45 protein-coding genes (1 of these 45 running past the window's edge) are annotated in these 57,671 nt (G+C 49.8%); 35 read left to right on the top strand and 10 right to left on the bottom strand.

The window, feature by feature from the left end; all coding sequences use genetic code 11:
- A protein-coding gene (locus AB1757_17640) for a methyltransferase domain-containing protein (protein MEW6128865.1) crosses the window boundary here: on the bottom strand, positions 1 to 695 show its 5' portion. Its footprint begins 61 nt before the window's first position; 695 of the gene's 756 nt are visible here — the first part of the coding sequence; its start codon is at positions 693 to 695; the stop codon falls past the left edge of the window.
- Between the two features lie 374 nt (positions 696 to 1,069).
- Between AB1757_17640 and AB1757_17635 the strand changes: the two genes are divergently transcribed.
- The 4 genes from AB1757_17635 (at position 1,070) to vsr (ending at position 6,941) form a co-directional block, all read left to right on the top strand.
- Entirely contained in the window at positions 1,070 to 3,139 is a 2,070-nt protein-coding gene (locus AB1757_17635) for a thiamine pyrophosphate-dependent enzyme (protein MEW6128864.1), read from the top strand.
- Between the two features lie 342 nt (positions 3,140 to 3,481).
- Positions 3,482 to 4,720 (top strand): D-alanyl-D-alanine carboxypeptidase, encoded by a 1,239-nt coding sequence (locus tag AB1757_17630; protein ID MEW6128863.1) that lies wholly within the window; start codon positions 3,482 to 3,484, stop codon positions 4,718 to 4,720.
- A 734-nt stretch (positions 4,721 to 5,454) separates the two neighbouring features.
- Positions 5,455 to 6,495 carry a DNA cytosine methyltransferase gene (locus AB1757_17625; GenBank protein MEW6128862.1) on the top strand — a complete coding sequence of 347 codons (1,041 nt, stop codon included), beginning with the start codon at positions 5,455 to 5,457 and terminating at the stop codon, positions 6,493 to 6,495.
- A 32-nt stretch (positions 6,496 to 6,527) separates the two neighbouring features.
- Positions 6,528 to 6,941, top strand: a complete 414-nt coding sequence (vsr, locus tag AB1757_17620; protein ID MEW6128861.1) for a DNA mismatch endonuclease Vsr — start codon at positions 6,528 to 6,530, stop codon at positions 6,939 to 6,941.
- Between the two features lie 19 nt (positions 6,942 to 6,960).
- Here the strand turns inward: vsr and AB1757_17615 are convergent, their stop codons facing one another.
- From AB1757_17615 to AB1757_17605, 3 genes are read right to left on the bottom strand one after another with little or no spacing between them, the layout of a single operon-like run.
- Positions 6,961 to 7,767, bottom strand: coding sequence for a hypothetical protein (locus tag AB1757_17615; GenBank protein MEW6128860.1), 807 nt, complete (start codon positions 7,765 to 7,767; stop codon positions 6,961 to 6,963).
- A gap of 47 nt (positions 7,768 to 7,814) precedes the next feature.
- A complete protein-coding gene (locus AB1757_17610; GenBank protein ID MEW6128859.1) occupies positions 7,815 to 9,065 on the bottom strand; it encodes a hypothetical protein in 1,251 nt (416 codons plus the stop codon).
- Positions 9,062 to 11,377: an ATP-binding protein gene (locus AB1757_17605; GenBank protein ID MEW6128858.1), complete on the bottom strand. Its 2,316-nt coding sequence runs from the start codon at positions 11,375 to 11,377 to the stop codon at positions 9,062 to 9,064. The genes AB1757_17610 and AB1757_17605 overlap by 4 nt, the downstream gene beginning before the upstream one ends.
- 760 nt (positions 11,378 to 12,137) lie before the next feature.
- Here AB1757_17605 and AB1757_17600 point away from each other — a divergent pair.
- From AB1757_17600 to AB1757_17585, 4 genes are all read left to right on the top strand, one after another.
- Complete coding sequence (locus tag AB1757_17600) at positions 12,138 to 12,608, top strand: DoxX family protein (GenBank protein MEW6128857.1); 471 nt, start codon at positions 12,138 to 12,140, stop codon at positions 12,606 to 12,608.
- A gap of 924 nt (positions 12,609 to 13,532) precedes the next feature.
- Positions 13,533 to 14,111 (top strand): Hsp20/alpha crystallin family protein, encoded by a 579-nt coding sequence (locus tag AB1757_17595; GenBank protein MEW6128856.1) that lies wholly within the window; start codon positions 13,533 to 13,535, stop codon positions 14,109 to 14,111.
- A gap of 302 nt (positions 14,112 to 14,413) precedes the next feature.
- A complete protein-coding gene (locus tag AB1757_17590; GenBank protein ID MEW6128855.1) occupies positions 14,414 to 14,563 on the top strand; it encodes a hypothetical protein in 150 nt (49 codons plus the stop codon).
- A gap of 118 nt (positions 14,564 to 14,681) precedes the next feature.
- Positions 14,682 to 15,329: a hypothetical protein gene (locus AB1757_17585; GenBank protein ID MEW6128854.1), complete on the top strand. Its 648-nt coding sequence runs from the start codon at positions 14,682 to 14,684 to the stop codon at positions 15,327 to 15,329.
- A 304-nt stretch (positions 15,330 to 15,633) separates the two neighbouring features.
- Here the strand turns inward: AB1757_17585 and AB1757_17580 are convergent, their stop codons facing one another.
- On the bottom strand, positions 15,634 to 16,608 hold the full coding sequence (locus AB1757_17580) for a radical SAM protein (GenBank protein MEW6128853.1): 975 nt from the start codon (positions 16,606 to 16,608) through the stop codon (positions 15,634 to 15,636).
- A 509-nt stretch (positions 16,609 to 17,117) separates the two neighbouring features.
- On the opposite strand from AB1757_17580, the gene AB1757_17575 reads away from it, so the two are divergent.
- The 7 genes from AB1757_17575 to AB1757_17545 all read left to right on the top strand — a co-directional run bounded on the left by AB1757_17575 (position 17,118) and on the right by AB1757_17545 (position 25,368).
- Positions 17,118 to 17,564, top strand: a complete 447-nt coding sequence (locus AB1757_17575) for a BlaI/MecI/CopY family transcriptional regulator (protein MEW6128852.1) — start codon at positions 17,118 to 17,120, stop codon at positions 17,562 to 17,564.
- A gap of 14 nt (positions 17,565 to 17,578) precedes the next feature.
- Complete coding sequence (locus AB1757_17570; protein ID MEW6128851.1) at positions 17,579 to 18,649, top strand: M56 family metallopeptidase; 1,071 nt, start codon at positions 17,579 to 17,581, stop codon at positions 18,647 to 18,649.
- Between the two features lie 83 nt (positions 18,650 to 18,732).
- On the top strand, positions 18,733 to 19,131 hold the full coding sequence (locus tag AB1757_17565) for a FixH family protein (GenBank protein ID MEW6128850.1): 399 nt from the start codon (positions 18,733 to 18,735) through the stop codon (positions 19,129 to 19,131).
- A 3-nt stretch (positions 19,132 to 19,134) separates the two neighbouring features.
- Positions 19,135 to 20,412 carry a TolC family protein gene (locus AB1757_17560; protein ID MEW6128849.1) on the top strand — a complete coding sequence of 426 codons (1,278 nt, stop codon included), beginning with the start codon at positions 19,135 to 19,137 and terminating at the stop codon, positions 20,410 to 20,412.
- The gene (locus AB1757_17555; protein MEW6128848.1) at positions 20,409 to 21,779 is read left to right on the top strand and encodes an efflux RND transporter periplasmic adaptor subunit; all 1,371 of its coding nucleotides are present in this window, start codon (positions 20,409 to 20,411) and stop codon (positions 21,777 to 21,779) included. The genes AB1757_17560 and AB1757_17555 overlap by 4 nt, the downstream gene beginning before the upstream one ends.
- A gap of 12 nt (positions 21,780 to 21,791) precedes the next feature.
- A complete protein-coding gene (locus AB1757_17550) occupies positions 21,792 to 22,226 on the top strand; it encodes an EamA family transporter (protein ID MEW6128847.1) in 435 nt (144 codons plus the stop codon).
- Between the two features lie 16 nt (positions 22,227 to 22,242).
- A complete protein-coding gene (locus AB1757_17545; protein MEW6128846.1) occupies positions 22,243 to 25,368 on the top strand; it encodes an efflux RND transporter permease subunit in 3,126 nt (1,041 codons plus the stop codon).
- 242 nt (positions 25,369 to 25,610) lie between these two features.
- Here AB1757_17545 and AB1757_17540 read toward each other — a convergent pair whose 3' ends face one another.
- Complete coding sequence (locus tag AB1757_17540; protein MEW6128845.1) at positions 25,611 to 29,078, bottom strand: protein kinase; 3,468 nt, start codon at positions 29,076 to 29,078, stop codon at positions 25,611 to 25,613.
- Between the two features lie 270 nt (positions 29,079 to 29,348).
- Between AB1757_17540 and AB1757_17535 the strand changes: the two genes are divergently transcribed.
- A complete protein-coding gene (locus tag AB1757_17535) occupies positions 29,349 to 29,993 on the top strand; it encodes a hypothetical protein (protein MEW6128844.1) in 645 nt (214 codons plus the stop codon).
- A 304-nt stretch (positions 29,994 to 30,297) separates the two neighbouring features.
- A complete protein-coding gene (locus tag AB1757_17530; GenBank protein ID MEW6128843.1) occupies positions 30,298 to 31,470 on the top strand; it encodes an aminotransferase class V-fold PLP-dependent enzyme in 1,173 nt (390 codons plus the stop codon).
- Here the strand turns inward: AB1757_17530 and AB1757_17525 are convergent.
- On the bottom strand, positions 31,460 to 31,861 hold the full coding sequence (locus AB1757_17525; protein ID MEW6128842.1) for a hypothetical protein: 402 nt from the start codon (positions 31,859 to 31,861) through the stop codon (positions 31,460 to 31,462). The two genes, AB1757_17530 and AB1757_17525, sit on opposite strands and share 11 nt — an antisense overlap.
- 246 nt (positions 31,862 to 32,107) lie before the next feature.
- Here AB1757_17525 and AB1757_17520 point away from each other — a divergent pair, with 246 nt between their 5' ends.
- The 9 genes from AB1757_17520 (at position 32,108) to AB1757_17480 (ending at position 39,724) form a co-directional block, all read left to right on the top strand.
- The gene (locus tag AB1757_17520) at positions 32,108 to 33,061 is read left to right on the top strand and encodes a phosphoesterase (GenBank protein MEW6128841.1); all 954 of its coding nucleotides are present in this window, start codon (positions 32,108 to 32,110) and stop codon (positions 33,059 to 33,061) included.
- A gap of 117 nt (positions 33,062 to 33,178) precedes the next feature.
- Positions 33,179 to 33,598 carry a VOC family protein gene (locus AB1757_17515; GenBank protein MEW6128840.1) on the top strand — a complete coding sequence of 140 codons (420 nt, stop codon included), beginning with the start codon at positions 33,179 to 33,181 and terminating at the stop codon, positions 33,596 to 33,598.
- 21 nt (positions 33,599 to 33,619) lie between these two features.
- Positions 33,620 to 35,014: a 3-isopropylmalate dehydratase large subunit gene (gene leuC / locus AB1757_17510; protein ID MEW6128839.1), complete on the top strand. Its 1,395-nt coding sequence runs from the start codon at positions 33,620 to 33,622 to the stop codon at positions 35,012 to 35,014.
- Positions 35,015 to 35,045: 31 nt separating this feature from the next.
- A complete protein-coding gene (locus tag AB1757_17505) occupies positions 35,046 to 36,173 on the top strand; it encodes a DNA adenine methylase (GenBank protein MEW6128838.1) in 1,128 nt (375 codons plus the stop codon).
- A 1-nt stretch (position 36,174) separates the two neighbouring features.
- Positions 36,175 to 36,768 (top strand): 3-isopropylmalate dehydratase small subunit, encoded by a 594-nt coding sequence (leuD, locus tag AB1757_17500; protein MEW6128837.1) that lies wholly within the window; start codon positions 36,175 to 36,177, stop codon positions 36,766 to 36,768.
- A gap of 114 nt (positions 36,769 to 36,882) precedes the next feature.
- Entirely contained in the window at positions 36,883 to 37,083 is a 201-nt protein-coding gene (locus AB1757_17495; GenBank protein ID MEW6128836.1) for a hypothetical protein, read from the top strand.
- Positions 37,084 to 37,104: 21 nt separating this feature from the next.
- Positions 37,105 to 37,683: a sulfotransferase domain-containing protein gene (locus AB1757_17490; GenBank protein ID MEW6128835.1), complete on the top strand. Its 579-nt coding sequence runs from the start codon at positions 37,105 to 37,107 to the stop codon at positions 37,681 to 37,683.
- A gap of 263 nt (positions 37,684 to 37,946) precedes the next feature.
- Positions 37,947 to 38,564: a DUF47 family protein gene (locus tag AB1757_17485; GenBank protein MEW6128834.1), complete on the top strand. Its 618-nt coding sequence runs from the start codon at positions 37,947 to 37,949 to the stop codon at positions 38,562 to 38,564.
- A gap of 128 nt (positions 38,565 to 38,692) precedes the next feature.
- The gene (locus AB1757_17480) at positions 38,693 to 39,724 is read left to right on the top strand and encodes an inorganic phosphate transporter (GenBank protein MEW6128833.1); all 1,032 of its coding nucleotides are present in this window, start codon (positions 38,693 to 38,695) and stop codon (positions 39,722 to 39,724) included.
- Between the two features lie 225 nt (positions 39,725 to 39,949).
- Here AB1757_17480 and AB1757_17475 read toward each other — a convergent pair whose 3' ends face one another.
- Positions 39,950 to 42,796 (bottom strand): M48 family metalloprotease, encoded by a 2,847-nt coding sequence (locus AB1757_17475; GenBank protein MEW6128832.1) that lies wholly within the window; start codon positions 42,794 to 42,796, stop codon positions 39,950 to 39,952.
- Between the two features lie 234 nt (positions 42,797 to 43,030).
- Entirely contained in the window at positions 43,031 to 44,806 is a 1,776-nt protein-coding gene (locus tag AB1757_17470) for a glycoside hydrolase family 3 N-terminal domain-containing protein (protein ID MEW6128831.1), read from the bottom strand.
- 230 nt (positions 44,807 to 45,036) lie between these two features.
- Between AB1757_17470 and AB1757_17465 the strand changes: the two genes are divergently transcribed.
- From AB1757_17465 to AB1757_17430, 8 genes are all read left to right on the top strand, one after another.
- Positions 45,037 to 45,678, top strand: a complete 642-nt coding sequence (locus AB1757_17465; protein ID MEW6128830.1) for a DUF5666 domain-containing protein — start codon at positions 45,037 to 45,039, stop codon at positions 45,676 to 45,678.
- 237 nt (positions 45,679 to 45,915) lie between these two features.
- Positions 45,916 to 46,692 (top strand): RNA polymerase sigma factor, encoded by a 777-nt coding sequence (locus AB1757_17460; protein ID MEW6128829.1) that lies wholly within the window; start codon positions 45,916 to 45,918, stop codon positions 46,690 to 46,692.
- A gap of 10 nt (positions 46,693 to 46,702) precedes the next feature.
- Positions 46,703 to 47,347 (top strand): sigma-70 family RNA polymerase sigma factor, encoded by a 645-nt coding sequence (locus AB1757_17455; GenBank protein MEW6128828.1) that lies wholly within the window; start codon positions 46,703 to 46,705, stop codon positions 47,345 to 47,347.
- A complete protein-coding gene (locus AB1757_17450) occupies positions 47,344 to 48,252 on the top strand; it encodes a hypothetical protein (GenBank protein MEW6128827.1) in 909 nt (302 codons plus the stop codon). The genes AB1757_17455 and AB1757_17450 overlap by 4 nt, the downstream gene beginning before the upstream one ends.
- A gap of 39 nt (positions 48,253 to 48,291) precedes the next feature.
- The gene (locus AB1757_17445; protein MEW6128826.1) at positions 48,292 to 49,170 is read left to right on the top strand and encodes a hypothetical protein; all 879 of its coding nucleotides are present in this window, start codon (positions 48,292 to 48,294) and stop codon (positions 49,168 to 49,170) included.
- Positions 49,171 to 49,349: 179 nt separating this feature from the next.
- A complete protein-coding gene (ndk, locus tag AB1757_17440) occupies positions 49,350 to 49,814 on the top strand; it encodes a nucleoside-diphosphate kinase (GenBank protein ID MEW6128825.1) in 465 nt (154 codons plus the stop codon).
- A 100-nt stretch (positions 49,815 to 49,914) separates the two neighbouring features.
- Positions 49,915 to 50,916, top strand: a complete 1,002-nt coding sequence (locus tag AB1757_17435) for a cyanophycinase (GenBank protein ID MEW6128824.1) — start codon at positions 49,915 to 49,917, stop codon at positions 50,914 to 50,916.
- A 331-nt stretch (positions 50,917 to 51,247) separates the two neighbouring features.
- Entirely contained in the window at positions 51,248 to 54,961 is a 3,714-nt protein-coding gene (locus tag AB1757_17430; protein ID MEW6128823.1) for a TonB-dependent receptor, read from the top strand.
- A 365-nt stretch (positions 54,962 to 55,326) separates the two neighbouring features.
- On the opposite strand, the gene AB1757_17425 is transcribed toward AB1757_17430, so the two are convergent.
- A complete protein-coding gene (locus AB1757_17425) occupies positions 55,327 to 56,097 on the bottom strand; it encodes a DUF4440 domain-containing protein (GenBank protein ID MEW6128822.1) in 771 nt (256 codons plus the stop codon).
- Positions 56,098 to 56,385: 288 nt separating this feature from the next.
- Between AB1757_17425 and AB1757_17420 the strand changes: the two genes are divergently transcribed.
- The gene (locus tag AB1757_17420; GenBank protein MEW6128821.1) at positions 56,386 to 57,372 is read left to right on the top strand and encodes a hypothetical protein; all 987 of its coding nucleotides are present in this window, start codon (positions 56,386 to 56,388) and stop codon (positions 57,370 to 57,372) included.
- Positions 57,373 to 57,671 lie beyond the last annotated feature (299 nt).

Raw genomic sequence — 57,671 nt, 5'->3', positions numbered from 1 at the left:
AAGTTCTTCGGTTTCACACGCGCTTCGATTTTGGCTAAGGCATCATCAAGGAGATTTTCCGGCAAGGCATCGAGCATCTTGCCGCAAAACATGTTAATCCAATTGCGCAAACCGTCTTCGCCTTCGAGCGGCGTTTGGCGTTCAAACCACAAAGCGTAGGTGACATTGAAATCATGATTTTCGAGAAGCATTGCGTATTCGCCAATCGAAGGAAAATACCAGTCGTGATTGACTTCGACGTTCACCATTTCTTTAACCGTGTCGCGAATCGCCTCCGCGACATTTGCGGCATTGCCGCGCCCGCCGAATTCCGCGACCAGTCTGCCTTTCGGTTTCAGTGCCCTGGCAATGCAGGTGACGGCGTCTTCGGCGCGCTTCACCCAGTGCAAAGCGGCGTTGGAAAAGATGGCATCGAAAGGTTCATTGAAACTAAAATCGGTAGCATCGGCGACCAGAAATTCGATTTCGGGATAATTGTTTTTCGCAGTGACAATCATCTCTGCGGATTTATCAATGCCAATCACCGTCGCGCCCGTTTCGGCAATCGCTTTGGTCAATTGTCCTGTGCCGCAACCGACATCGAGTATGCGTTCATTCGCTTGGGCATCCAATAAATTCAACACCTCGCGCCCGAATTCATAAACGAAGGCATGTTTTTGTTGATAGAGTGCAGGGTTCCAATCGTTTTCAGCCATAATCATGCTCTCTTTAAATTGTCTTTAAAATAACGTCTTTTTCCCCTCTTGATTTTCGCTTGATTAACAGTATAAATGCCTCGCGCCTTACAAGAAAATAAGGTCGGCTAATGAGTTCATCAAGTTCGCTAATCGCGTTTGTTGAAATCAACTTTTTCTGCTATCTTCTCCCTTTGTACGGGAAGGAAACAAAGAAAAACGTCACTTCTTGCAAAAACCAAACAACGCAAACTTATGCATTGCCCCTGCCTCGATACGCACAAACCCTTTTCGTGTTTCAGACTGAGTCTGTAAGCGTTGGCTTTGTTCGTATACGAGCGTTATGATTTTGGTTTGGCATAAGCCCAGGAATCGAACAAAGGAGAGTAGTCATAATGACAGCAAATGTAATGGCGCAAATACCCTATAAACCCCTCGCTGACACGCCCGGTCTCGTCGATATCGAAGAACAATTGGAATGGTTTCGCCTCATCTCACTTGGCAGAATGTTGGATGAAAAAGCCCGCATCTATCTCAGACAGGCAAAGGGCTGGTCATATCACGCTTCACACGCCGGACACGATGGCATTCAGTTGGCGCTCGGTTTAGCTTTTCGCCCCAATAAAGATTTTCTATTTCCCTATTACAGAGATATGTTGACCTGCCTTGCCGCAGGCATCACCCCTTATGAAATTATTTTAAACGGACTCATGAAAGCCGGTGATGTCGCTTCGGGCGGGCGGCATATGAGCAATCACTTTGCAAAAATTTCCATTGGCATCTGGAACGTTTCATCGGCTACCGGCAATCACGCACAACACGCCGCAGGGCTTGGTCGCGCCGTGAAATATTACGACGCCGACGCCATCGTCTACAGCAGTCAGGGCGAATCCTCAACCTCAGAGGGTTATGTCTTTGAAGCTCTCAACGGCGCATCGCGTGAAAATCTGCCGGTCATCTTTGTGGTGCAAAATAACGGTTACGGCATCTCGGTTCCGGTGAGCGAACAATCCGCCAATCATACAGTGTCGGAAAATTATCGTGGCATTAAAGGACTGACGATTATCAATTGCGATGGCACCAATCCGTTTGATTCAACCAAAGCCATGCGCCGCGCCACCGACCTGATTCACGCAGGCAATGGGCCGGTTTTGTTGCATGCTTACTGCGAACGTTTGCACGCTCATTCCAATTCAGACCGCCACGAACTCTACCGCAGCGAAGCCGAACTGACCGAGTGTCGCACCTACGACCCTTATGAGAGATTGCGTTTGCATTTGCTCAATCTTGAAGGCGCATCGCTTGATAAACTCAACGCCATCGAAGATGAAAATCGCCGCATTGTGCAGGACGCTTCGGAACGCGGAGAAGCCGCGCCCGACCCCGACCCGAAAACGGCGACGCTTTATGTCTTCCCTGAAGAAGCGAAAGTCACGCCGGCGGCGACGGTTCCACACGAAGGCGGCGCGATGATTACCTTGCGCGAAGCCATCAATGAAACTCTGAAAGCAGAATTTCGCCGCAACCCCAACACTTTTTTGTGGGGACAGGATGTTGCCTCGAAAGATAAAGGCGGGGTGTTCAACGTCACCAAAGGGATGCAACAGGAATTCGGACCTTCGCGAGTTTTCAATGCGCCGATTGCCGAAAATTATATCGTCGGCACAGCTAATGGTTTTTCACGTTACCGCGAAGACATTTGGGTAGTCATCGAAGCCGCGCAATTCGCCGATTATTTGTGGCCCGCAATGGAACAGGTGGTTGACACATCGCACGATTACTATCGCTCGAATGGACAATGGACGCCGAACATTGTGGCGCGACTTTCATCAGGCGGTTACATTCACGGCGGGCTTTATCATTCGCAGAATCTCGAACCGTTTTTCGCGGCGCTTCCGGGCATTCGCGTGGTCACGCCATCGTTTGCAGATGATGCGGTGGGACTCCTGCGCCACTGTATGCGCAGTCGTGGATTTACGTTTTTCCTCGAACCGAAATATTTGTACAACCAGATGTTCGCCAAAGCGCCGCATCCGGGCGATGAATACGAAATCCCGTTTGGCAAAGCGCGCCTTCATCGCGAGGGCACAGACCTGTCGATTATCGCTTACGGAACCCCTGTGCATTGGAGCATTCGCGCTGCCGATCAATTGAAAGAGAAAGAAGGTCTGAGCGTCGAAGTCATAGACATCCGCACCGTTGTGCCGCTCGATACCGAAACCATTTTCAAATCGGTGCGCAAGACCTCAAGAGCTTTGGTGGTTCACGAAGCGCAACTGTTTGCCGGGTTCGGCGGTGAGATTGCCGCAAAAATCGCTGAAGCGTGTTTCGATAGTCTCGATGCGCCGGTGATGCGCGTAGCCGGAAAGGATTGTCCGGTTCCCTTTTCACCGATTCTCGAACGCGCAGTATTGCCGGAAGTCGAAGACATTTATAAAAAAGCTTTGGAATTGGCTAGATATTAGCAGCCGCATATTCAATATTTCGCTGGCGTTGAGAGCGGGTCACAGGCTGCCATTTTGCGAGCTTCGCAATTAAAGCCCGCTCTTCAACTGCGGTTTGAATATTGATGATCAACCGGTTTTGCCCGATTCAGATAAAAGGCAATAGTCCGAAATTTGAGATAAAATTGATTCGCGCTACTGCCTTTTATTTTAATAAAATTAAGTCAGGCTCCTCACGCATCCCAACAAAGCAGCAGAAAGTCCATGAAGTTTTCTGGTTATCTCCCAAAATTTTTTCTCCACACCTTTCAAACAAATTCGACCTTCAACGGTTTGGCGTTGATTCTTATTGCAAGTCTGCTGATGATTTCCTGCACCGCGCGCTCACAGGGAGTTTCAACCGAACCGCCGCCCACGCCTGAAAAGGCAACTTTGCTTTCGGCAACCCCTGCGCCTGAATCGGTAAAAAATGAAATGCCGCCGTTGCTGGCGCTTGATAATTATAAAAAGACGATTCTGTCGCGCTGGCAGAGACTCGAAGACCAGGGCGTACTGATTGAAACCCTTGATGGTAAACACACGCTCGCCGAACTGAATGCTGACAATGCGTTTAACCCGGCATCGGTGATGAAGCTTGCCACGTCGCTTGTCGCCCTTGAAAAATTATCGCCGTCCTATCGCTTTCGCACCAATTTTTATGCCGACGGCAACATCGATAAAACGGCGCATAAACTCTCAGGCGATTTGGTTGTCGAAGGCAATTTAGACCCCATGTTTTCGCATTTTGATGCCGAGCAGGTCGCCGCCGAACTCTTCAAACTCGGCATCTCACAGGTCACTGGAAAGCTGAGAATCGCCGGAACTTTTTACTTTTTTGCACGCGGTTATAAATCCAACCTCTCACGCGAAACCTCAAAAATAAAGTTGTATGAAGCTTTTCGGCGCGCTGGACTCAAAATCGACGGCGGTACAAGTTTCGGAGAAAAATCCGGCGCGCCGTTGCTGGCGCATTATTCCGACATTTTGACCAACCTCCTGCTTTATCAAAATGCCCACAGCAGCAATGCGATTGCTGAAGTCATCGGTGAACAGTTAGGCGGCGCGGAAGCGATACAGAAATATTTAATTGAGAATTTGCAATTGCAGGAGGCGGAAGTTTATGTCGGGCGACCTTCAGGGTTGGAATTCAATCGCCTGACGCCGCGGGCGTCGTTGAAAATCTTACGGGCTTTAGTCGAGTTGTTAAATCATCATTCCTTAAAACCTGAACAGCTTTTGCCGGTCGCCGGCGTTGATCAGGGAACCCTTGGCGGGCGGTTTGCAGATGATGATTGGCGCGGCGCAATCCTCGCCAAAACCGGAACCCTGTTTACTTACGATAGAGGGGTGAGCACGCTTGTCGGCATCGCCTATACGAAAGCGCGCGGCGCATTGCTGTTTGCAATTTTCAATTCCGACGGGCGCATCCATGCCTATCGCCATTTGCAGGATAATTTTCTCGAACAAACTATTGAAGAACTCGGCGGCGCAAATGCGCTTGCCCGAAAAGCGGCGGCGCTTGAAGATAATAAAATGGCATCAATTGTTCAACGGCTTTATTAAACAGGATTCAATAGGTCAACGCCACTGCCCGCTCATATAAGCGGCACAAAACGGATCAGACCGATACTTAGAGTTCTACAATCATCAGCGACTACATCAGGTATTGAACTATCCCCGGCTGAAGTTCACTTCGACTACTAAGGATAGCGAAACGAAAAGACCCCACTGAGCACGCCCCCATTTTTCTGTATTGAAAATTGGTTCTACTATAAAACAACGTGAATCAATGGCGGAAAAACGCAATCACGAGTTTTTAAAATGTCTTTTCGTGCAAGCAATTTTAGCCACTTCCGTTATGTACTGAACCGCTGATTAAATTTATTTCATGATGTAAAGTAAAACCATGACTCAAAAATCTTCCGACTGACCAGCGATAGGATTGTCATGATCTGACGTATTGAAGTAGCGGTTGACGACCGCAGTGTTGATGGAGATTGATGAAGACTGGCAAAACACACCATACTATCTGCCAAAAACCTGAGGCTGTTCTTTGTGAGGAGCAAATTTACAGAAAGAAGGTTGCGTTATCACAACAACTTATGACGACCATAATTGAATGGATGATAGAGATCAAAACTCGAATTATCAGGCGACGCAACCACGACCGCCTACCAAACAAGATGGATAATACTGTGTGTGGCGGCGTAAATTGAGTCGTGACGAAACACCTTTTTTCCATTAAGCTTAACTAGCCTCAGAAGTTCAATTCAAGAGGAATATTCTATGGTAAATCTATGAGCAGACCTGTATCAGCAGTTGATCTATTTTGTGGCGTAGGAGGCTTGACACATGGGTTCACCCTAGAAGGGATCAAAGTTCGTGCTGGTATAGATATTGATCCAGCTTGCAAATATCCCTTCGAGCATAATAACGACAGCACTTTTTTATCAGAAGATATCAGTAATGTTACTGCTGAACATCTCAGATCGTATTTTTTAGACGGGGAGGTGAAACTGCTTGCTGGATGTGCACCCTGTCAGCCGTTCTCGACTTACTCGCAAGGTCATAGAGATGAAGAAGATCGAAGATGGATGCTACTTTACCAGTTCGCTCGATTGGCGGAGGAATTGCACCCTGAGATGATCACGATGGAAAACGTCCCTAAACTAGAGAATCACGAGGTTTTTATTGACTTTATAAATGCACTGAGAAAGCTTGATTATCACGTTACGTATTCTATCGTTGACTGTCGCTATTATGGTATTCCGCAAAACAGAAAACGACTTGTGATGTTTGCTTCGCAATATGGCGAGATAAAGCTTCAATGCCCAACGCATAGCGAAGAAAATTTCATGACAGTCAGACAGGCTATCGAAAATCTCGAAAGAATAGCTGCTGGAGAAGCGTCAAAAACCGATCTGCTTCATCGCGCCAGCCTGTTAACTGAGAAAAACCTCCAACGAATTAAAGCTTCTAAACCTGGAGGGACATGGAGAGATTGGGATGAAGAGCTTCGGACAAAATGTCACATCAAAAAGAGCGGCAAAACTTATCCGAGCGTTTATGGCAGAATGTCTTGGGATGAGCCTGCACCAACAATCACGACTCAGTGCTACGGGTTCGGTAATGGGCGGTTTGGTCATCCTGAACAAGATCGCGCCATTTCGCTGCGAGAAGCCGCTCTCCTGCAAACTTTCCCAGAAGGTTACGCATTCGTTCCGCCTAATAAGACAGTTCATATGAAAACTGTAGGCAAATTGATCGGCAATGCTGTACCAGTGATGCTTGGGCGTGTAGTCGCTCGTAGTATCCTGCAACATATAGCAAAACTTTGATTTGCTCCGTAACTGACCCGCTGGTTATTCCTATGACTGATACTGTCAGTTCAAGTGTACGTAGCCGCATTATGGCTTCGGTCAAGCAACGGCACACAAAGCCAGAATTACTCGTCCGCAGTCGTTTACATCAACTCGGCTATCGGTTTCGCGTTCAGCGTCGTGATCTGCCGGGCAGTCCTGACATCGTATTGCCGAAATACCGCACTGCCATCTTCGTGCATGGCTGCTTTTGGCATCAGCACAAAGGCTGTTCCAAGTCGCGCAAGCCGACGAGCAATAATGATTATTGGGATCAAAAATTGCTGGAAAACGTAAGACGGGACCGCCGCAAGGTTGCTGCACTAAAAAAGCTCGACTGGCGAGTAATTTTAGTTTGGGAATGCGAAACGAAAGATACTGAAAAGCTTAAAAAGAAGCTCGAAAAAATCGCTCACCTCTATTGAAAATGTATTTATATCATAGTCATAGCTTCAGCTTCTTCGCTCTCGTTAATCTAGAGTATTCGGAGTGCGTGATCTCGGTCAGGTCATGGTTCTGATGTAAATGTCTGAGTTTCGGTTCAGCAATATCTGGATCAGCAACCTCATAATGGTGTTTCTGTCCATCTCTTCTTGAAGTCATTAAGCGATACCAAGATAAAGCATCAAACGGGCGAAAAGGGTGGGCTTCAAAATAATCCTTCACTCCTTCTACTTGACGAAATAAGCTCTGTACTTCCGCAATACCGTATAAACTGGCAATGAAACAAAGCAATAGTGAGACTGAGTCGGTTGCAGGTAAAGGTAATGCAGGATCTGTAAGAGGCAACCATTTTGGACATTTATAGACGAAATCGCTGTCTCTCTTGAATCCTCGAATCAGTTGCACATGGTAGTAATGATGAGTTCCACTTCCTTGACTATTAGACCCTTCAGGAGATTCGTATCGAAAGCCAAAAGCCTTTCCTTTCTTATCTCCTTGTTTTTTGAATAACCCCAATCTAATTTTAACGTCTGGCAAATTACGACTAAAATCGAATTTCAGATGTACCACGGGCTGCGCCCCGGAATCGCTTCGCAACCAAAGATGCTTAGCACCAAACTCACCTGTGATTCTCGGTCTATTCGCGCTCGGTAGCAAAGTGACCATCTCTGCCAAATCACTAAAAGGCGTATAAGCCGCAATCAACTGCCCATCAACCTTCGCGGATTGCCAGTCAATCGCCTTATGCTCCCACAATGTCTTGAATATTTCCGTGAAGAGTCGGATTTGATTATCTACATCTGCCATCTTACTAACCTCTGGTCCAGCACTCTCTTGGTCGAATAAGAGTTACTTCAAACCGAGAACCGTAGGGCAGGATCATACTCTACAGCTTCCAGTGTACCAGCGTATTTTCGTCCGTCTTTCGTGTTCGGGTCGACGACGAAACGGCGGACGAACGGACCAGGAAGGTCGGCTATGAACTCGCGCGTAGCAGATCGAGGTAGAAACCGTGAGACATCTTCACAAAAGACGACGGGTGTCGGCTCCGCTTCCCACGGACGCCCAACTTCAAGAATGGTTTCATTGCCTACGAGCGATTCCCAAAACCAAGCCGAGCGTGACAGCCAATGTTTTACCTGCCAGCGTGCTTCTTTTGTAGATGTCGAGATCACTCCTGCGTCGGCATCACCGCCGAAAACGACTGTCTTGTCAAACGAAGGGGGTTCGCCTTTTGTGCGTTTCAGCAGGCTCGGAAATCGAGACACCAAATGCGGCGCATCTACCAATATGTGTTGAGAAGGGAGAACGATCTCTTCTAACCATTTCGCTACACGCGCCGCAGCGATTCGTGCGACTTGTGCATCGTCGTTCGCACGGTCTTTGCCACGTAGCCCATTGCCGCTTTTCTCAACGAATTCTCGAAAAGTCACTGCACGCACGTCTTCTTGTTTACCTAGGAAAGCCTTGAAAACGCGCGGCAACCCTTCAGCAATTGTTTCAGGAAATCCAAGAGTATCTGTGATGGATTTGTCCAATGCGCCATTTTCCTTGAGCGTAGTCAAACGCTTTTCGAAGTCTACCAACGCACGCGGAATCAAAGGCCAATACCATGGTCGAAAGATTGGTTTCGCCCATTGTTCCTGCCACAACCCGGGGTTCTTCAGTTGCTCAGATGTGAGGTTCAAATCAGCGAAGGATTGTGGCGCACCTTTCAGTGTCAGATCAAAATGATTCGCGCCACGCGCTACGAACTGGTTGACGCCGATAATTAATCTGCACGATGAGTAACAGCGAGCGAGATATGCGACCTCTTCTCCTGTAACAAAAGCATTAGAGAAAGCGGCTAGATCATAATCAACGACAAAAATGTCAGCCTTATCAAAGTTGGTTTTCTTCTCCTTATACTTCTCTTTGCCTTCACGCGCGGCTTGTCGGCGTTGTCGCAGTTCCTCAAGGTCACCCTCGAACTCTTCAGCCGATAAGATATGTGGTTTAAACCCTGCTGCGACCTTTTTCAGAGAAGCTTGCATCTGCTGCGCCAAACCTTCTTGTCCGTCCTCATCGTCAAAGATGTGAATTAGTCGTTGGTTTCGTTGACTCATTTACCCTCCCTCCAAGATAGCTCAAAGGCGGTATTGAATCCTTGGCTCGGTTTAACGAATTGGACGCGACACTGTAACTTCTCAGCAAGCATTCGTACAATCGTCAATCCAAGCCCTGTTCCGCCCAAGCCCAAACCGCGCCGCTCTGGCGAGATTTCGAGTCGCCGTTCGAATGGCTCGAACAATTGTTCGGCTTTCTCCAAATCTACTCCACAACCTGTATCTTCAATGCAAATCATCACTCGTTGACCATTACGCCTGGCGAAAACACCGATCTTACGTTGCTCAACATCAAGCATCGCATTAAAAGCATTGGTAAGGATGTTTTGGAAAAGCGAACTCCACTCGGCAAAGCTTCCTTCTGGTAAGCGGAGCCCATCATCAAACCCTGAGTAGTGCAATGGAATCCCACGCAAAAAAAACTGCATTTGATTCGCAACTTCGTGGAGTAGTGGACTAGCCTTGAACCGTTCTCGGGATTCCCGGCTCTCTTCTGTTACTAAATGGGAATAGAGCTTCCGCGTTTCTCTTGCCCGCTTCACCCATTCATGCAACCTTTGCGCGACATTCAAAACCTGCTGGCGAGCAGAGTGTTCAGCGATTTTGATACCATCAAGCTGGGTAGCTAAGTTGTCGAGTTGGTTAATCTGCCGATTCAATTCATGATCGTATGCCAATGCCGAAATCCCTGCTGTTGCTAGCGCTCCCAGCATTCCGAAACGTTCATCAATTTTACGGATTTCGTGGGATGTTGCTTTTTTGACTGCAGCGAACTGCCGCTGCAATTCCATATAAGCCGTTGCTGGCAGCGCACTTTTTACAGAAGCAATTGCATCACCGAGTTGCTCAATTTCTTCGGCAGCGGTAGGCAGTTTCTTGCGTTTTGCTCGTTCCTCCTGATTTCGTTTTTGTGCGATGATGGAGTAGTAATCCAGCGATGCACGCACTAATTGGCTGAGAGCGATTGTAGCATCATTATTTACCAATCGATCTCTCGTTACCTGCAATTTCAAATAGGGTGTTTTCTTGTCCACCTCACGGATTAATTCCCTGACTTCCGCTTGTGTCAATGTATTCTTCTTTTCCTTCTTGGCAGCGTCTATTGCTTGCTGTATGGCTCTCTGACGCTCGCTGTTAGTATCTATCTTTACCACACCGAACAAACGACGTTGTGTGGGGAGAAAGTTTAAACCGCGTGATACCGATTCCTTCATATCTTTAGGTAAAAGTTCAGATTGTGACTGTCTACGTGCATGATCTCGTTCGATTCCAAGCCAATCTGTATCAGGTCCATAGTAAGGCAAATGAAAGCCTGCATCATAAACATGAACGCCTCCGTATTTAGAAAAATACTTTCGAGCTTCGTCCACTTTGATACCCTTTTTCAATCTATTATTGAGCCGAAAAACGCGAATTTCATATTCTAGGGATCCAATCGACTCTGCATGATTTTGGAAGTCTTCATCCTGAAAAATCTCTTTGTGGATAGAGCGATCAGGAAATTCTACTGTCACCTCTAACACAGGAGACTTTGACTTGCCTGATACGGCTACATCTTTGTACAGCCTGCCAATAATACGAGCTTCCCATTGACTCATTTCTGAAGCCATTAACTGCTCGAAAGCTTTAGCAAAGTCGGCTTCCGGCGTTTCAAGTTCAATTGAAAAAACTTGATGCTGATTTGCTTCCGTTACTGAATTGGCGCGAAATGGTGGTTGCAAAGACCAAACTTCAAGCGCCAAATCTTGGAAGTTTTCTCTACTCCACTGCTGATTCAGACCGCGTAATTTGATCTCTGTCCCCTTTCTGGAGTCGTTAGGGAAAAGCCCTGTCGGGGTTCCTTTGTGCAACCATGCCGTTGCCTCAGTGAGATCGCCAGCAGCAATTGCTTCATCCCAATCCACATTAGCTGAGATTTCCGTTTGTAGATCGAGTTCAGAAACCGAACGAATTTGAATGGATTTGGCGAGAAATTGAACGGCTAGCCTGCCGACCCCTTTTGAGCCGGTCAACGGGCGTCCGAAGTTACGAGAGATACGCAAATCGTGTTTATGTGGCGAGCCGATCCGCATCCAGAATTTACGAAATTCGCCTTCGTCCATCCCATGTCCGTTATCAATGATCTGGATGCAGTCATCTGTGAAGCGGATGACTGCATCATTGGCATCCGCGTCATAGCTGTTTTTGATCAATTCAGCCAATGCGATATGCGGCTTTCCCACCAATCGCTCGCCTAGCTCTCGAAGCAATTCTGATGCGACTGCGAATTTAACTGGCTCGCCTTTCGGTGTATATATCGCTTCAGTAGTCATAAATTTGAGGACTTGTCGAATAGATTTAATATCGAATAATTCTGCTAAACCAACACGCAGAGAGTTGGTACACCATACATAGAAAAAAAGCCCTGTTTATCGGGACTTCGCAACATTGCTTGTACCAATGTCATGCTTTCCGGTTTAGCAACCGGGTAAGGGAAAAGTATTATTACCACAGGAGTGATGGCTCAGTCACTTAAAAAAGGGAGGTCGGATCAAAGCTATATAGCCTAACCGCATCACTCCAGACCCTTTAGTATAATTTTGAGTACCCCCTGTTGTCGTCGAGCCAACCACTTTTTTTGATTCTCCGGTTTTGATGGTCATAGTTGATGTGTAAACCCCATGTGCGACTCTTTTGTGGCATAGTTTCATAAGTTCTTTGTTTTCAACGGCGACACTTTTGGGTTTCAGGCATTCTGAAAGATTTACGGTCAGAAGCCACTGAAAACAAAGCACCAAAAGAGAGTCGCACATTAGGTATTTATAATTCTCCATACAAGACGGGCCAGATTACTAACAATCCGCTTGCCTGATGCACAAAATATCTGGCGTAGCCAAACGTAGCAGCCGAGTCAGTTATCATACATTGAAAGCGTATTGGCAAATAGCCGCCAATGGCTGCCAGGACATTTTTTGTGCATATGAAAAATGCAGAGTGTCTGCCTGCACGCTCAGTGTGGCACTCTCCTTGCGAGATACAGTCAGAAGGATTACTGAATAAAGCACGACTACAAGGCGAAGGAGGATCGTTACAATGCGTAGATTTTTTCCAGAATTTTTAGGAGGTTGGCGCGCAACGGCGTTGCTGTTTATGCGGGCGGTAATGGGTGTGGCTTTCATCCTGCACGGCTTGCCGAAGATACAAAATCCGATGAACTGGATGGATGCGATGGGATTATCCAATGTGCCCGGATTCATTCAGGCACTTGCAGCAGTGATTGAATTCGGCGGAGGGCTGGCTTTGGTATTGGGCTTACTGACACCGTTGGCGGCGCTTGGCATTGTTTGTCAAATGCTGGGGGCGCTTATACTCGTCCATCTGCCGAAGGGCGATTCCTTTGTGGCAACGGCTCCGGGGCAATCCTCGTTTGAGCCTGCACTGGTTTACCTGGCACTCGCGGGATTGCTGCTCGCCGTCGGGCCAGGGCGTTATTCGCTCGATTACTGGTTATTCGGCAGAGGCTCTGCAATCTGGCACGAGAGGCAGACTTTGCGCGAAGTCTAATGCCCGCGAGCGGAGTCAAAGCAAGGCTGCAACGTACCTCTTTACCAGTGAAAGGCTCTTTTCGGTTGCGGTCTTGTCGCCCCCTTCTTCCAGTCGCTTGGCGCGAAAAACATAATCGCCTTGGACGATGTGTGGCTACACGATTCTCTTCTCACTGTTGACCAAGCCCGCAAATCCGGCGGCGTTTTGATTTCGCAATCCGAGGTTGAGATTACACGATAGCGGTGATTGCATCTTCCTGTAGTCTCTTAGGACGATTCCGCTGTATAACACAAATGCAAAAAGATTTTTTTTCCTACATATGCTGTATTACTTTCTCTCTCTCTCTACTGCTTTCGCGACAAGGTAATGTCAAATAGCATTGCTCAATGCGTGGCGAAAAACTTGCCGCAATGATTTCTGAAAAATGATAAACCTGGCAATCGGGTGCAACCGGCATGTTCGTCCTCGGCTGGAACAAGTCACGGTTTGGTATTTTGAATGATTCGGGGAGATAGGAAGGTATTGCACACGTCTCGTCAAGACGCAGGAATCACCTCCCTTTGCAGGTAAGAAATTGCTGCGATAGCTCTTGAGCGTAGCGCGAAATCGTTGCGGTTGATGGCGCTGGCTGGCGCGGTGTTTGCGTTGATTTATTACTACACAAGCGATTCTCTGGTGCATTTTTGGCGCAAAGTCGCGCCAGCCGATGGTGATTAGTTGTTTGTCAAGATGGGCGGGGCGAGCCTCAAAGCATTGGGGGTGAACGGGCGCGCGAAAATCCTGACCAATACGGCAGTACAGAGAGGCGATTTGTGGAAGTGAAGAACCGGTAGACAATGGTGGTTGAGGAAGGCACGGTCATTGCCTCATTCAGCGTCTTTCCGTTGTCTGCACGAACTTGTAAGAAATTGAAATCTCATATGACCAGGGAGGGAAATAATCATGGCTAAAGCCAAACAAAGTCTCGATCCAAAAAGCAGTGAAAGAAATGAACCAAGCGGTCAGCGGCAGCAAGTTTTGACGCGCCGTGAACCCCATTACCCGGCGCTATGGAGCAATAACCCATTCGCGATGATGAATCGCTTCGCTGAGGAGATGGAGCGTATGTTTGACGATTTCGGCATTGGGCGCAGCTTGCCGACGATGCGTTTCGGGCGCGGTTGGGGCGAGTTGGAATCTTCGCAAATGGTGGGGTGGTCGCCGCAGATTGAGGTCTTCGAGCGCGAGGGACAGTTCATTGTGCGCGCCGACCTGCCCGGACTGAAAAAAGACGATGTGAAGGTGGATATCACCGATGACGCGCTAACGATTCAGGGAGAGCGCAAACAAGAGCATGAGGAGGAAGGTGAAGGCTGGTATCGCAGCGAGCGCGGCTATGGCAGTTTCTTCCGCAGCATCCCGCTGCCTGAGGGAATCAATGCCGATGAGGCGAAGGCTAGCTTCCGCGACGGCGTACTCGAAATCTCGATGCCCGCGCCGCAACAACCGCAGCAGCGCCGCCGTCAGATAGAGGTCAGTTAAACTCTGCAAACGCAGATAAGGCTTGCTCAACGACCTGCTACAAAATTCAAGGAACTCTGGATTCCCAACGATACGAATGGCGGTCAGCTTAGCAGGTAATTTTTTCGCGCGCTTTAACGAAATTTTCAGCAGGTGCGGTAACGGTCAATTGTAAACGACCACGCGCAGGTCATCGGGGTTATCAGCCAGTCCGACTTAGCGCGGTAGGGCTGGCAAGAGCGCAATCAGCAACATCGGTTTGCCGGTATGGTGAGTGACATCTCTAACCGTCGACGCCTTATCACGGGAAACGTTGAAAGGTCATGATCAGAAAATTGAAATCAGGCAAGTACCGTCTCTATTCGCGGAAGAAAGACCCGAAGACCGGCAAGCGCCGCAACCTGGGAACTTTCGACACGCGCCTGGAGGCTGAAAAGCACGAGCGCGCGATCCACTATTTTAAGCACAGATAAAACCGGGAGGATAATCAATGATAAATCACTGGATGAACCTGGGAAGGCTGCGGGACGACAGGCAGGCGCGCTGGGGCATACCATAGCAAAATTCTTCGGTGCCGACCCGAAGCGCGAAATGGACGCCGACCTGTTGCGGATAAAAACGCTACTGAAGACCGGACACGCAGCGCATGACGCAGCCAAACCACCACCGGCAGAACAAGGTGGCGCTTACTCATACCGGCACGGCGTAGAAATCTACAAACAAAGGGGAGTTGAAATGACTACTACAAAACAGAAACAAGCGGCAAAGAAGAATGTCAAGAAGGCACAAAAAGCCTGGCAAGAGATGTCTTCAAGGGAACGCGCCAGGGCGCAACCGGAAGGACACGAAAGGCAGAAACCGGGGACGACCGGCGAGGGCGACTATTTCCACATTGAGGTCAGACCCAAGGGAGAATTCGTCACTTTCCGCACCCAGGATGTAGGAGAGAGAGGCGGCATTGAGCGCGTTTCGGGGAAAGGTGAGAGCGGTTCCTGGGACACACAAAAATGGCTAATCAATAAGGAACACGCGCACCTCGAAGACGGCAAGTTGATTCCCGATACAGATGATGCGCGCCAAGTCTTGGAAGTATTGGGGTCGGAGCCAGTCCACATTCGCGGCGACCGCTTCAAAGCCACCCCCAGACCCAATGTGCCGGAGAAGGACAAGCCTACGCCTGCACAAAAAAGGGCGCGGCAGAGCAACATCCAAAAAGCTCAGGCGGCGCGGCGCGCTTGAGCCTGGTTGACCGGTGCAACTTGCTTTTCGACAAAAGCGCCAATGACTTTCCGGCGCAGGCTATCCAACGGTTGCCCGCCAACCTTCCGGGGGTAACGAGCTTAAATTGACTAGAGCGGCTTGCGATTGAGTTTACTCAGCCGCTGTTGAGGAAGCGGTCAAAGACTGCTTCCTCAACTTGAGTAAATCGTTTTGCAAACTGCTATAGCTCTCAAAATAGCGTGGGCACGTTTATCCAATTTTATTTGGAAATTAAGAAGCCTCAGTAGTCCGACTCCTCCCGGCAGCTTTTTCATTTTGCGGGTTATCGGTTTAATACCTTTTTCGTTTTTTTACCAATTCGATCTGAGGCAAAGAAAATCGATTTCACCGGCACAAAACCGAAAAGGCGATATTCACCAACCGCAGTCAAAGCCGCTGATGCCAGGCAACCGCATTGCGAACAATCCGGGTCGCCGCCGAATTGACAAGGGCTAATTCTGCCTTTCAAATCTGCGGTGATGTTCAATGTCGTGCGTGAAAATATGCACTCATCAGGATTTCGTGGCGGCTGGCGATAGCCATTCACCACGGTGTCGGGAAAATAGAGTTTCGGAAAACTTGAACGCAAGCCGACCAATTCATTCAGCACCGCATCGCGCCCGTCCTTTGTAAGAATCTCTTCCCCTTGTGCGCCTTTTTGCGGCGTGAACAGGCTAAAATAGACTCTTTTGATCTCCGGTTTGTCACACCAAAAGGACAAGAACTTTTCAAAATAGCCCTCACGTCCAACCATCTGCCCGGTGATGGTGCAATGAATGGTAATGGCGTGTCCCTGGATGGTTTGTAAAATTCGCTCGTAGGTCGCAGGTTTGCGCCGCTCGTCGTGTTCAGGTTGCAATCCGTCAATGGAAACCACGAGCGAAAGGTCTTTAATCTTGCTCCAGTGCGCGGGGATTTCCCGCACCGCGCTGGTGACGACTTGCACAGAGATGCCCATGTCGCTCAGCTTAGGCAGCAACACGTCAAGTTCGCGGAAACGTACAAGCGGCTCTCCACCAACAATTGAAATATGCAAAGGGCGATGCTTACGGGCAAGTTCTAATACACCATTAATCAGCTCTTGCCCTTTGTAATCGGAGAGTACGCGAAGCGGGCCAAGCTCTCCAAGATGCTCCGGTTCATAAGCATAGCAACCCGGACAACGCAGCGGACATTCACGGGTGATTTCGATGGATAAGGATGGAAATTGACCGTTCAGAATTCTTCCCCAGGCATGAAAAACATCAGATTTTTGCATGAATAAATTATTCCTCTCTCTTGAGCCGTTTATTATACGCAGGTCATCCGACGAATTACCACTGAGCGATTGAAGCGGTTGTAAGGTGATTGGGTATTCATATTGTTGTACCTTATCAATCATCATCCGTTATCAAGTAATAAACCTGTCCAAATTAAAAATGCTTTCAGATAGCTTCCTCGACACTGAATAAAAGCCCCTTCCCTGAGCGACCTTCCGCCAAACAAGAGCATTTTCAGAAAAGGGAAAGGGTCGGGCGCGGATTCATCAATTGAATCGTCTGTGATGCCTTCTCAATCGGTGAAGAGAACCGCCGCCGAAGCGTAACCGAATAGCAAATCCCCTTGCTACCTGACGCGCCGCAACAGAGTGTTGACTGCCGGTGTTTAATTTCCCCCACGGTGAGGCGCAACCTTGCTTCAGTCAAGTTTGACTACCTACTGTAGTTGCACCCCCAGAAAGTTCTCTCTATACTTTCCACTGCCGTAAAACGAACGCGGAGCGAAAGTATGCGTAGCAATCCGAAATTAACCATCAGAGGTTTCAAGCCCGGCGCACGCGGCGCAGCCCATGTACTCGGCGAATTACAAACTACGGTTATGGAAATTTTGTGGCGGGAACCGGGTTTAACAGTGAACGAAGTTGAAGCCCATTTACAACACAAACGCGAGATTGCGCACACCACTGTACTGACGACACTCGACCGCATGCATCGCAAGGGGTATTTAAGACGTGAAAAGCAAGGAAAAGCTTTTGTCTATGAACCCACCTATACGCGCCAGGAATTTGAGCAGCACGTCGCCGAGGAGGTTCTCGGTTCCTTACTTGGACAATTTACCGAACCGGCACTATCGGCATTTGTAGATATTATCGGTGAGGATTCAAAAAAGCTCGATCAGCTTGAAGCGATGATCAAAGAGAAACGGCGCAAACGAAATCAAAAAGCCAGCAAATAAAGAGAGGACGGTGCGTGCTGATTCATACCCTGGAAAATTTCATCCTTTTCAATACCGTATTTGCTCTCGGCGCTTTTCTTGTTGCCTATCTATTAGCGCGTGGCACCGTCAAAGCGCAGCCTTACGCGCTATCGCGAGCCTACACGGGTCTGCTCTTATTCCCACCAGTGCTTTCCGCCTGGCTGGTCGGAGCTTCGCTGCTGCCGGAAGTGATAATGGGCAGGTCAGCTTTTGAAGTTGCACATCCGTCACCGCTACACAAACTGCATTTACTCGGAGAGATTACTGCCAGCCTCGAACCGGCGCTTGCTTACCTGACGCTGCTATTCCTGATTGCCGCCACCGCCTTTGCGGTCATTTCAACCCTGCGCGGTTACTGGCGCATTAACGGTATGGTCAAACGACTGGAGGTGAATGCGTCGCAGCCTTCAACCGAGCAACTGTCTCTGGTTCAAGAAGCGGCAACACGACATGGGATGGAGGTTGGATTGGTGATGAGCAACTATCCCTTTTCTTTCGTCTGGGGATTCACACGCTCGAAACTTATTCTTTCAACCGGATTACTTTGTAAGTTGACGCCTGTAGAACTGATGGGAGTCATCGAACACGAAGCCACACATCACCTGCGCCGTGATAATTTTGCCAAACTGCTGCTCAACATTTGCTGTTACTCTTCATTGGCATTTCCCTTGTCTCGCCTGATTTTAAAATGGCGAGCGATCAATGTAGAGATGATATGTGATGAAGTGGCAGCGGCGCGAACTGACGCGCCCCTGGAAATCGCTGAGGTGTTAATCAAATTAAGAAGGCTCACCTTGCCGAAGAATAACCGCTTACCGATTCAAGTTTCCGGCTCTGCCTTTGTGCCGGATGGGTCGTCACATTTCGAGCATCGCGTCCATCGTTTGGTTGACCTTGCCGATTGTCATCCAGACCCCGAACAGATAGCTCAGATGTCCGGGGTGCGGAAAAAACTGGTGGTATTGGTCGCCGCTTCTTTCATCATCACCCTCATTATCGCTACGCTGTTTGCTCCGCTGGCGGTTCACCATGCCACAGAAACACTCATTCATTTAATCGAATAGAAAGGACGCTTTCATTGAGAATCAGTTACTTCTCTGTCACCTCATCCCCAAAAACTACAGCCTGTCGTTGCAAGCATCTACTGATGCTGTTTTTTCTTGCGTTCGCTTTGACTGCCTGTGGCACAAAAGAGAAAGCCAAAACCGAAGTTGAAGCAGAAGCGTTTGCGCGAACGGAGTTTACCGAACGTCTGGAAAATTACTTTGAATACGAACCACTCAAAGCTGGAAGAGCGAGTCAGTTTTTAATTCATCTGACGGATTTGACAGACGGCTCGCCGGTTGAAAAAGCAGATGTGACGCTGACGGTTCGCTCTCGAAGCGGCGCAGAGGTCGGGCAGACCAATGCCCGTATCGGCAAAGTCACAGGTATTTATGTTGCCGACCTGACGGTCAACAGCCGGGGCGATTACGACATCGAGTTTCACATCAAAAATGACAAACTTGATGAGCGATTGCCTTTAAAAGATTTTCAGGTGGAGTGAAAAATGACCGTCAGAAAAATCTATCGAGCATTCATCGCATTCGCACTTTGCGGTTGTGTTTCAATAACTACCTTGGCGCAATCCTCAACCGCATCGCCGCTCAATATCCTTACTCTTGAAACCGCAACCGAGCAATTCCTCAAACGAAATCTTGCGCTTGAAGCGGCTCGCCTTGAAGTCGGCATTGCCGAAGCAGAAAGAGTAGCCGCGCGGTTGCGCCCACGCCCCGGTTTGACTGTCAGCGCGGAGAATTTGCCAATCTCCGGGCCGACTCCTGCCAACCAACTTCGGGAGACCGGACTAACTTTTACCCAACCGTTTGAAATCGGCAATCAACGCCGCCTGCGTTTGCAACTCGCCGAGCGCACGGTCGCGGTCGCCGAAGCGCAACTTGCCAGCGTGCTCAGCCAACGCCTTTTTGAATTAAAGCGCAGTTTTTATGAAGCGGTGCTGGCGCAAATTGTGCTCACCCTTGAACAAGAGAATCGTGACAATTTCACCGAACTCCTGCGCTTGACAACGGCTCGCTTTCAAGAGGGCGAGGTTTCGGAAAGCGAACTTATAAAGGTCAGGCTTGAGCGTATCAAATTCGATTCAACGCTTGCCAATGCAACGCTTGCTCTGCGGCAGGCAAAGATTCGACTGCTGGAGATATTAGGAGAGAGTGAGTTCGTGCGCACAGAGAATGCAGAAGTGCGCGGAGCATTAACTTTTCGTGAGGTCAGCCTTGACCTCACACAACTGCGCCAGGTTGCCTTGACCAACCGCGCCGATGTGAAGGTCTTTGAAGCAGAAGTTGCGCGCGCCGAATCTGCATTAAGTTTGGAACGTTCTCGTGGCAAAGGCGAAATCACGCCTTACATCGGTTATAAGCGCGTTGGCGTTGACAATACGCTTCTCGGCGGCGTCACCGTGCCGCTGCCTTTCGGCAATCGCAATCAAGGCGGCATCGCCCGTGCTGCGGCGGAAAAGGAGGTTGCCGAAGCCCATCTTAGGCTCACGCGAAACCGAACCCTTGCAGAGGTTGAATCCGCTTATCGCGCCTATGAAACTGCCCGCGACCAGGTGCGCGCATACGAGTCCGGCATTTTGAAACAAGCCGACGAATCACGCGATATAACTCTTTACGCTTATCGTGAAGGCGCTACGGAATTGATAACTCTGCTTGATGCGCAACGCACACGCGCAGAGGTACGCGCCAATTACTACAAAGCTTTGCTTGATTACTACGCCAGCCTCTTTCGACTGGAATTCACGACAGGAATGGAGATCATCAAATGACCACCAAAATTAGCGATGAGCCGCGCGCCGATGAGCGTCCTGAAGAGAATGTGAAGATGCCGAGAACCTACGGCATCAAACGTTGGATTCCAATTGTCATTGTTGGAATCCTTGCCATCGCTCTATTAAGCTTTTTCATTTTTCGCAACCGGTCAAATCAATCGGATGCGCCGGAAACTCCGCCAGCAACAACCGCCACCGGGACGGTGAAGTTTTTGATGGAGCAGCAATGGCTGATTCGTATGAAACTGGCGAAGGTCGAGAAGGTTAATGTGGCACGTCAAATCACTTCGACCGGTCGGGTCATTCCGGCAGCGAATCGACAGGCGCTCGTCTCGCCACCGGTGAGCGGAATCATCAAGGGCGGACAGTTGCCAAGAGTCGGGCAGCGGGTCACCCAAGGTCAAACCATCGCTGTCATCCAGCAAACCGCAACCTCTGCCGAACAAGCCCAGGTGCGCGCCAGCGCCGCTCAGGTCGAGGCGCAGAATGCCCAGGTCGCTGTCGAAAATGCCCGCCTCGAAGGAGAACGTCGCGCCGCCGAGGGTGAAGTCGAATCGGCTCGCGTCCGTCTGGAACTGGCTCAGAAAGAAGCTGAGCGAGCCAATCGGCTTTTTGAAAATAAGGCAGCATCACAAAGACAGGTACAAACCGCCGAAGCTGAACGCGATGTGGCGCAAGCGGCATACAATGCTGCCATTAAACGCCGCGATGCGCTCGCATCAGCTAAACCAGTGATGCCCGGAAAGGTGAACGTCGGTAGCGCCAATTCAAGCTATAGTGTGCGTGCGCCATTAAGCGGCTATGTGACCAAAGTCAATAAAGCGATGGGCGAGCAGGTCGCAACCGGTGAAGCTATCATAGAGGTCAGTAACCTCGATGTAGTGTGGATTGAAGCGCCAATCTTTGAACTTGATTTAAGAAGGCTGGGCAATTATGCCTCAGCTACGTTTACAACCGCCGCTTATCCCGACCAGGAGTTTACCGGCAAGGTGCTCGACGTTGGCGCGGTGATTGATGAACAGACTCGCGCGGCAACGGTTATCTTTGAAGTTCCGAATGCCAGTCGTGCCTTACGCATCGGGATGCAGGCAAACGTGCGCCTTGATGCCGGTGAATCGGTGGATGCGATGATGATTCCCAGGGAAGCCGTGCTTGAACACGAGGGCAAACAGATTGTCTATGTGCTGCTATCCGGCGAAGAATTTCAACGCCGCGAAGTGACCCTCGGCGATGAATACGGAGACCGTGTTGCGGTGCTTTCAGGATTGAAAGCCGATGAGCGGGTCGTCACTCAAGGCGCGCTGCAACTCAAATTGCAGGAACTCAGACCGGCAGACGCGGGCGCACACACCCACGAAACTTAATTCAGGTGATATATGGAAAAATGGTTCGGGTATGCGGTTCTCGCTGCCGTGCTCTATGGACTACATCAAGTTTTTACCAAACTTGCTTCAGCTCGCATTGGCGACGGCGTAGGCGGTTTTGTAGTGGAGGCTGTGGCAATGTTGACCATCGCCCTTTATTTAGTCTGGCAGTGGTTTTTCGGCGAGTGGAAACAAACCGTCACCGGTTCTGGAATAGCCTATTCAATGCTTACCGGAATTTGCGTCGGTGCAGGAACCATTGCGTTTTTTCTGCTGTTTCAAAAGGGCGCGCCGCTTTCCATCGTTCCGACCGTTTTAGCTATCGGAGCAGCGTTGATGGCAATCATCGGACTTGCGCTTTTTAAGGAGCCATTCAGTTGGCAACGGGTTTTAGGCATTGCGCTTTCGTTGCTCGGTCTTTTTCTTTTGAGACAGTCATCAGATTGATAAACAACCCCATATTATGCTGAACAGAATTATTCAATGGTCTCTGCAAAATCGCCTGCTGGTGCTGGTCGCCGCAGTGGCGTTGTTGGTTTATGGCGGGATTGTCGCTTCTCAAGCTCACGTTGATGTCTTCCCGGATTTGACTGCGCCAACGGTAACGGTACTGACGGAAGCGCATGGACTAGCGCCCGAAGAGGTTGAATCGTTAATTACCTTACCGATTGAATCGGCAATGAACGGCACAGCAGGCGTCTTTCGCGTGCGTTCCAACTCAGCCATTGGCATTTCCATCGTCTTCGTTGAATTTGAGTTTGGCACAGACATCTACCGCGCTCGCCAATTGGTCACTGAAAAACTTCAACAGGTGCGAATGCCGGCAGGAGTTTTGCCACCCACATTGGGACCCATCTCTTCGACGATGGGCGAAATCATGTTGATTTCAATGACCAGCAAACAAACCTCGGCAATGGAATTGCGCTCGCTTGCCGATTGGGTGGTGCGTCCGCGACTCTTGGGCGTCTCCGGCGTATCGCAGGTGATGATCATTGGCGGAGAGACCAAACAGTTTCAGGTTCTGGTCGATCCGGCGAAACTCGCGGACTATAAGCTGACGCTCGAAGAGGTAACAAAAGCCGTCGAAGCCTCGAACGCCAACGCATCGGGCGGCTTTCTTGAACGTCCCAATGAAGAGTTTTTGATTCGCGGTCGCGGTCGCATTTATTCTGTTGAAGACCTTGAAAATTCGGTTATCACAGTGCGTGAAGGTGCGCCGATTTTGATCAAACAGGTTGCCACGGTGCAATTGGGCGCGGCGCTCAAACGCGGCGACGGCAGTTTCAACGCCCAATCCGCTGTCGTTGCGACCATTCAGAAACAGCCGAATGCCAATACTCTTGAGTTGACCGAAAAGATCGAACAGTCACTTGCTGCCCTGAAAACCACGCTGCCGCCCGATGTCACCATAGACACCAAAGCCTTTCAGCAAGCCGACTTCATTAAACGAGCGGTTGGTAACGTACAGGAATCGCTCATCGAAGGCGGCATCATGGTCACGGTTATCCTCTTCCTGTTTTTATGGAATTTCCGCACCACATTCATCAGCCTGACAGCGATTCCCTTATCGCTGCTCACTGCCGTTCTGGCGATGAGTTATTTCGGTATCACCATCAACACCATGACGCTTGGCGGTTTAGCCATTGCCATCGGCGAGTTGGTTGATGACGCGATTGTCGATGTCGAGAATGTTTTTCGCCGACTTAAACAGAACAACCATTCACCAATGCCCGAACCAACGGTTAGTGTCATCTTCAAAGCATCCAGTGAAATCCGAAATTCGATTGTCTTTGCCACACTCATTATTGTGCTGGTCTTTCTGCCGCTCTTCAGCCTGGGCGGTTTTGAAGGACGCATGTTTGCGCCGCTCGCCTTTGCTTACATCATTTCGATTGTCGCTTCCTTAATTGTTGCGCTCACGGTCACCCCGGTGCTTTGTTACTTCATGCTCGGTCGCGCTGCGGTGTTGAAACATGAAAATGATTCCAGACTGGTCACCTGGCTCAAGGCGCGTTATGCGCGGACGTTGAACTGGACACTCAGGCATCCATATAAAATCATCGGCGCATCAGCGGTGATGTTACTTATTGCAGTCGTCCTCTTTCCATTGATGGGCAGAGAATTTCTTCCGCCATTCAACGAGGGCGCTTTAAACATTAACGCCAGCCTTCCTCCCGGCACTTCTTTGCAGGAATCAAACCGCATCGGAAATATCATTGAAACGGCGCTCCACGAAGTTCCCGAAATTATTTCAACAACCCGCCGCACGGGTCGCGCCGAACTTGATGAACATGCGGCGGGCGTCAACAGCAGCGAAATTGAGGTGGTTACTAAACAAGGCGACCGCCCGCATGCCGAGATGATGGAAGAGGTCAGACAGAAACTATCGCGAATCCCCGGCATCACGGCTGAAGTAGGACAGCCGATTTCCCACCGCATCGACCATCTGCTTTCAGGGACGCGCGCGCAAATCGCCATCAAACTTTTCGGTTCAGACCTCGCGACGCTACGTACCAAAGCCAACGAGGTGCGGGATGCGATGGCTGGCGTGGAAGGCATTGTTGACTTGTTAGTAGAGCCGCAAGTCGGTGTGCCGCAAGTGCAAATCAATATGAACCGGCAGGCAGCGGCGGCGGTTGGATTACGCGCCGAAGACTTAGCAGAATCTGTTGACGTGGCGTTCAACGGCGAAGCGGTTTCCCAAGTCCTGGAGGAACAGCGCACCTATGACGTTATTGTTCGCTTTAATGATTCGGCGCGCAGGTCTTTGGAATCCATCAGCCGCACCTTGATTGATACCCCAACTGGAACCAAAGTGCCTATCGGACAGGTTGCAGAGGTCAGGACAGACCAAGGTCCTAATACCATCAACCGCGAGAATGTGCAGCGCCGCATCATCATTCAAGCCAACGTCGCCGACCGGGATTTAGGCAGCGTGATTGCTGACGTGCGCGGGTCAATCAACGAGAAAGTTCAATTGCCGCAAGGTTATTTTGTGCAGTACGGCGGGCAGTTCGAGTCACAGGAGAAAGCTTCGCGGCAGATCACCTGGCTTTCTATGGTTGCCATCGCCGGGATATTTCTATTGCTTTACATTGCTTTGAAGTCAATGCGCTCGGCGTTATTGGTGATGGCGAATCTGCCGCTGGCGTTAATCGGTGGAGTGGTGATGGTTTTTCTTTCCGGCGGCACCTTGTCGGTGGCATCGCTTGTCGGGTTTATCACCCTCTTCGGTATTGCCACGCGCAACGGCATCATGCTGATCAGTCATTATAAACATCTGATGGAAGAAGAAGGCGTAAATTTCCGCGATGCGATTGTGCAAGGTTCGATGGAGCGATTAAGCCCGATTCTGATGACGGCTTTGGTCACTGGCGTCGGACTGATTCCACTTGCACTTGGCACGGGACAACCGGGCAAAGAGATTCAGCAGCCAATGGCGGTCGTCATTCTTGGTGGCATTGTGACATCAACCTTTCTCAATATGATTGTCATACCGGCGCTTTATCTAAAATTCGGGCGTGCCAAATCACGTTTAAAATCCGCAGAGTATCCTCGTGAAGAGGATTGGGTTTCAGCCAGCGATTAAATCGGCAACGATCAATTTCGTTTTTATACGAAGAGGCATAATCCACGACATCACAAAACTGAATGGCAAAAACAGAGGTGAAGATACCGATTTCGGGTGCGATTAAAAGTGGGACTTCGCGCAATCAATCCAAGGCTACATCCACAGCACTATTCCACTAAGAACGATTTGCCAATCTCTACATTTTTGTTTGAAATAGCTAGAGCAATATAAACGCCTGATTTGGTTGAGGACGCCATCCCTCACTGGCGGCGGATTTCGCCGAGGGTTTCGTCCAACCAGCTATTGACTACCGGCACGATGATTTCCAATGGCGGCGAATGCCCTGCATCATAAAGAAATTGCTTTTTCGGTTCGGCTAATAATTTAAACAGCGGCTCGATGTTTGACTTCAATGGATTGACCTCGTCATAACGCCCGTTCAATAAAAGCTTGGGAATGCGAATGTGCGATACGAAATTAACCGGACGCGCTTCCGCAATCCAGAGCGGGTTTCCGAGTGATAACCCACCAGCAACAAAGACTGCCACGCGATAACGATTTTCAACTGCCGTATAAATGTAACCTTCCTGGCTGCCCTGACTATAGCCGTAATAAGCCAGACGGCTCATATCAATATCATTTCTGGTGGCGAGATAATCCAACCCGCGACGCAAATCCGTTGCATTGCGCACCACTTCTTCGCGGCGTTTAACTGAAGCCCATCGCGGCGAAACATAATCCGGCGGATGTTCGCGCTCGATAAATCCTTTGAACACTACTGCCCAAACCGCGCGCCCCGATTTGATGAGCCAACTGACCTGCATCTCTACCGATTGCGGCAACGAATTATAACCGCCGTATACATCACCTGCCGGAACAAATTGAATCGCTTGAAATGGGCTTGAGGCGCTTTTCGGTAAATAGAGATAGGCGATTGCCCGTTCATCGCCGCCACCTCGAAAGGTTATCTTTTCGCGCCGCCATTCCGGGGTCTCTGTGACGTCGATGGTTTGCGAGTCGAGCGGCGCGGCGTCGTAGCGGTAATGGCTCAATAAAGATTGAAAGTATTCATCACTGCTCGGCGTGTATTGGGGAATCTGATTCACCGTATCAATGCGCAGAGTAAGCGGGTTCGGCTCATCCCCCGCAAGATTTTGCACACAACGAAATCCCAGTTTGTTTGAAGTATGAAAACCCGGAAAGACGCCAATATCCGTGAACAGATATAACAAATCCTGCCAGGAGCCGCCCGCGTAAGTAAATCCTTGCGGGGTTTGTGTCAAACACCATTCGCTGACATTGCCCGCCATTTGATAGCAACCGAACGGACTCATACTGAATTCAAAACTATCAACAGGAACGGTTCCGTTGCTATTGAAATTTGCATGACCTTCGACGGTTTCGCCAAACGCCACCTCTCCCCAGGGCAACACATAACCGCCGTAGTAGGTGAATAAACCATTGCGCGCCGCTTTTTCCCACTGAAATATATCGGGCAATTGTTTGCCGCGAAATGCCGCATAAGCTGCGGCTTCGTACCAGGTAATATCGGTGACCGGATGTTCGGCTTTGCCTTCGGGGAAATTTTGTCCCGTCCAACTGCGCGGACCCGGAAGCCCTGTGCGGTCGCGCAATTCTTGCATTGCCTCTTCCCAACTAATCGTTTTTCCGTCTTTGACAAACGGCGCTTGCCAGTATTCGCGTTTGAAATATCCGCCTGCGGTGATGAATTCTTTATATTCACGATTGGTGACTTCGTATCGGTCAATCAAAAAATCATTCAACTTTACTGAGGATTCGGTCAGTCGCGTCCGGCTCACCAGTTTGTACGCCCCACCCGGAACCGATGCCATGCGGTCGCTTACTTTATCGCTTTCAATCAATTTAATCTGGTAATTACTGGGCGCATCCGGCGGAACCCAGGTATTGCCCGCCAGCGTCAACAGGTTCGAGATGCTGCGTTCGGCTGCGGCGTAGCCCGCTTTTTCCAAAGCTAAAATATATTCGCCGCGCGCGATTTGCAGGTCATTGATTGGCGTTGTGCCAATGAATTCACGCGGCGCAGATTGATAACCGGGCGCGTTTTTGACAAATCGTTTGAGATAAACGCGCGCCCCCGCAGGTTCCGAGGTCACCGTCAGCGAATCGGCGATGACCGGCATCAGGCGTTTCAGCGTTGCCTCGTCAGGCAGATATTTTTGCGCTTCAATGGCAAGCTGGTAAGCCGCAAAATAATTGCGCTCCCCCGCCAATTTCTCGATTTGCGGGATGGCATTTTTAGCCCAACTCACATTCACTCTGGCGCGGACAATCATCGCTGAAATAATCAACAGACTCATCATCATCAGCGCAATCAATCCGACTTGCAATTTGCCGCGCGGCGTAGCGGTTGCCACCAGAAAATATTTTTTGAGTCGTTTATGCAGTGGTTGCCTATAAAACGAACCGGACACATCCGCCAAAGTGATGGCGTTATACAAACTGTCGGTTTGCGAAATCAGGCTGCGCAAATCATTCAACAATTCGGCGATGACGTCGTAGCGTTTCTCGCGCTCTTTAATCAACGCGCGGTCAATGATTGACGCCAATTCCGCAGGGGCTTCGGGATGCAGCGATTTGACAGGTGTATGCGGCGTGTTAATGATCGCATTCATGGTTTCGGGTTGCGATTTGCCATCGAAAGGTTTGCGTCCCGTCGCCATTTCATAAAGCACAACGCCAAATGAAAAAATATCGCTGCGTTGGTCGGCAGATTCACCACGCGCCTGTTCGGGAGACATATAGGCAGGCGTGCCAAGCACCGCGCCTTGTCTGGTAATATCCGTCGGTTCGTCGGAGTTGCTGCCCGGTTCGCGAATCACCGATTTTGCCAATCCGAAATCGAGCACTTTAACGATTCCCTGTTCGTTGACCATGACATTGCCCGGCTTGATGTCCCGATGAATGATGCCGCGTTCATGCGCCGTCCTTAATGCGCCGCCGATTTGCAGGGCAATCGAAAGCAGAACTTTCAATTCCAACGGTTTGTTGTTGATGAATGATTTCAGGGTTTCGCCTTCGGCGTATTGCATCACGATAAAAATAAATTCGGCGGTTTCCTTAATTTCATGAATGGCGCAAACATTGGGATGGTCAAGCGACGAAGCAAGCCGCGCTTCGCGAAGAAAGCGACGGCGAGCGCGGTCGTCCGTCACCAGTTCTTCGGATAGAAATTTCAATACCACACGCCTTTTGAGTCGCAGGTCTTCGGCGAGATAGACCACGCCGCCGCCGCCTTGTCCGAGCTTTTGAATGATTTCGTAATTGAAAGCCTGAGCCACCGCTTCTCTGGTCTGTGGCGTCTGTCGTTCAGGGGTCGGCTCTGAGGCGATGGCGACGGTTTCCGGTTTGGTTTCGACTTTAACCTCTGCGATGAACCGATAGCCGCGTTTCGGAAGAGTTTCGATGTAAAGCGGGGTGCTGGCATCATCGCCAATGGCGCGGCGAATCTCTTTGATGGCGCGTGTAAGGGCGTTATCGGTAACGAAGGCATCTTTCCAGACATTTTCAAACAGCGTCGCTTTATCGCAAACTCGCCCGCGATTTTCCAACAAAAAAAGCAACAGGTCGAAGGCTCGCGGTTCCAGGGTGCGCACCTCATCGCCTTTCAAAAGACGAAAGGTCAGAGCATCTACCAGCACATCATCAAAGCGGTAGGAAACCAATTTTTTTTCTTCGGGAGTCGGCAAATTACCTCGCGGTTGCGGTAAGTTCAATTAAAACAGTAAATCATCATGATTCCATCATCGCTTCATCATTACTTGAAAAACGGGTTTGATTATATTCACAGACGTCGGGCACAGCAAAGCCCGCGCAAAAAGCGAAATTGAAAAATTAACCAATCGCTTTTTAAACGCGAAGAGGCAAATCACTCAATATGAATTTAATTTCGCGTCTTGAGCGACTCGGCTGATGAATCAAGCGGCTCAAGACGCATCAATTAAACCAGGAGAATAGTAATGACCTTGCAAAGAATCTTTTCAACCCGATTTATCTCAACCCTGTTTATCGTAACCATCTTGTTAATGGCGACCGGCGCGGCTCAAGCGCAAAACAACGGCTCCGGCGAATGGAAGAAACGCATCTTCGAGCGAGTGGCGAGTGGCGTTCGCCCGCAACCCGCCAATGAAGACACCACCATTGATGAAACTGCCCGGGTTGATGCAAGTAACAAAACCGGCGTGACCACGGTGACCAAAAGCAATGCCTTAATCGGCGCGTGGGATTTGACCTTGACCTTCAGCGATAATTCGCAGGTGAAATCCACGTTGAGCGTTTTCCCCGGACGCACGGAAGGTGAGGGAACAATCATTCACGCCGCCGAAGCCTCGCTGCTGCTGCCAAGCCCGACAACTCCCGAACAAGGTGCCTGGCAATACGTCGGCGGGCAACAGTTCATTGCTTCCTATTTTGGCTTTGCCGTTAATGAGACCTTTGAACAGCCGTTTGGCAAAATCGGTTTCCGCCAAGCCATCACTATGGATGCCGGTCTGGAGAGTTTCACCGGTCGCGCCACCTTTCAGGTAATTGATACCACCGGGCAGGTGCTCTTTTCCGATAACGTGACGATTCGCGGCGTTCGTCAACGCGCCGTCGCGCCCTAACTCACAAGTTGCTTCATGTGTTTCGGCTTGGTGCCAAACACTTTTTAATGATGAGCCTTTCTCCCCTTCGCTCAATCCTGTGTGTTGGCGCGAAGGTAAAAGGCTCATCTTTTTTTTCGCAAGCGCAATCGCCAGCCGCCCAATCCGCCTTATCCGCCTTATCCGAGGATAAAACTTGTTCTTGCAGCAAACCGACTTTCTCTTGATGAATACTCGAATGACCCTCATGCCAATCCACTTCTCAATTCGTTGAACAATCAGCCGCCTTGCCAACGCGAACCTTGTTCTCCATAGTTAAAAACCTATGAGCATTGATATTGCACGAGTCAGACGCGATACGCCGGCTTGCCAATCCATCATTCATTTCAATAACGCCGGAGCCGCTTTGATGCCGCAACCGGTTGTGCAAGCCGTCATCGAACACCTCGAACGCGAAACGCGCATCGGCGCTTACGAAGCTTACACAGACCAACTCGACGCCATCGAACACACTTATGATGCGGTCGCCGCGTTACTCAATTGCCACCCGGATGAGGTGGCGATTATTGAAAACGCCACACGCGCCTGGGACATGGCGTTTTATGCGATTCCTTTTAAAGCCGGTGACCGCATCCTGACATCGGTTGCCGAATACGCCAGCAACTATATCGCCTATTTGCAGGTCGCCCGCAAAACCGGAGCCGTGGTTGAAGTCATACCCAATGACGATTACGGGCAAACCTCGGTTGAAGATTTGCGCGCGATGATGGACGAGCAAGTAAAACTCATTTCCATCACCCACGTTCCGACCAACGGCGGACTCGTCAACCCGGCTGCGGAAATCGGTAAAGTGGCGCGTGAAGCGAAGGTTTATTATCTTCTGGATGCCTGTCAATCGGCAGGACAGCTGGATTTGAATGTTGAGGAAATCGGTTGCGATATGCTTTCGGCTACCGGCAGAAAATATTTGCGCGGACCACGCGGCACAGGGTTTTTATATGTGCGCCGCCAACTGATCGAACAACTGGAGCCGCCGCTTCTCGATTTACATGCCGCCGAGTGGACATCATTGAATGAATTTAAAATCCGCGATGATGCCCGACGATTTGAAAACTGGGAATGCAATTTCGCGGGGAAAATCGGTCTGGGCGTAGCGATTGATTATGCCCGCGAACTCGGCATCGCGGCGATTGCCAAGCGGGTGAATCTGCTTGCCGAAACTTTGCGCCAAGGTTTGCGCGCCATACCCGGCGTTATGGTGACCGACCTTGGCGAAAGGCGTTCAGGTATCGTCACCTTCACCGTTGAAGGCAAAGACCCCAAAGAGTTGCGCGAACAACTGCGAGCCGAACATCAAATCAATGTCTGGTCATCGCCTGCCGAATATACCTTGATTGATATGCAGCAACGTGAGCTTGCCAGCGTCATTCGCGCTTCCGTGCATTATTACAACACCGAAACCGAGATTGAAAAATTCTGTGAAGTGCTCAAGGCTTGATTAACTGTTCGCGCCCATTTTTGTTGATGATTTTCAGAAAACTCCCGGTATCTTTTGCCAGCATATGAATGCCGGGTTGTTGCGCATCATCGGCAAGCATTAAACCTGAACCGTCCTGGTCAGCACCGAGTTTGACGCGAATGCGCCCCTGCGGGTCAGTCAGGCGAAAGACCGCCGATTCGGGATAGGTTTTGCCGTCGGCGGCTTTGACAGCGGGTTCAATGTTAATGCGGGCGCGAATCTTCCCGCGTTCATCAACGATTTCGAGTTTGCGACCGCGCAGCACAGGCGCGATGTCATCTGCCGCAACCGGGCGTAGATGAATCAAGTTGTAGGTCAACATCACCAGGTTGATGATGGTAAGCGCCATTGCCAGTTTTTGAATTTTCATTTCGTTCGCCTTTCAAACAATTTTTGAATACCCGATTTGGACGTCGTCAACCCGCGATTTCTTCCCTTTTATTTATCGGTCAAGTGGCGTTTGCCGTGAGCGCTAGTTTAATAATGTTCTGAATCAATAAGGCAATTTTTAACCGAGGTTGTTTATAACTACTTGAATTCGCCTTCACCATGTAGCGTTGAAAATGGTACATTGTCGAGTTAAATTTTTGTCCCGATAGAAAGACAGACACACCGAATGAAATTTAGAGTATTACATCACGACCATTGCTTTGACGGGTTTGCGTCGGCGGCGGTTTTCGCCAGATTCATCAAAGAAAAGATGCCCGATGCGGAAATCGGTTTTCGCGGATTATCGCATCAACCGAATCAGAAATTTATCGAAGAAGAAAATTTCGATGGCGACCAAAATGCCATCGTCGATTTCAAATATAGTCCGACCGATAAATTGACCTGGTGGTTTGACCACCACCAAAGCGCCTTTCTTTCCACCGCCGACGAAAGCCAGTACCGCAACCATACCTGGGAAACCAAATTCTATAATCCCGATTACAAATCCTGCACCAAATTTATTGCCGATACGCTCCACGAAAAATTCGCTTTCGATGCCAGCGATTTATCCGAACTCATCAAATGGGCGGACATCATCGACGGCGCGCAATACGAAACCGCAAAGGTCGCGGTCGAACTCAAAGAACCGGCGCTCAAAATTATGATGGTCGTCGAATCGAGCAATAATAAAGCCTTGATGCAGAAAATCATTCACGGAATGCAGCATCAGTCGCTTGATGCCATCGTTGCCGGTGAAGAATTTCAAAAAGAGTTTCAACCGTTGTTTGCCCGTCATCAACAGATGATTGATTTAATCAGCGAAGCCGCGCAGGTTGAACGCGGGGTGGTCTATTTTGATTTAAGCGCCCACGATGCGACGGGCTACAGCAAATTCATTCCCTATCATTTATTTCCCGAATGCGTTTATTCGGTGGGACTCAGTTTAACCCCGACGCGCTCGAAAGTGTCTGTAGGTTTTAATCCCTGGAGTCCCACACCGCGCCGCCACAATCTGGCTTCGATTTGTGAACGCTATAACGGCGGCGGTCACGCTGTGGTTGGCGCAATTTCCTATCGCACGGATGAAATTGACCGCGCGCGCGAAGTCGCGCTATCGATTGCCGAAGAATTGCGGACATAAATAATATTCCATAACCCGTTGAGCAAGTGGTCGCTGACCGCGAGGTTCTCAACCTGAGCAACGTATTTTGTCTATTTTCTTTTTTCAAAAATATAAGTTACTTCGAGAAAAACAAGCATGTTTGAAATTCAACAACTTGATCATCTGGTAATTCGTGTTCGCAATCTCGAAACGATGGTGCAGTTCTATTGCGAAGTCGTCGGATGCTCTATGGATAAACGCAATGAGGATTTGGGATTGGCGCATCTGCGCGCCGGCAAGTCGATGATTGACCTTATTTCAGTCGATGGCAAGTTGGGACTTGCGGGCGGCAAAGCGCCCGAAAATGAAGGGCACAACCTCGACCATCTCTGTTTGCGCATCGAGCCTTTCGATTTAGCATCGCTGCTCGCGCATTTGCAAAAACACCGTGTCGAAGCAAGCGCGCTTTATCATAATTACGGCGCGGAAGGTTACGGGCCATCGCTTTACATCCGCGACCCCGAAGGCAACACCATTGAATTCAAAGGCGCGCCCGACCCGCAAAGTGAAAATTAAAAATCCAATTTGAAAACCGTTATGCCGCAAACTCTATTTGAAAAAATCTGGAATGCTCACATCGTTGCACAGGAAGCAGACAAACCCGCGCTGCTTTACATTGATTGTCACCTGGTTCACGAAGTCACTTCGCCGCAAGCCTTCGAGGGGCTGCGCCTGAATGGTCGCAAAGTTCGCCGCACAGATTTAACCTATGCGACGGTTGACCACAACATCCCAACCACAGACAGGGCTTTGCCGATTCTCGACCCGATTGCCAAACAACAAATCAGCACACTCGAAGCGAACTGCAAAGAATTCGGCGTGCCGCTTTATGGACTTGATAGTCCCAACCAGGGCATTGTCCATGTCATCGGTCCTGAACTGGGCATCACCCAACCGGGAATGACGATTGTGTGTGGCGATTCGCACACCGCGACGCACGGCGCATTCGGGGCGCTGGCTTTCGGCATTGGAACCAGTGAAGTCGAACACGTCCTCGCCACCCAGTGCCTGACGCAAGCCAAACCGAAAACTTTTCGCATAAGTGTCAATGGCAAACTCGCTGACGGGGTATCGGCAAAAGACTTGATTTTATTCATCATTCGCACCATCGGCACGGATGGCGCAACCGGTCACGTTATCGAATACGCCGGTGAAACCATTCAAAATCTCACGATGGAAGAACGCATGACGGTTTGCAATATGTCCATCGAAGCGGGGGCGCGCGCCGGCATGATTGCGCCTGACGAAACGACTTTCGCCTATCTCGAAGGTCGCGAATTTGCGCCGAAAAATTTTTCCGAAGCGGTTGCTGAATGGCGGAAGTTACCGACCGATGAAGACGCGGTTTTTGATAAAGAACTTACGCTTGATGTAACCAACCTTGCGCCGCAAGTCAGTTGGGGAACCAGTCCCGGAATGGTGACAGATGTAACCGGCGCGGTTCCCGACCCTGAATCATTTGAAGATGAGAATATGCGCAAGGCATCGCGGCGCGCGCTTGAATACATGGGGCTTGAAGCCGGAATGCCCATCGCCTGGATTAACCTCGACCGCGTATTTATCGGTTCCTGCACCAATTCGCGTATTGAAGATTTGCGCGTTGCAGCACAAACCATTAAAGGCAAACGGGTGCATTCCAAGGTTCAGGCGATGGTAGTGCCGGGTTCGCAACGCATCAAAGCGGCAGCCGAACGCGAAGGTTTGGATAAAATTTTCAAAGATGCGGGATTCGACTGGCGCGAATCGGGTTGCAGCATGTGTCTTGGCATGAACCCCGATATTTTGAATCCCGGCGAACGTTGCGCTTCAACATCAAATCGCAATTTTGAAGGACGACAAGGGCGCGGCGGACGCACACACCTGGTCAGCCCTGCGATGGCGGCGGCAGCAGCCGTTGCCGGACGCTTTGTTGATGTCAGAAACTGGGAATAGTGAGTGGGGTTTGCAAAACGGCTAATGATTTATGACGCTCGTAACCATGCCTGAATCAGCTTTTAAATTACCGGGCACTGAGGGAATCAAATACGCCGGGTCAAAAAAGCGCCTATTGCCTTATATTTTGCAACTGGCAGAAACGGTCAAAGCGCGCAGCGTTTTTGATGGGTTTGCGGGAACCACTCGCGTATCGCAGGCGTTTGCCAAACTCGGTTATCAGGTCGCGGCGAATGACATTGCAGTCTGGTCAAAAGTATTTGGTTTTTGTTATCTCAAAAATCAAAAACCGGCGACGTACTATCAAAAACTGATTGACCATTTGAATGCGCTGCCGCCGCGAGACGGCTGGTTTACCCAGCATTATGGCGGGTCATCGAATGGCGGGGCTTCGACGAATGCCGATGGCTTGAAAAAACCTTTTCAGATTCATAACACACAAAAGCTCGATGCGATTCGCGAAGAGATTGATAATTTAAAATTAGACGAAATCGAAACTGCGGTGTTGCTCACGAGTTTGATGCTGGCGCTCGATGAAGTCGATAGCACCCTTGGACATTTCGCTTCTTACTTGAATGCGTGGTCGCCGCGTTCGTTTGGCACATTGAAACTGCGGGTTCCGCTACTCATTCACTCAAGCATTGAACATCAGGTGTATCAAGGCGATATTTTCGATGCGCTCGAAAAAGTTGAAACCGATTTAGCCTATTTCGATCCGCCTTATGGCTCGAATAATGAAAAGATGCCGCCGTCAAGAATTCGCTATGCAGCCTATTATCACTTGTGGACGACCATCTGCTTGAATGACCGCCCGGAGCTTTTCGGCAAAGTCAAACGGCGCAGCGATTCATCCGATGTAATCGCCGGTTCGGTCTTTGAAGATTTTCGCAAAAGCGAGAACGGAAATTTTATTGTCGTTGAAGCGATAGAGCGAATGCTTCGCCAGTGCAAGGCGCGTCATATTATTTTGTCGTACAGTTCGGGGGGCAGAGCCACTGCCGAAGCTTTGCATGACATTCTTTCCTATCTAGGCAAGATACTGGAATTCGTTAAAGTCGATTATCGTCGCAATGTGATGGCGCGGATGCGTTGGACAAATGAATGGATTCGCGAAGACGAAAAAGAAAATTACGAGTATTTGTTTTTATTGAAAAAATAGTATGAAACCATTTACCAAACACACGGGAATCGTGGCGGCGCTTGACCGCGTACACGTAGACACAGACCAGATTATTCCCAAGCAATTTCTCAAACGCATCGAACGGACGGGCTTCGGTGAGTTTCTGTTTTTCGATTGGCGTTTCAACGAAGACGGTTCGCCGAAAGAGGATTTCGAGTTGAATCAACCGCGTTTTCACGGCGCGACCATTCTGGTGGCGCGCACCAATTTCGGGTGCGGTTCGTCGCGTGAACATGCGCCGTGGGCTTTGCAGGATTACGGCTTTCGCGTCATCATCGCGCCATCGTTTGCGGATATTTTTTACAACAACTGTCTGCAAAACGGACTGCTGCCGGTACGCCTCACGGAAGATGAAGTTGAACAGATTTTTCAACGGATCAATCGAATCGCTGGCTATCAACTGACGGTGGATTTGGAAAAGCAGACGGTATCGGATACCGAAGGGTTGAATTGCCACTTTGCAGTTGAGGCCTTTCGCCGCGACTGTTTATTAAAGGGCTTGGATGACATCGGACTCACGTTGCAGCAGGAAGATAAAATTCTCGCCTTTGAAAATCGCTGCGCGCAAAAATGATTTAGGCTTTTCAATTGTCAAGCGATTTTCAAATATCAGGCGTGCTGCAATCCGTCGAATGGCTGTGTTAGGCTTAATCGGTGAGTGAAAATTATGCAAGCTTTGGAGGTCATTATGAATGCAACATCCGCTGATAATCCGCAACGCTACGTGCAACCGCCGGTTACGCAACTGGCGGAAAACGGTTCGCCGGTTTTCGGCGTTGAATTGAATGCGGATGAAGAGGTCATCTGGTTTTGGACGCACTATCCCAATGGTCAAAGCGTAGTGACCGGCTATGAAATTCGCAAAAAAACCGAGGCAATAATTTCATAAAATTTTTAAGAGGACGATTAAATGTTTGATAATCAAAAGTCCATCATCGTGGTTTCCGGGCTTCCGCGTTCGGGAACTTCGATGATGATGAAGATGCTCGTAGAAGGCGGTCTTGAAGCCGTAACCGATAATCTGAGAACCGCCGATGAAGACAATCCCAAAGGCTATTACGAACTCGAAAAGGTTAAACAACTCGACAAAGACAATTCCTGGGTCAGCGAATGTCAGGGCAAGGTCATCAAAGTGATTTCCATGCTCTTGAAACCTTTGCCGAAAGATTACCATTACAAAATTATTTTCATGCGCCGCAAGATGGAAGAGATACTCGCATCGCAGCGACAGATGCTCATACGACGCGGACAACCGACCGATACCATCGCCGATGATAAAATGGCGGCGATGTTCAACAAACATTTGCAGGACATCGAAAACTTTATTGCGAGTCAACCAAATATGGCTTGCCTCTATATCAGTTACAACGACACGCTCGAAACCCCTGCGGCAAACATCGAACGGGTAAATGAGTTTTTCAATGGGCAACTAAATAGTCAGGCGATGCTTGCCGTTGTTGACCACGCTTTACACCGCCAAAGACGCTAAAGATTTTATCAGGCGGCAACCTGCTTTAATCCGAAAAGCGGCTTTGCCATCACAAAATGCCAATCGCCCGGAGTTATTCAAAGAATCTTTGGGCAACTCCGGGCGATTCCCCTTTGAAAATCTTCCTTAAATTAAAACTATTCGACGCTAAATTTTTATAGAGATTTAAGATTTATTTAACATATGTTAAATTGACGCTCTACAAGATGCTCCCTAGAATCAAGCGTCTTTGCGAAATCTAAATTGATTTAAAAAGAGGAAATATGGGATTTCGATTCATTCCAAGAGAAGAAAAATATTTTTTATGGCTGCACGAAATGGCTTCAAAAGTAAACGATGGTGCCAGCCTTTTTGTAAAACTATTCCAGGATTATGACAATCGGGTGAAATATGCCGAACAGATTAAAAGTGTAGAGGTAGCCTGCGATGAAATCGCCGCCACCATCACCCAGAAACTCAACACCAGTTTCATCACTCCGCTTGATCGCGAGGATATTTTCCTGCTGGTTAAAGAGTTGGATGATGTCATTGATTTAATCAACGAACTGGCAAGAAACCTCGATATTTACGATATTCCCCAACCGAAAAACAATGTCCCTGAAATTGCCGGACTATTGGGAAAAGCCACTACAGAACTTGCCCATGCTTTTGCGCAATTGGAAAAACATGAATTGATGACCAGGCATTTGCGAGCCATTTATGACCTTGAAAAACAGGGCGATTCACTTTACAACGATTCCATTCGCGCTCTCTTCAGAGAAGAAAAAGACCCGATTTCGATCATCAAGTGGAAAGCCATCTATGAAGAATTGGAAAACTCGCTCGACCGTTGCAAAGATGTAGCCGAAGCGCTCGAAGCCGTTGTGGTTAAAAATAAATAGTCGGCAGTCGGTAGCCAGCAACCGGTAGCCAGGCTGATTAGTCAGCAAGTGAAGTCAGCTAATCAAGAAATTCAAAACCGGCTACTGCTGACTGACTACCGGCTACCGGACTGAGGAGGTTCACGCCTATGTCGGCGTTGATGGTCTTTGTTGTTGTTATCATACTGGTTGCTCTCATATTCGATTACGTCAACGGATTTCATGATGCAGCGAATTCCATTGCCACAGTGGTCTCGACGCGCGTGCTGTCGCCGGGCGCGGCGGTCATCTGGGCAGCATTTTTCAATTTCATCGCCTTTGCCATATTCGGAACCAAAGTCGCTTCAACCATCGGCAAAGGCATGCTCAATATTCAACTGATCGGCGAAAACTGGCGTTTATGGGCGATATTTTGCGGGGTATTGGGCGCAGTTATCTGGAATCTCATTACCTGGTATTACGGGTTGCCTTCGAGTTCGTCGCACGCCTTGATTGGCGGGCTGGCAGGCTCTGCGGTTGCGGCGCATGGTGGCTTCGATGGATTGTTCGTTAAGGAAGGGTGGGTTAAGACTCTCTCCTTCATCGTCATTTCGCCGCTGGTCGGGATGCTGCTTGGACTTTTATTAATGGTCGCCTTGCTTTGGATTTTCCGCAACAAAGCCCCTGAGCGCGTCGATAAATTATTCCGCAGACTACAACTGCTCTCCGCTGCTTTATTCAGCCTCGGTCACGGCGGCAATGACGCGCAAAAAACTATGGGCATCATTGCGGCAGTTCTGGTTTATGCCAATATTGATCCCAACGCGACGAAAGAAGTGCCGATCTGGGTGGTGTTGAGTTGCCATGCAGCCATCGGGCTTGGCACATTGTCAGGTGGTTGGCGCATCGTTCATACAATGGGAGCACGCATTACCAAGCTTCGTCCGATTGGTGGCGTTGCCGCCGAAACCGCAGGCGCGATTGCGATTGCCGCATCGACTTATGGCGGCATCCCCGTAAGTACCACGCATACGATTACCGGCGCGATTGCCGGTGTCGGCACTTCCAAACGTCTATCGGCAGTTCGCTGGGGCGTAGCGCGGTCGGTCATCTGGGCGTGGGTGCTGACGATCCCGATGTCTGCGCTGATTGCCGCCTTGTCATTTTATGTCGTGAAGCTGGTATCCGGTTTCCTGCATTAGAGCGATTTGCAATCAATTGTAAGGGCAGGGACAAGCCCTGCCTACATTACTCCTTACCTTCATTCGCAAACCGCTATAGTAATCGTCGGTTGGCGGTATAGCCGCCAGCAGTTTGATAATCTGTCATTGCGCGGCGGTATTGACCAATGGCTCAACACTTTTACGCCGCAGTCAATCTATTATCTCAACACCTTAAAAGCATCAGATTGCGTCTATTGATGAGATTTATTTCCCGAAAGCGGTGACATCAAAAACGTAAGCGATTTGATTGCCGGTAAGCACAAATAATTTTTTCCCGTCGGCGCTGAATGCGGTGAGCGACAGCGGACTTGAAAAATTTAACTGGTCGCGTTTTTCCATCGTCGCTAAATCATATAACGACAATTGCCCTTCTTGGTTTTCCACACATAACAGCCCTGCGGCTTTGCTCAATGTCGCGCGTCCGCCAAACACCTTGCCTTTCTGCTCGTTTGCCGAAAGCGAATAGACCAAAACCCGATTCTGGCTATCGGAAATCACCACCCAATCCTGCGCCGCAAAAACATTGGTGATGCGGAATGAACCTTTGCCGGTTTCAATCAACAATCGCCCTTTCACATCACCGGTTTTCGCATCCAGAATTTGCAGAAAGTAATCGCCCTCTTTCTCTTTCATGGCGTCGGCTTTCTTTTCCAATTCGGCATCCTTTTTAATTTCGTCCTGAGCGAACTTCGTAGAGGTTGCCCAGGATAAAACCATCATCTCTTCACGCCCATTCACCCAGACCGTCGGCGCTTCTTTGGGAAATGGCTTCGACCACATCAGCGAATAATTTTTCGCATTGTGCATCTCCAAAATTATATCTCTGCCGAATTCCCCATCTTTCTTCGCGGGTTTTGTAACCAACAGATAGTTGCCGTATTGCCGGACGCGGTCTTCTTCAAGCTTGGAAACCACGTCGGCATTGCGCGACAGCAAATTCAAACGCCCGATTTGACGCGGGTCCTGGGCGTTTTTGGGGAAATCCGCATAGAAATCGTTGGCTTCGCCAAAATGTCCGCCGCGAAAGCCGCGCACATGAAAAACCCGTTCGCCTTTTTGTAAATCCCAGATTGCTCCGCGCGCGCGTTCGGAAACCGCGACCCAGTTGAAATCCTGCGAAATGGCTTCGGCGCGCAACCTGCCCAATTGATTGGGCGGCAACACGACTTTGGTGCGCAAATCGCTTTTATCAACCCCGTATAATCCGACTTCGCCATTCACCCGTTCCGACAAAAAGACATCGTCATAAATATCAATTGCCGCGCTTTTACTGCCGAGAAAGAATTTTTTAGTTGCCAGATTCATTACCCCGACGGCATATTGCGCCGCAGGTCGGGCAATCAAATAATTGCCTTTGGTTGCCACCGCAAATTTTGAATTAAACATCGGGAATTGACCGAGCGGAATCTGCTCAACCGTTTCACAAGATGGCAACATCATCAACGGCGATTTATTCGGTTCTTCGCGGTTGTACCCCATGAGCCGGTCAACGCCGACGAAGGCAAACCCGTTGGCAATGATCTTTTTCACATTGCCTTTCAATGACAACGCCGTTTTGTTTTGTAAATCAAAAATCATCGCTGCATTTTCGGTACTCAAACCGCCGAGGGCATTGAAATTGGTGCTGCGTTGCCCGGCGGCAAAGTAATGCCCGTCAGCAGAAAATCCCATGTTGATCCAATCCAAATCACTGACTTCATTATCATCCCGGCTGAAAATTTCAATCAGTCGCAAAATCAACATGTCAAAAATGCTTGGGGTGTAAAAAGATTTTTTCTGAAATACCGGCGCGCCGCTCGCCACATCGTAAAGGCTCAAGGTTAATTCGGCGTCCAGACATGCCAACGTCCTGCCATCGGGCGACAGCAAACTCTGCAATGCGCCTTTGCGAATGAACAGTTCATGCGCCTCTTTTAATTTCTGTTCGGCAATACTCCACAGCTCAACGCGCAGGTCAGTGTTATGAAAAACGATGTGTTGCGAATCGGGAGTAAATTGTGCCGGTTCGGCTTCCGGCGCGCGTATGCGAAATAATGCGGTGAGCGGTTCGCGGGTCAACACATTGATGCCCGAATCATCCTGCGCCAGAATGTATTTGCCATCCGGGCTGAAACGCAGATGATTGGTTTCGCCTCTGAGCGGCGGATTCAAAACGGTTTTGGACAGAACCGCATGGAGATTTTCTTTTTTGCCGATGCCGGTGTAGTTGATAACTGCGGTTTGCCATTTTTGAAATTCGTCGGCTTTTCCTGCGCTTCGCGTTTCGATGCACGAAGCAGGCAGCGTCGCCAAACCTTTCATAATTTCGCGCAGCCGTTTTTCTTCGGGTTTGGTGGTGCCAAAAAGGTTCGAGAAAAAGCCGCCGGTCTTGCCTTTGGTTTCGGCAAACCGATCCCAGAATGTCGCAAAGGCTTGCGGGTTATAACCGGCGCTGGCTAATGCGAAAAGCCCGATTTGATCGGCAACAATCTGTTCTTCATCTTTGCCGCCGCGCCCGAAAACTTCGGGTTTGCGCCCGTAATTTTCAACCAGTTGATTGTACTTCTCAAAAATATCTTTGCGGTCGGTGACTTGTCTGACGCCCAGCACTTCCCGAAAGAGTCGCGTCATATCGATGCCGTGTTGACGCGCCAGCAGATGCCCGATTTCATGCGCGAGCACCCCCGCCACTTCATCTTCATTTTGCGCGAAGGCAATTAACTTGCGCGACACATAGATGCGACCGCCGGGCAGCACGAAGGCATTGGCTTCGGGAAGTTCAACCAAAAAGAATTGAAAGCGCAGATTATTCGGCGGCAGGTGTTTGACGAGGCGTTCACCAATGCGTTTGAGCGTGCCAGTCACTTCATCATCATCAATGATGCGAAAATCGCGTTGCAGGTGTTCGGCAATCGCATCGCCCAAATCAACTTCCTGCGGTTCGGAAAAGATGTTGGTTTGTTGCGAATTGGTCAGTAAGGTTGGCGGTTTGCAGGGTTGTTGCGCATGAAGCGGCAGACAAAATGCCGCGAGCACAAACAAAAGACAGAGCGATAATCTGAAGTTCCACATCGGCTGGGTAATTCCTTTCAAAATATAAAAGCGCATTTATTAAAGTTGTTTCCGGCAGTGTGATTATCTTAGCGGATTCGGATGATTTTTCAACCGGCAAGATTAAAGATTTTTTACCAACCACTCAATCGCCTCAGCGAAAATGGCAATCGTACAATACCGGTATTAACTCCATCGCAATGATTGCGAGAAAAAATAACCGGCTCAAAAAAATTTTATTAAATACAGTCCCGGCTAATTCGCTGCGGTGGATTTCTTAACCCCAACTTCTAAGCCTGCGCCGTGTTCAAAGAGATTGGGAATACTTACGGGCAAATGTCCTTTGATCGCGGTTTCACCAAACAATGCGCGGGCAGCGGCGATTTGCACATTCTCTTCGATGGCATAGGTCACCAGATAGACCGGCGCATTGGGAAACTGGCGAATCAAATAAGGGCTGCCGAAGGCGATGACCGCAACCGGTTTCGCGAGGTCAATCATGCGGCGCACGAAATGTGCCTGAGTTTCCGGGAGCGCCACCGTACCTTTGGAAGCCGCGCGTTTAACGAAAGGCGCAATGATGACATTTTCAGCCTTCATCGCTTCGTCGATTGCAACGCGATATTCATCGGCGGTTGCGCGTGGGTCGAGGCGAATGATTTTGGCGCGGTTGCTGCGCTGTTGAATTTGCGGGATAAAGGCGCGACCCTCTTCTACATCATCGTCTGCGGCAAGCACAACGAAAAGGGTTCGATTGGCGCTTTCAATATCAAGCGGCAACATCTGATTTTTATTTCTCAGCACCGTCATCGACATTTCGGTGATACGGGTGGCTTGCTGCACATTTTCCGGTCGTTCAACCAGACGATTGACCGCCGCTAAATCAACGAAGCGTTGTTTTGCAAGTCCGAGTTTATATTTCGCTTTGAGCAACCGGCGCACCGATTCATTGATGCGCGCTTCTGTGATGTCGCCGTTTTTCACCGCCGCTTCGATGGCATCAATCGCGGCTTTCGGGTCTGGCGGCATCAACGCGACATCTGCGCCCGCTTTGATTGCCTGCACGGCTGCCGCGCCATTTGGAAAACCTTTAACGATTGCGCCCATTCCCAAAGCATCAGTGACGATGATGCCTTGAAAATTCAAATCGCGTCTCAGCAGTTCGCTTGAAAGTTTCGGCGAAAGGGTCGCGGGCATTTCGTCACCGGCAACGCGCGGCAAAGCGATGTGCGCGACCATAATCGAATCGACACCGGCAGCGATTGCCGAACGAAAAGGCGCAAGTTCTACCAAATCCAGCCGCGCGCGGTCGGCGTTGATGGTCGGCAATCCGATATGCGAATCGGTCGCCGTATCGCCATGCCCTGGAAAATGTTTGGCGGTCGAAAGCGCGCCGCCATCGCGCGCGCCTCGCGTGAAAGCGGCGACGAATTCCGCAACCCGTTTCGGGTCTTCGCCAAAACTGCGAATGTTGATGACCGGATTATCGGCATTGTTATTGATGTCGGCGACCGGCGCGTAAAGCCAATTCACGCCGATGGCGCGCATCTCCTGGGCGACGATTTTTCCCTGGGTGTAGGCGGCATTCGGGTCGCCGGTTGCGGCGACGCCCATCGCGGTTGTAAACGGCGTGCCGTTGCGACTGCGCATTCTGAGTCCTCGTTCCATATCCGAAGAGATAAGCAGAGGAATTTTTGCCAGGCGTTGAAATTCATTGGTCATTGCAGCGATTTCGTTGACGCTGCCCCAACTGACGATGATGCCGCCAACTTTATTTTCAACAATCTGTTTTTGAATTTCCTGGAATCGTTCGCCGCTGGTGTTGGCAAATTCACTGACCGCAGAGACCACAATCATCTGTCCGATGCGTTCGCGCAAGGAGAGCGATTTCAAAGTGCGCTCGACCCATTTCGCTTCATCGGAATTTGCCTGAGTCGTGGTTTGCGAATCGAAAAGCGGTAAAAAAATGAAGACGGCTAAAAAAAAGATAAACGTCCGGTTGAATAAAATTCGTAATTTCAGGTTTCTCATGTTCAACTCTCCTGACCATCAGTGAATTTGCGTCGTTTCATTTTAGCAAAGCATCGCCGCTCATAAAGTCAGCCTGTCGCAAAAATATTTTTTTTAAATTTGTGGAACTATATAGCCGCCTCAAGGACATCACCGATGTACACGAAGACACCATACAGTGGAAATAAAATAAATGAATTTAAATCCTGACAAGCGTCCCAGCTCAGACTGGTTCAAACAAAGGAGAGGAAATGGTAGACAAATTATTCAAAATCATGCTCAGTATCGCGCTGGCAGTTCTTTTTAATGTCGCAATTCAACCTGACAGTTTTTCCCAAGCCCCTCAGGGTCGTCGCGGCAGCCCGCCCAATTTCGACCCGGCAAAACAGCTTGCCGGTAAAGTCGTAGAAATCAGCGGCAACACATTTAAAGTAAAAAACCGTGAAGACGAAGAACTGACGTTCACCGTCACCGACAAAACGGTTTATGCATACAATCGTGAAGCGGCGACGCTCTCCGCGTTCAAAACAGATGATTTCGTAATGGCACTCGGCGCGCGCGATGCCAACGGACAATTCGTGGCTGAAAGAGTAATGGGTGGCGACCGTCCCCCGATGGGACCTCCAGGCGGTCGCGGCGGACGGTTCAATGGTGTTGGCGGCGAAGTCACCGCCATTGATGCGGCAACCGGAACCATCACCGTCAAAAATTTTCAAGGCGATAGTCAGACCATACTGGTCACTGCCCAGACGACATTCAATCGCAATCGTCAAAGCGCGACTTTAGCCGATTTCAAAGTCGGCGACCATGCGCGAGCCGAAGGCGCGAAAAACGACAGCGGTCAATTTGTCGCCACGCGCATTTTCGGCGGCGACCAGAAGCCGGGCAAATAGTTTTCCTGCTTGTCTCTTCTCCACATAGGGGAATCCGGGCTTCTTGCAAAAGCAGGTTTGCGAAGTGCCCTCGAAGGCTGGTCTTTTGCAAGAAGTCTATTTTTAAGGAAAACCGGAGCGATGAAATCGACAGTCACAATTTAAAGGAATTGGCGAGCGCCTCTTTGCTTGTTGCATCGGGAGACACACAAGCAATTTGTCGCTTGCCGATTATTTTTTGAAAATATCGGGACATTAATGGTCGCATCAAAAACCACAAACCAGCGCAACCAACCGGTAGAAGATGCGGCATTCGCGGGTGATGAAAATTCCGGTTCTTTGACAATTGACGGTAATACTTCGGGTGAAAACCCCACCGCTCAACAATTCCTCCTCATTGATGATTGGGTTAGGCGTTCTGTCGATGGGGATACGGAGGCTTTTGCATTACTGGTGCGCCATTTCAGCCAGAGAGTCTTCAACATTATCGGCAGTTTCTTTCGTCGGCGTGATGTGATCGAAGATGTGGCGCAAGAGGTTTTTACGCGGGTCTATTTTTCGCTCGGTACGTTTACCCGCGGACGGTCGTTTGACGCCTGGATTGCCAGAATCACCGTGAACGCCTGTTATAATCATTTTCGCTCTGAACGTCGCCATCAGGAAAAACGTGTGATGCCCTCAGCCGAAACCGAAAACGAATGGTACGAATTGCAGATGATTGAAGCGGCACACACACTTTTTTTAAGCGATGAACGACGACGCGAAGCAATCGATATTGCCGAACGCTTGCTTGCAAAACTCGAACCCGAAGATCGCCTGATTTTGATGCTCCTGGATAGAGACGGGCATTCCATTCAAGAGCTATCGGAGATTTTGGGTTGGGGCAAATCGAAAATCAAAACCCGCGCCTTTAGAGCGCGGCGAGTTTTGCGTTCATTGATGAAGCGGCTGTTGCTGAGCGCCGAAAACGCTCGCAAACGACAAGCGGCAAATTATTTTGAAACCATTGAAGAACAAATAACGACTAAGCACTGAGAGATAACAAGTGAGTTGCCAATTACAGATGAGCCGAACGCTTGAACACTTCACAGACGAAGAGCTATTGCCGCTGATGGCGACCGGCGACCTGGTGGCTTTCGAGATGATTTATGAACGACGGCAACCGAGCGTCTACCGCTTTGCCCTGCGCATGAGCGGCAGCGAAACGCTTGCCGAAGATGTGACGCAGGATGTCTTTATTGCCCTGATGCGCGATGCTTATCAATTTGACCCGACGCGCGGTTCGCTGTCCACCTATCTGTATGGCATCACCCGCAATCGCGTGTTGAAACGATTGGAGCGGGATAAAAATTTTGTCGCGATGCCCGATGATGACGAAGCGGACAGTGGTTCGATTGATGAACGCATGATTTGCCGACAAGACCCGCTTGCCGATTTCACCCGCAATCAGGTGATTGACGCGGTGAGGCAAGCTGTGCTCGCGCTGCCGACGCATTACCGCGAAGTCATCATTTTGTGCAATCTGCATGAGATGAATTATGAAGAAGCCGCCAGCATCATCGGCTGTGCGGTCGGAACCGTGCGTTCCAGATTATCGCGCGCCCGCGAATTGTTGATGAAAAAATTGCAGACAACTGCGGACATTGAAACCACGACCAGCAGTTCCATTCCTGCGAGGTACGTATTATGAACTGTAAAGAATTTCAAACGCTTGCCAGTGATCTGGCTGGTGGAAAAGTAATTGAAGCATCGCAATACAAACTCGCTTTGGCGCATAAAAATTCGTGCGCCCCCTGCGCGGCGCGTCTGGTGAACGAGCGTGCCTTAACACAGGCGTTGCAAGTGACGGCGAATGCTGAAACCGGGCAAGCTTCCGCTCACACCAAAGCTGCCTTGTTGAAAGCTTTCGCTGAACATACGCCGTCTTCACACGCGCCGCGCCCTATCACAACTGGCGATGACCTCAATTTGCATCGTACCTCTGCACCGGTTACTGCCCAGCCGAATAAGGTTTTGCAATTTCAGAGCGCAAAACCTAAACCGACTGGCGTTTCGCGTTGGCTCTGGATCGCCGCCGCCGCTGCCATCGTGGTTTTGCTCACCGTAGGCGCATTGAGCCTGTTACCGTTGCAGAGCAATGAACCCAAACAGGATGCACGCGCACCGGTTCAAAATCCGGTTGAACAGCCAACCAAAGAAAATGAGCAAAAAGCAATTGCGCCGGCTCCCGAAAATCAACCGCAGAAACAAGATCAAATTGCTGGTGGCAGCAATTCACCTCAACCTGAAAATAAAATTGCGCCGCGTCGGGATAGAGTGGTTGCCGGTACAACAAAACGTTCAGTCAAAGCGCCGAGTAGCAATGAAGTGACCACCGATTACATCCCGTTGACTTATGTCTCGGACGCCACGGCGATGGAAAGCGGTCATGTGGTGCGGATGATGGTGTCGCGTTCGACCTTGATTGCGATGGGGCTGCCGATGAATGTCGAACGTGACCGTGAAATGGTCAAAGCAGATGTCGTGGTAGGCGACGACGGGTTGGCGCGCGCCATTCGCTTTGTCTATTCCAGAACTCAAAACAGTGATGATTAGTTGAGAAAATATTGAAAACTCAACCATGAGGAAGTGAAGATGAGAACCTGTATAACCCAAATAATCAAACTCACCATCGTGCTCACGTTTTTGCTTGGCGGTATCAATGCTTTCGCGCAAGGTCGTCCGCATCCGGGTGGACCGCCGCCGGGGGGCGGACCGCCCCCGGATGGCAGACCGCCATTTGAGCAAGGCAGACGCGGCGAGCGCGACGGACGCAGAGAACGCCCGCCATTTCAAAACGGCATGGGCAGCAACTTCCTCTCTTCGGAGATGCGCTTTGGTGAAAAGACCGTTAAAGGTTCGCCGTTTTCCGCGCAGGTCGTCGTTGAAAGTGTGCAAACCCTTGCCGACGGCACCAAACTCACCAAGAAAACCACCGGCTTCATCTATCGTGATGGCGAAGGGCGCACCCGTCGAGAACAGGAAGTCGGTTTTTTCGGTCCCATCAGTTCGCCTGACAATGCTCCGCGTATGGTGTTTATCAACGACCCGGTTAGCGGTTCGCATTATGCTCTCGATGCGGAAAATAAACAGGCGCGAAAGATGCGGTTTTCCAATCAACCGCCACCGATGGAACCGCAGGATTCCGTAAAACCCGAAGCTAAAATTGAATCCCTCGGCAACCAAACCATTGACGGCGTCGAAGCCGAAGGCACCCGTTCGGTAACTACGATTCCCGTCGGACAAATCGGCAATGACCGTCCGCTCGAAGTAGTTTCCGAGCGTTGGTATTCATCGGCTTTACAAACCGTGGTGATGACCAAATATAGCGACCCGCGATTCGGCACCACGACTTATCGTTTGACCAATATCAAACTCGAAGAACCGGCGAAATCGTTATTCAGCGTGCCTGCCGATTACAATATCGAAGAGGGCAACCCGCCAAGAGGCAAACGCCGACCGGGTGATGAGTAGTGCGCTCATGATTGCTCTTAGGTTGAAGCCAACTTTTTATCCTTCATTCTTAAAAGAGCCTGTAAAATCAGGCTCTTTTTTATATTCCCCTTGCAAAGCCAGACCGCTTACTTGTCAAAACAAAGCGCCAGTCGGTAAGATGTCGGTTTCTTAATTTCATTTTTTAGGAGACCTATCACATGGAAAGAACTTTAGTATTAATTAAACCCGACGCCATTCAACGCGGACTTGCGGGACAAATTTTATCGAGATTTGAAGCCAAAGGATTAAAAATCGCCGGGATTAAATTCATGTCTTTAAGCGACGGTTTACTTCAGGAACATTACAGCCATCTGGTTGATAAACCGTTTTTCGGCGGCATCAAAAGTTTCATGCAACTGACGCCGGTCATCGCGCTTTGTCTGGAAGGCTTGGACGCCGTGGAAACCGTGCGCAATATGTGCGGCATTACCAAAGCCCGCGCCGCCGCCCCCGGCACGATTCGCGGCGACTGGGCGATGAGCATTCAAGCCAATCTGGTTCATGCTTCCGATTCACTGGAAACCGCCGCCAACGAAGTGCCGCGATTTTTTAAAGCCGATGAGTTATTTGAATATGATTCGGCAACGACAGTGACCATCTATTCCGCCGACGAAATCAAATAGTTTGCCATTTCGCGTTTTCAGTTTTCAGTTGTTTGCCTGAAGTTGATGGTTTATCAAATCAACCTCGACCATCTGAAAACTGAAAACTTCTTTACCGCTTATGAATCGATTCACGCCTTTCGCAATTCCACTGCTCGTCCTGCTTTTCATTTTGTTATCAGCTGACACACACGCCCAGGCGCAAAAAGATTTCGAGTATCACGTCATCGGGAGTTCGCTTGACGTCAAAACCAAACCGACAGGTGGGCTTGCGTTACTGGGCGGCGGCACGGATGTTGACGCGGCTTTTCAATGGATGATTGAACGTTCCGGTGGCGGCGATTTCGTGGTGCTTCGCGCTTCGGGAACTTCTGCTTACAACCCTTATATCAATAAACTCGGCAAAGTCGATTCGGTTGAAACTTTGATTATCAAATCCCGCGAAGTGGCAAGTGACCCGTTTGTCATTGAAAAGATTCGCAATGCCGAGGCGTTATTCATCGCGGGCGGTGATCAGGGCAACTACATCAACTTCTGGAAAGGCACGCCGGTGCAAACGGCGATTCAATCTCTGGTCGAAAAACATGCGCCGATTGGCGGCACCAGCGCCGGGCTTGCCGTGCTTGGCGAATTTCTCTTCCCGGCTTTAAAAGACACTGTCACCTCAAAAGACGCGCTCGCCAATCCCTTCCATGAACGGGTGATTTTAGATAAAAATTTTCTTGCCTTACCGCACCTTGGAAATCTCATCACCGATTCGCATTTTGTTGAACGCGACCGCATGGGACGATTGCTTGTGTTTCTGGCGCGAATGAAAAGTGACGGGTGGGCAAAAACCCTGCGAGCAATTGCCATCGACCGCGAAACCGCGGTGTTGATCGACGCGCAGGGGCAAGCCACTTTAGGTGGTAAAAATACTGCCTATTTTCTCAACGTTTCGACTAAACCCGAACGGATGAAAGCGGGCGACCCACTGACCTATCGCAATATTTCCGTCTATCGACTGAACCCGGAGGGCACCTTCAATCTGAAAAAATGGCAGGGCACGGGCGGCACCAGTTATCGCATATCGGTCGAAAACGGGGTGTTGATGACTACCCAACCCGATAATCGTGTGTATTAGGCTGATGAATGAAAGTCATTCAATTCCCGCATACTATTGACTAAACCCCTTGAGCGTCATAACATAAGCCAACCCTTGATCCGGGGGAAATCAGCATTAAATCTCGGTAAGATTCTAAGGCAGTGAAGACGGACAAAAGATTCGTCGCGAAAATCAACCAGATCGTTGTTTAATGAGGCGATTGAATCAGTCAATCGATTCACATCAATTCGATGAAACACAGACGATTCAATCCTCAATTTATTTTCTGCTCATTCAGCCATCGGAGCGGAGATGAGTTTTTATTTTGGCTACAAACTTTTCTAGCCAACCAATCTGAAGGAGGCTACTCATGAAAAAGCGTTCAAGAAGAAAATCTCTTTTTGACCTAACCATCAAGCGTCCTGTATGCCTCTTGCTTACGGTTTTGCTGTTGGCGGCAACCATTCCCGCACAGACCGGCACCTCATCGGTGCGCGGTTCGGTGCTCGATCAGCAAGGCAAAGCAGTAGCAGGAGCAACCGTGACGCTACGAAGTGCGGAAACCAATTTTACCCGTACCACCACTTCTCAAGAAAATGGCGGCTATGTATTCGACCTGGTTCCGCCGGGAACTTATCGAATCGAAACCGAAGCAGCGGGCTTCAAAAAATCGGTCATCGAAGCCGTCAAAGCGTTGGTAGATAAACCGACAAACGTCGATATTGGTCTTGAAATCGGTAACATCACCGAAGCGGTAACCATTTCCGCCGGTTCGGCTGAAATTTTCCTCAATAAACAAGACGCTACCATCGGCAACAACTTCGTCTCGCAGCAAATCACTCAACTGCCGCTCGAATCCCGCAACATCGTGCAGTTGCTCAGTCTGCAACCCGGCGTTGCGCCCGATGGTTCGGTAACCGGTTCACGCGCCGACCAGGGCAACGTGACCCTTGATGGCGTGGACGTCAACGAACAACAGGGCGCGGCGGCTTTTGAAAGCGTGTTGCGCGTGTCAACCGACTCGGTTGAAGAATTCCGCGTCACCACCACCAACCCCAATGCCACACAGGGACGTTCATCGGGCGCACAGGTAGCACTGGTCACCAAGAGCGGCACCAACGAATTTCATGGCTCGTTCTATGAATTCCACCGCAACACCGCGACCAGCGCCAATGACTTCTTCAACAACCGCAACGGCATTCCGACACCGAAACTGTTGAGAAATCTTTTCGGCGCAACCCTTGGGGGGCCGATTAAAAAAGATAAAGCGTTTTTCTTTTACAGTTTTGAAGGACGTCGCGATTCCAGCGAACAGACGGCTTTAAGAACCGTACCGCTTGCCAGCCTCGGACGCGGTGAAGTGCGCTTCCCGAATACCAGCGGCGGCGTCACCACTTTGACCAGAACCAACCTTAACCAGTTGTTTCCGGCGGTCGGCACCAATTCCGCGGCGATTGCTTTACTGGCAAACGCAGCCAGTAAATATCCCGCCAATGATGACACGACTGGCGATGGATTTAATACTGGCGGCTTCCGTTTCAATGCCAAGACGCCGGTTGAACTCGAAGCGCACACGCTGAAGATTGACTATAATATGAATTCTGCACATTCATTTTTCGTCAGAGCCAATTATCAGCAAGACGTATTCGGCTTTGCGCCGCAATTCCCCGATACGCCAGCGCCGCAACTGTGGAGCCATCCGACAGGCATCGCCGCAGGTCATACCTGGACGATTGGCAACAATCTGGTCAACAGTTTCCGTTACGGGCTGACGCGATTGGCGTTCACCTCGCTTGGCGATTCTTCAAGCAATGCGACGACTTTCCGTTTTGTATTTTCGCCGCTGGCATTCTCACGAACCACCAGCCGCACCACACCCGTCCACAATTTCATTGATGACGCCTCCTATGTTCGCGATAATCACACCTATCAATTTGGCACCAACATTCGCGTCATCCGTAACACTCGCGGCAGCACCTCGAACTCTTTCGATTTTGCGACGATTAACCCCTCGTTCTACGATCAATCGGGAGGCGTGTTGACCAATCCGATTACCGGTATTGCGTCGGGGTTCCGCGCCGGTGTGCAGGCGGCAGTCGCCTCGGTCATCGGACGATTCTCGCAATACAATGCCAACTTCAACTTTGACCGGGATGGCGGTATTCTTCCCGTCGGTCAATCGGTTGATCGAACCTTTGCCACAGAAGAGTACGACCTCTATGTGCAGGATTCGTGGAAACTCAAACAGAATTTAACCATCACCTACGGGTTGCGTTATGGCTTGAGCCGCCCGGTTTATGAAGCCAACGGTTTCCAGGTTAAACCGACCACCAGCCTTGGCGATTATTTCGAGCAGAGAAAAGCCAGCGCCTTAAACGGTGTGCCGTTCAACGATTTAATCGAAGTCGATTTGGCAGGACCCGCTAACGGCGGCGAACCCTTTTACAAATTCGATAAAAACAATTTCCAACCGCGCGTCAGCGTTGCCTGGTCACCGAATTTCAATAGTGGTTTCCTGAAGAAAATCTTTGGCGGTAACGATGATTCGGTTTTCCGTGGTGGCTTTGCCATCACTCACGATAATTTCGGACAGCAACTCGCCGTGCAGTTCGACCTCAATAACACCCTCGGATTTTCATCGTCGCAGGTGATTTCCGCAAATACTTATAACGTCACGACCCGTCCGGCACCGCTGTTTACCGGCATCGGACAGGATGTGCGCAGTCTGCCGGGAATCTCGACGCCGGCAAAATTAACCTTCCCGCTGCAAACGCCTGCTGATGAAGCGCAACGCATCGAATCTTCACTTGATGACACGATTATCACGCCGGTCAATTACAGTTGGAATTTCTCCTATGGTCGCAAACTGCCGGGTGGATTGTTCGTCGAAGCCGCCTACATCGGGCGCTCGGCTCGCAACCTGCTGGCAACCCGCGACATTATGGCGTTGAACAATCTGGTTGATCCGAAATCCGGTTTGGATTGGTATACGGCAGCAGGTATGTTGCATGACCTGCGCGCTCAAAATACCCCGCTCAACAAGGTTCCGAAAATTGCTTACTTTGAAAACCTCTTCCCCAATCTTGGCGATAATTTCTGGGGCGACCCGACGGTCAGTTCAACGCAGGCGGTTTATGGAATCGTGGCGCGCGAAGATTTCTTCGGATTCGATTTCTTCAATGTTCTGGACTGGACTTTCGTTCAGTTGTTAATTGACGATTTGGGAGTCTCTCCCAATATGTTCTTCCATCCGCAATATGCCGCGCTATCGACCTTCTCAACCGTAGCGGCATCCGATTATCACGCGGGCACGCTGACCGTTCGTGAACGTTACAAAGATTCCTTGACCTTTGACTTCAACTACACCTTCTCGAAGTCAATCGATGACGTATCGGGTCTGCAAACCAGCGGCGCTTATGGTTCGGCGTTCATTCTCAATCCGCTGAGACCGAAAGATAACCGCGCAGTTTCGGATTTCGACATTCGCCACATCATCAATGCCAATGGCGTGTATCAATTGCCATTTGGAAAAGGCAGAAAATTCCTCGGCAGTTCCAACAGCGTTGTCGATGCCTTCTTAGGTGGCTGGCAGGTTTCGGGAATCTTCCGTTGGAATGGCGGACTGCCGGTGCAAACCCCGTTTGACGCGCAACAGTGGGCAACCAACTGGAACGTGCAAAGTAACGGGGTTCGCGTAGTGCCAATCGAATCCAGCCCGACTCGTGGCGGAAAATTGGCACCTAAACTGTTTGCTAACCCGGAAGCGGCATATAAAGCATTCCGCAATGCCCGACCGGGCGAGACCGGAGACCGCAATGTACTCAGAATCCCTGCCTACATCGCACTCGATATGGGCTTGGGTAAATCCTTCAACATGCCTTGGGAAAACCACAAATTGCAGTTCCGTTGGGAAGTGTTCAATGTCACCAACACCCAACGCCTGACAGTGGTCAACTTTTCCCGCACAACTTTCGGTTTGGATATCGACCCCGATTTAACTGCACCACCACCGACCTGGGCTAACCTTGATACCGTTCAAGGCACCCCGCGCGTGATGCAATTCGGGTTGCGCTATACCTTCTAAAAAGCGATAAGGCAAAAAATAAAAAAGGCTGGGATTTCTTCCAGCCTTTTTTATTTGCAGCGATCAGGCGAGGGACAAACTCTGCGCCAACTCTTCACCGGATTATGCAGCAATCACAAAGGTAGGTGAGCTAAAGCTTTGGAGTGCGGTGACTGGTCACCGCTTTTGATTTGCATAAAACTTTTGAAATCCTTGCCAATATTTAAGGGGGGTTCCTGCAAAATAAAAGCTGCGACAAGTCGCAGCACTCCATAAAACTCGCTGTTCATCACCCACCAACTTATTTGATTTTGGTATTATTCCTGACCAGGGGACGCTGTCGCAAAACTCCATCGTTGAAGAAGGAACGCCTCACCTCAATCCGTTTATTTAACCTTCTGCCATATCAGGTCGTTGTTTTCGCGGCGGTCGAGCATTCTTACCACCTTGCCTGTGACATCTCGTTCAAATACTTTTTCGCCGCGCCACACGCCTTTGCGGTAAACCATATCCATCCCCAGTAACAGCAACTCTTCTTTAGGACGTCCGCTTCGTTGACCAAATAGTTGATTGCCGGTGCGCGTGATGATGTAGGTCACGTCAGGCGCGATTTGATACTGCCCGACATAAGCGTCGAAAATTTCCGGTAATTTTTTCGGGTCAACCGCCAGCGGCTTGCGTTCGTTCGGAATCGCCATCACCTGCACAGCAGCAAGTTTCCACTCTCCGTCGCTTTGCTTCACCCAGGTATCTGTCGAATGAAACCAGGTCAACAATTTCTGTCCATATAGTTCGAGTGATTCGCGGTCGCGATGCGTGAGCACGATGAGGTTGCCCTGTCGGAAAACCTTCGGCTCGCCCATTTTAATCGAGCCAATATAACCCGGCGGCAACGGTCGCAATTCCCTGAGCAACTCTTCTTTGGTTTTCACATTGCCTTCTTCGTCGGTATACAGACATCCTGTTGCAAGATACTTCTGCCAAACGCGGGTATCTCCGTAAGCAACGGCGTCGAGCAATTCCTGAGTGGCGCGTTTTAACTGCTCAATGATGGCTTCGTCCGCTTGACTGTCGGAGACTTTTTGAGCCGCTGGCGAACCGGCGATGAACAACAAAAAGATGGTGAACCAACTGATAATGAACTTAGCGGTTTTCATAAATCAATTTTCTCTTACAAAAACTTGAGTCATTTATTTTCAGGACGCCTGGCTTTTTATCTACTACACGTTTTGCAGGGCAGGCACAAAAACCAACCGAGCCATAATCATCACTAAGCCGCTTACAAACTCTATAGCGATTTGCCGAGTTTATCATAAGAACGAGTTCCTCGAAGCAGACACGAAATGGCATAGTTTATTTTTTCATCAGAACTTGCTGATTTCCGTCTGAATGTGCGCGACGATACTTGCTTGAATAAGTTAATAGAAAATCTTGAGAGGAGACATATGAAAAAAAAACGATGGGCAATGGTCGCGATTGCCATTATTGTATTGGCGCTTTGCGCCCCCCAGGCGCAACCGCAACAGACAACCTCAACCGCAACGCCTGAAGCGAAGCTGTTCGCGCCCAAAGTGATTTCAACCGGAGATTATGATTCGCATCCGGCGTTTACCCCGGATGGCAAGACGCTCTATTTTTTGAAGATTACCCCCGATTTCAATTTCTGGACTATTGTGGTTTCGCAACTGAGCGGCGGACGTTGGCGCGAGCCGCAGGTTGCGCCCTTCTCCGGTCAATACTGTGACGGCGATCCTTTCATCACCGCCGATGCTCAACATTTCTTTTTTGTTTCAAGGCGTCCACGACCCGGTGAGCAAGCTGACGATAAATTGCACGATTTGGATATTTGGATGATGGATAAACAAAGTGATGGCAGTTGGGGAAAGCCAGTCAATATCGGCAGAACGGTCAACAGCGAAACGAGCGAATATTATCCTACGGTTGCAACTAACGGCACGCTCTACTTTGGTTCGCGGCGCGCCGGTGGCAAAGGCGGAACCGATATTTATCGCGCGCCGATGGTGAACGGTCAATACCAGACCCCGGAAAATTTAGGAGAGGCGATTAATACCGAATTTGATGAGTTCGAGCCATACATCGCTCCTGATGAAAGTTATATGATTTTCATGGCGGGGGGCGGTCGTCCCGATTCAATGGGCGGCTATGACCTGTATATCAGCTACCACCGTGAAGGGAAATGGACAAAGGCGCAAAACCTCGGCGCGCCGTTCAATTCTTCGGCGGATGAATTCTCGCCGAAATTTTCGCCTGACGGCAAATATTTTTTCTGGTCAAGCGCGCGCAGTGTCATCGATAAACCTTCGGCAAAAAAATTGACTTACGCGGAAATTTTGAAACGCTTGCACAGCCCACAAAACGGTCTCGGCGATATTTATTTCATTGAAACAAGCGCATTGAAACTTGAACGATAATTGCCAGGTAAAAACGATGGAGCCTGTCGGAATATTGTGCGAATGGTCGCATCAGTAATCCGACAGGCTCTTGATTTCGCCAGCTCATTCGTGGCCAACCACCATTTTAGAAGACGCCAGCTTTGTTGCGTAATTTCAGGATTCGCCAATAAATCGGTGGCAAATCGCTAAGGTTTAGCGGCTTGGTTGATGGTGAAGGTCTTTCCCGCTATCGTCAACGTCCCGCTCCTCGCTACCCGGTTCGGATTCGCCGCTACTCCGTATTTCACTAACCCACTGCCACTGCCGCTACTGCCGCT

The sequence above is a fragment of the Acidobacteriota bacterium genome (assembly GCA_040754075.1).
Taxonomy (GTDB): Bacteria; Acidobacteriota; Blastocatellia; order UBA7656; family UBA7656; genus JBFMDH01.
The sequence above is the reverse complement of the archived record's forward strand: the minus strand, read 5'-3'. Positions and strand labels throughout refer to the sequence as shown.

Excerpts from the sequence above, each read along its gene's own strand:
- AB1757_17635 (MEW6128864.1), top strand. The coding sequence starts at position 1,070 with ATGACAGCAAATGTAATGGCGCAAATACCCTATAAACCCCTCGCTGAC.
- AB1757_17630 (MEW6128863.1), top strand. The coding sequence starts at position 3,482 with ATGATTTCCTGCACCGCGCGCTCACAGGGAGTTTCAACCGAACCGCCG.
- AB1757_17625 (MEW6128862.1), top strand. The coding sequence starts at position 5,455 with ATGAGCAGACCTGTATCAGCAGTTGATCTATTTTGTGGCGTAGGAGGC.
- vsr (MEW6128861.1), top strand. The coding sequence starts at position 6,528 with ATGACTGATACTGTCAGTTCAAGTGTACGTAGCCGCATTATGGCTTCG.
- AB1757_17615 (MEW6128860.1), bottom strand. The coding sequence starts at position 7,767 with ATGGCAGATGTAGATAATCAAATCCGACTCTTCACGGAAATATTCAAG.
- AB1757_17610 (MEW6128859.1), bottom strand. The coding sequence starts at position 9,065 with ATGAGTCAACGAAACCAACGACTAATTCACATCTTTGACGATGAGGAC.
- AB1757_17605 (MEW6128858.1), bottom strand. The coding sequence starts at position 11,377 with ATGACTACTGAAGCGATATATACACCGAAAGGCGAGCCAGTTAAATTC.
- AB1757_17600 (MEW6128857.1), top strand. The coding sequence starts at position 12,138 with ATGCGTAGATTTTTTCCAGAATTTTTAGGAGGTTGGCGCGCAACGGCG.
- AB1757_17595 (MEW6128856.1), top strand. The coding sequence starts at position 13,533 with ATGGCTAAAGCCAAACAAAGTCTCGATCCAAAAAGCAGTGAAAGAAAT.
- AB1757_17590 (MEW6128855.1), top strand. The coding sequence starts at position 14,414 with ATGATCAGAAAATTGAAATCAGGCAAGTACCGTCTCTATTCGCGGAAG.
- AB1757_17585 (MEW6128854.1), top strand. The coding sequence starts at position 14,682 with ATGGACGCCGACCTGTTGCGGATAAAAACGCTACTGAAGACCGGACAC.
- AB1757_17580 (MEW6128853.1), bottom strand. The coding sequence starts at position 16,608 with ATGCAAAAATCTGATGTTTTTCATGCCTGGGGAAGAATTCTGAACGGT.
- AB1757_17575 (MEW6128852.1), top strand. The coding sequence starts at position 17,118 with ATGCGTAGCAATCCGAAATTAACCATCAGAGGTTTCAAGCCCGGCGCA.
- AB1757_17565 (MEW6128850.1), top strand. The coding sequence starts at position 18,733 with ATGCTGTTTTTTCTTGCGTTCGCTTTGACTGCCTGTGGCACAAAAGAG.
- AB1757_17560 (MEW6128849.1), top strand. The coding sequence starts at position 19,135 with ATGACCGTCAGAAAAATCTATCGAGCATTCATCGCATTCGCACTTTGC.
- AB1757_17555 (MEW6128848.1), top strand. The coding sequence starts at position 20,409 with ATGACCACCAAAATTAGCGATGAGCCGCGCGCCGATGAGCGTCCTGAA.
- AB1757_17550 (MEW6128847.1), top strand. The coding sequence starts at position 21,792 with ATGGAAAAATGGTTCGGGTATGCGGTTCTCGCTGCCGTGCTCTATGGA.
- AB1757_17545 (MEW6128846.1), top strand. The coding sequence starts at position 22,243 with ATGCTGAACAGAATTATTCAATGGTCTCTGCAAAATCGCCTGCTGGTG.
- AB1757_17535 (MEW6128844.1), top strand. The coding sequence starts at position 29,349 with ATGACCTTGCAAAGAATCTTTTCAACCCGATTTATCTCAACCCTGTTT.
- AB1757_17530 (MEW6128843.1), top strand. The coding sequence starts at position 30,298 with ATGAGCATTGATATTGCACGAGTCAGACGCGATACGCCGGCTTGCCAA.
- AB1757_17525 (MEW6128842.1), bottom strand. The coding sequence starts at position 31,861 with ATGAAAATTCAAAAACTGGCAATGGCGCTTACCATCATCAACCTGGTG.
- AB1757_17520 (MEW6128841.1), top strand. The coding sequence starts at position 32,108 with ATGAAATTTAGAGTATTACATCACGACCATTGCTTTGACGGGTTTGCG.
- AB1757_17515 (MEW6128840.1), top strand. The coding sequence starts at position 33,179 with ATGTTTGAAATTCAACAACTTGATCATCTGGTAATTCGTGTTCGCAAT.
- leuC (MEW6128839.1), top strand. The coding sequence starts at position 33,620 with ATGCCGCAAACTCTATTTGAAAAAATCTGGAATGCTCACATCGTTGCA.
- AB1757_17505 (MEW6128838.1), top strand. The coding sequence starts at position 35,046 with ATGACGCTCGTAACCATGCCTGAATCAGCTTTTAAATTACCGGGCACT.
- leuD (MEW6128837.1), top strand. The coding sequence starts at position 36,175 with ATGAAACCATTTACCAAACACACGGGAATCGTGGCGGCGCTTGACCGC.
- AB1757_17495 (MEW6128836.1), top strand. The coding sequence starts at position 36,883 with ATGAATGCAACATCCGCTGATAATCCGCAACGCTACGTGCAACCGCCG.
- AB1757_17490 (MEW6128835.1), top strand. The coding sequence starts at position 37,105 with ATGTTTGATAATCAAAAGTCCATCATCGTGGTTTCCGGGCTTCCGCGT.
- AB1757_17485 (MEW6128834.1), top strand. The coding sequence starts at position 37,947 with ATGGGATTTCGATTCATTCCAAGAGAAGAAAAATATTTTTTATGGCTG.
- AB1757_17480 (MEW6128833.1), top strand. The coding sequence starts at position 38,693 with ATGTCGGCGTTGATGGTCTTTGTTGTTGTTATCATACTGGTTGCTCTC.
- AB1757_17475 (MEW6128832.1), bottom strand. The coding sequence starts at position 42,796 with ATGTGGAACTTCAGATTATCGCTCTGTCTTTTGTTTGTGCTCGCGGCA.
- AB1757_17470 (MEW6128831.1), bottom strand. The coding sequence starts at position 44,806 with ATGAGAAACCTGAAATTACGAATTTTATTCAACCGGACGTTTATCTTT.
- AB1757_17465 (MEW6128830.1), top strand. The coding sequence starts at position 45,037 with ATGGTAGACAAATTATTCAAAATCATGCTCAGTATCGCGCTGGCAGTT.
- AB1757_17460 (MEW6128829.1), top strand. The coding sequence starts at position 45,916 with ATGGTCGCATCAAAAACCACAAACCAGCGCAACCAACCGGTAGAAGAT.
- AB1757_17450 (MEW6128827.1), top strand. The coding sequence starts at position 47,344 with ATGAACTGTAAAGAATTTCAAACGCTTGCCAGTGATCTGGCTGGTGGA.
- AB1757_17445 (MEW6128826.1), top strand. The coding sequence starts at position 48,292 with ATGAGAACCTGTATAACCCAAATAATCAAACTCACCATCGTGCTCACG.
- ndk (MEW6128825.1), top strand. The coding sequence starts at position 49,350 with ATGGAAAGAACTTTAGTATTAATTAAACCCGACGCCATTCAACGCGGA.
- AB1757_17435 (MEW6128824.1), top strand. The coding sequence starts at position 49,915 with ATGAATCGATTCACGCCTTTCGCAATTCCACTGCTCGTCCTGCTTTTC.
- AB1757_17430 (MEW6128823.1), top strand. The coding sequence starts at position 51,248 with ATGAAAAAGCGTTCAAGAAGAAAATCTCTTTTTGACCTAACCATCAAG.
- AB1757_17425 (MEW6128822.1), bottom strand. The coding sequence starts at position 56,097 with ATGAAAACCGCTAAGTTCATTATCAGTTGGTTCACCATCTTTTTGTTG.
- AB1757_17420 (MEW6128821.1), top strand. The coding sequence starts at position 56,386 with ATGAAAAAAAAACGATGGGCAATGGTCGCGATTGCCATTATTGTATTG.